The organism is Actinomadura atramentaria DSM 43919 (assembly GCF_000381885.1).
Lineage (GTDB): Bacteria > Actinomycetota > Actinomycetes > Streptosporangiales > Streptosporangiaceae > Spirillospora > Spirillospora atramentaria.
This window is the reverse complement of sequence record NZ_KB907213.1, coordinates 345,424-403,094: the sequence shown is the minus strand read 5'-3', so window position 1 is coordinate 403,094 and position 57,671 is coordinate 345,424. Positions and strand designations below refer to the sequence as shown.

General features: G+C 72.6%; 51 protein-coding genes (1 of these 51 running past the window's edge). 12 read left to right on the top strand and 39 right to left on the bottom strand.

Going from position 1 to position 57,671, the window contains the following annotated elements; genetic code table 11:
- The 17 genes from nuoN to G339_RS0117300 form a co-directional block, all read right to left on the bottom strand.
- Positions 1-1,048 carry the 5' portion of an NADH-quinone oxidoreductase subunit NuoN gene (gene nuoN, locus G339_RS0117380; protein WP_019632351.1) on the bottom strand. The gene continues 512 nt to the left of window position 1, outside the view, so the window shows 1,048 of its 1,560 coding nt (coding positions 1-1,048); its start codon is at positions 1,046-1,048; the stop codon falls past the left edge of the window.
- On the bottom strand, positions 1,045-2,625 hold the full coding sequence (locus tag G339_RS0117375; RefSeq protein WP_019632350.1) for an NADH-quinone oxidoreductase subunit M: 1,581 nt from the start codon (positions 2,623-2,625) through the stop codon (positions 1,045-1,047). The genes nuoN and G339_RS0117375 overlap by 4 nt, the downstream gene beginning before the upstream one ends.
- Complete coding sequence (nuoL, locus tag G339_RS0117370; RefSeq protein ID WP_019632349.1) at positions 2,622-4,535, bottom strand: NADH-quinone oxidoreductase subunit L; 1,914 nt, start codon at positions 4,533-4,535, stop codon at positions 2,622-2,624. Before nuoL ends, G339_RS0117375 begins: the two co-directional genes overlap by 4 nt.
- 10 nt (positions 4,536-4,545) lie before the next feature.
- On the bottom strand, positions 4,546-4,845 hold the full coding sequence (gene nuoK, locus G339_RS0117365) for an NADH-quinone oxidoreductase subunit NuoK (RefSeq protein ID WP_019632348.1): 300 nt from the start codon (positions 4,843-4,845) through the stop codon (positions 4,546-4,548).
- Positions 4,842-5,762, bottom strand: coding sequence for an NADH-quinone oxidoreductase subunit J (locus tag G339_RS0117360; protein WP_019632347.1), 921 nt, complete (start codon positions 5,760-5,762; stop codon positions 4,842-4,844). The genes nuoK and G339_RS0117360 overlap by 4 nt, the downstream gene beginning before the upstream one ends.
- On the bottom strand, positions 5,759-6,298 hold the full coding sequence (gene nuoI / locus G339_RS0117355; RefSeq protein WP_019632346.1) for an NADH-quinone oxidoreductase subunit NuoI: 540 nt from the start codon (positions 6,296-6,298) through the stop codon (positions 5,759-5,761). The genes G339_RS0117360 and nuoI overlap by 4 nt, the downstream gene beginning before the upstream one ends.
- Positions 6,285-7,634, bottom strand: coding sequence for an NADH-quinone oxidoreductase subunit NuoH (gene nuoH, locus G339_RS0117350; protein WP_019632345.1), 1,350 nt, complete (start codon positions 7,632-7,634; stop codon positions 6,285-6,287). The genes nuoI and nuoH overlap by 14 nt, the downstream gene beginning before the upstream one ends.
- Positions 7,631-10,060: an NADH-quinone oxidoreductase subunit G gene (locus G339_RS0117345; protein WP_019632344.1), complete on the bottom strand. Its 2,430-nt coding sequence runs from the start codon at positions 10,058-10,060 to the stop codon at positions 7,631-7,633. Before G339_RS0117345 ends, nuoH begins: the two co-directional genes overlap by 4 nt.
- Complete coding sequence (gene nuoF, locus G339_RS0117340) at positions 10,060-11,355, bottom strand: NADH-quinone oxidoreductase subunit NuoF (protein WP_019632343.1); 1,296 nt, start codon at positions 11,353-11,355, stop codon at positions 10,060-10,062. The genes G339_RS0117345 and nuoF overlap by 1 nt, the downstream gene beginning before the upstream one ends.
- A complete protein-coding gene (gene nuoE / locus G339_RS34115) occupies positions 11,352-12,161 on the bottom strand; it encodes an NADH-quinone oxidoreductase subunit NuoE (protein ID WP_051107876.1) in 810 nt (269 codons plus the stop codon). The genes nuoF and nuoE overlap by 4 nt, the downstream gene beginning before the upstream one ends.
- Positions 12,162-12,217: 56 nt before the next feature.
- A complete protein-coding gene (locus G339_RS0117330; RefSeq protein WP_019632341.1) occupies positions 12,218-13,564 on the bottom strand; it encodes an NADH-quinone oxidoreductase subunit D in 1,347 nt (448 codons plus the stop codon).
- Positions 13,565-13,583: 19 nt separating this feature from the next.
- Entirely contained in the window at positions 13,584-14,330 is a 747-nt protein-coding gene (locus G339_RS0117325; RefSeq protein WP_019632340.1) for an NADH-quinone oxidoreductase subunit C, read from the bottom strand.
- Positions 14,327-14,881, bottom strand: coding sequence for a NuoB/complex I 20 kDa subunit family protein (locus tag G339_RS0117320; protein WP_019632339.1), 555 nt, complete (start codon positions 14,879-14,881; stop codon positions 14,327-14,329). Before G339_RS0117320 ends, G339_RS0117325 begins: the two co-directional genes overlap by 4 nt.
- 1 nt (position 14,882) lies before the next feature.
- Entirely contained in the window at positions 14,883-15,242 is a 360-nt protein-coding gene (locus tag G339_RS0117315; RefSeq protein ID WP_019632338.1) for an NADH-quinone oxidoreductase subunit A, read from the bottom strand.
- Between the two features lie 233 nt (positions 15,243-15,475).
- Positions 15,476-16,732 carry a geranylgeranyl reductase family protein gene (locus G339_RS0117310; protein ID WP_026341544.1) on the bottom strand — a complete coding sequence of 419 codons (1,257 nt, stop codon included), beginning with the start codon at positions 16,730-16,732 and terminating at the stop codon, positions 15,476-15,478.
- Between the two features lie 147 nt (positions 16,733-16,879).
- Positions 16,880-17,581 (bottom strand): demethylmenaquinone methyltransferase, encoded by a 702-nt coding sequence (locus G339_RS0117305; protein WP_019632336.1) that lies wholly within the window; start codon positions 17,579-17,581, stop codon positions 16,880-16,882.
- Positions 17,582-19,279: 1,698 nt separating this feature from the next.
- Positions 19,280-19,519 (bottom strand): DUF4229 domain-containing protein, encoded by a 240-nt coding sequence (locus G339_RS0117300; RefSeq protein ID WP_026341543.1) that lies wholly within the window; start codon positions 19,517-19,519, stop codon positions 19,280-19,282.
- Positions 19,520-20,820: 1,301 nt separating this feature from the next.
- Between G339_RS0117300 and G339_RS38915 the strand changes: the two genes are divergently transcribed.
- The 6 genes from G339_RS38915 to G339_RS0117265 all read left to right on the top strand — a co-directional run bounded on the left by G339_RS38915 (position 20,821) and on the right by G339_RS0117265 (position 28,008).
- Positions 20,821-22,536, top strand: a complete 1,716-nt coding sequence (locus G339_RS38915) for a hypothetical protein (protein WP_026341542.1) — start codon at positions 20,821-20,823, stop codon at positions 22,534-22,536.
- Positions 22,533-25,571: a hypothetical protein gene (locus G339_RS38910; RefSeq protein ID WP_157407792.1), complete on the top strand. Its 3,039-nt coding sequence runs from the start codon at positions 22,533-22,535 to the stop codon at positions 25,569-25,571. The genes G339_RS38915 and G339_RS38910 overlap by 4 nt, the downstream gene beginning before the upstream one ends.
- Positions 25,572-25,592: 21 nt before the next feature.
- Entirely contained in the window at positions 25,593-26,045 is a 453-nt protein-coding gene (locus G339_RS0117280) for a hypothetical protein (protein WP_019632333.1), read from the top strand.
- Between the two features lie 34 nt (positions 26,046-26,079).
- Positions 26,080-26,274 (top strand): hypothetical protein, encoded by a 195-nt coding sequence (locus G339_RS0117275; protein WP_157407789.1) that lies wholly within the window; start codon positions 26,080-26,082, stop codon positions 26,272-26,274.
- On the top strand, positions 26,267-27,490 hold the full coding sequence (locus tag G339_RS36835) for a ThiF family adenylyltransferase (RefSeq protein WP_019632331.1): 1,224 nt from the start codon (positions 26,267-26,269) through the stop codon (positions 27,488-27,490). Before G339_RS0117275 ends, G339_RS36835 begins: the two co-directional genes overlap by 8 nt.
- Positions 27,491-27,801: 311 nt before the next feature.
- On the top strand, positions 27,802-28,008 hold the full coding sequence (locus G339_RS0117265; protein ID WP_019632330.1) for a BldC family transcriptional regulator: 207 nt from the start codon (positions 27,802-27,804) through the stop codon (positions 28,006-28,008).
- Between the two features lie 73 nt (positions 28,009-28,081).
- On the opposite strand, the gene G339_RS0117260 is transcribed toward G339_RS0117265, so the two are convergent.
- A complete protein-coding gene (locus G339_RS0117260) occupies positions 28,082-28,342 on the bottom strand; it encodes a hypothetical protein (RefSeq protein ID WP_019632329.1) in 261 nt (86 codons plus the stop codon).
- Positions 28,343-28,376: 34 nt separating this feature from the next.
- Positions 28,377-29,369: a hypothetical protein gene (locus G339_RS0117255; protein WP_019632328.1), complete on the bottom strand. Its 993-nt coding sequence runs from the start codon at positions 29,367-29,369 to the stop codon at positions 28,377-28,379.
- 115 nt (positions 29,370-29,484) lie between these two features.
- Between G339_RS0117255 and G339_RS0117250 the strand changes: the two genes are divergently transcribed.
- Positions 29,485-29,796 carry a PLDc N-terminal domain-containing protein gene (locus G339_RS0117250; RefSeq protein WP_019632327.1) on the top strand — a complete coding sequence of 104 codons (312 nt, stop codon included), beginning with the start codon at positions 29,485-29,487 and terminating at the stop codon, positions 29,794-29,796.
- Between the two features lie 45 nt (positions 29,797-29,841).
- Here the strand turns inward: G339_RS0117250 and ccsB are convergent, their stop codons facing one another.
- From ccsB to G339_RS0117220, 6 genes are read right to left on the bottom strand one after another with little or no spacing between them, the layout of a single operon-like run.
- The gene (gene ccsB / locus G339_RS0117245; RefSeq protein WP_019632326.1) at positions 29,842-30,843 is read right to left on the bottom strand and encodes a c-type cytochrome biogenesis protein CcsB; all 1,002 of its coding nucleotides are present in this window, start codon (positions 30,841-30,843) and stop codon (positions 29,842-29,844) included.
- A gap of 4 nt (positions 30,844-30,847) precedes the next feature.
- Positions 30,848-32,575: a cytochrome c biogenesis protein ResB gene (gene resB, locus G339_RS0117240; RefSeq protein ID WP_019632325.1), complete on the bottom strand. Its 1,728-nt coding sequence runs from the start codon at positions 32,573-32,575 to the stop codon at positions 30,848-30,850.
- 1 nt (position 32,576) lies between these two features.
- On the bottom strand, positions 32,577-33,317 hold the full coding sequence (locus G339_RS0117235; protein ID WP_019632324.1) for a cytochrome c biogenesis CcdA family protein: 741 nt from the start codon (positions 33,315-33,317) through the stop codon (positions 32,577-32,579).
- A 19-nt stretch (positions 33,318-33,336) separates the two neighbouring features.
- A complete protein-coding gene (locus G339_RS0117230; protein WP_026341540.1) occupies positions 33,337-33,924 on the bottom strand; it encodes a TlpA family protein disulfide reductase in 588 nt (195 codons plus the stop codon).
- Positions 33,925-33,969: 45 nt separating this feature from the next.
- Positions 33,970-34,608 carry a histidine phosphatase family protein gene (locus tag G339_RS0117225; protein WP_019632322.1) on the bottom strand — a complete coding sequence of 213 codons (639 nt, stop codon included), beginning with the start codon at positions 34,606-34,608 and terminating at the stop codon, positions 33,970-33,972.
- Positions 34,609-34,659: 51 nt separating this feature from the next.
- Entirely contained in the window at positions 34,660-35,274 is a 615-nt protein-coding gene (locus G339_RS0117220) for a hypothetical protein (protein WP_019632321.1), read from the bottom strand.
- A 343-nt stretch (positions 35,275-35,617) separates the two neighbouring features.
- On the opposite strand from G339_RS0117220, the gene G339_RS0117215 reads away from it, so the two are divergent.
- Positions 35,618-36,322 (top strand): helix-turn-helix transcriptional regulator, encoded by a 705-nt coding sequence (locus tag G339_RS0117215; protein WP_019632320.1) that lies wholly within the window; start codon positions 35,618-35,620, stop codon positions 36,320-36,322.
- Here the strand turns inward: G339_RS0117215 and G339_RS36160 are convergent, their stop codons facing one another.
- Positions 36,323-38,161: a serine/threonine-protein kinase gene (locus tag G339_RS36160; RefSeq protein ID WP_051107865.1), complete on the bottom strand. Its 1,839-nt coding sequence runs from the start codon at positions 38,159-38,161 to the stop codon at positions 36,323-36,325.
- A gap of 403 nt (positions 38,162-38,564) precedes the next feature.
- On the opposite strand from G339_RS36160, the gene G339_RS36830 reads away from it, so the two are divergent.
- Together G339_RS36830 and G339_RS0117200 are read left to right on the top strand one after the other, a co-directional pair.
- On the top strand, positions 38,565-39,209 hold the full coding sequence (locus G339_RS36830; protein WP_019632319.1) for a hypothetical protein: 645 nt from the start codon (positions 38,565-38,567) through the stop codon (positions 39,207-39,209).
- A 187-nt stretch (positions 39,210-39,396) separates the two neighbouring features.
- Positions 39,397-40,200, top strand: coding sequence for an SAM-dependent methyltransferase (locus G339_RS0117200; RefSeq protein ID WP_019632318.1), 804 nt, complete (start codon positions 39,397-39,399; stop codon positions 40,198-40,200).
- Positions 40,201-40,578: 378 nt separating this feature from the next.
- On the opposite strand, the gene G339_RS34090 is transcribed toward G339_RS0117200, so the two are convergent.
- Together G339_RS34090 and hemL are read right to left on the bottom strand one after the other, a co-directional pair.
- Positions 40,579-41,583 carry a LysR family transcriptional regulator gene (locus G339_RS34090; RefSeq protein WP_033323307.1) on the bottom strand — a complete coding sequence of 335 codons (1,005 nt, stop codon included), beginning with the start codon at positions 41,581-41,583 and terminating at the stop codon, positions 40,579-40,581.
- A 42-nt stretch (positions 41,584-41,625) separates the two neighbouring features.
- Complete coding sequence (gene hemL, locus G339_RS0117190; protein WP_084693284.1) at positions 41,626-42,918, bottom strand: glutamate-1-semialdehyde 2,1-aminomutase; 1,293 nt, start codon at positions 42,916-42,918, stop codon at positions 41,626-41,628.
- A gap of 249 nt (positions 42,919-43,167) precedes the next feature.
- Here hemL and G339_RS36155 point away from each other — a divergent pair, with 249 nt between their 5' ends.
- Positions 43,168-44,847: a serine/threonine-protein kinase gene (locus G339_RS36155; protein ID WP_051107864.1), complete on the top strand. Its 1,680-nt coding sequence runs from the start codon at positions 43,168-43,170 to the stop codon at positions 44,845-44,847.
- A 57-nt stretch (positions 44,848-44,904) separates the two neighbouring features.
- On the opposite strand, the gene G339_RS0117175 is transcribed toward G339_RS36155, so the two are convergent.
- The 8 genes from G339_RS0117175 to G339_RS0117140 form a co-directional block, all read right to left on the bottom strand.
- Complete coding sequence (locus G339_RS0117175; protein ID WP_033323434.1) at positions 44,905-45,597, bottom strand: bifunctional DNA primase/polymerase; 693 nt, start codon at positions 45,595-45,597, stop codon at positions 44,905-44,907.
- Between the two features lie 149 nt (positions 45,598-45,746).
- Positions 45,747-46,733, bottom strand: a complete 987-nt coding sequence (gene hemB, locus G339_RS0117170; protein WP_019632314.1) for a porphobilinogen synthase — start codon at positions 46,731-46,733, stop codon at positions 45,747-45,749.
- A 30-nt stretch (positions 46,734-46,763) separates the two neighbouring features.
- Positions 46,764-48,392 (bottom strand): uroporphyrinogen-III synthase, encoded by a 1,629-nt coding sequence (locus G339_RS0117165; protein WP_019632313.1) that lies wholly within the window; start codon positions 48,390-48,392, stop codon positions 46,764-46,766.
- Positions 48,379-49,308 (bottom strand): hydroxymethylbilane synthase, encoded by a 930-nt coding sequence (hemC, locus tag G339_RS0117160; RefSeq protein WP_019632312.1) that lies wholly within the window; start codon positions 49,306-49,308, stop codon positions 48,379-48,381. The genes G339_RS0117165 and hemC overlap by 14 nt, the downstream gene beginning before the upstream one ends.
- Positions 49,305-50,690, bottom strand: a complete 1,386-nt coding sequence (locus G339_RS34080; RefSeq protein WP_051107863.1) for a glutamyl-tRNA reductase — start codon at positions 50,688-50,690, stop codon at positions 49,305-49,307. Before G339_RS34080 ends, hemC begins: the two co-directional genes overlap by 4 nt.
- A gap of 82 nt (positions 50,691-50,772) precedes the next feature.
- Positions 50,773-51,498, bottom strand: coding sequence for a redox-sensing transcriptional repressor Rex (locus G339_RS0117150; protein ID WP_019632310.1), 726 nt, complete (start codon positions 51,496-51,498; stop codon positions 50,773-50,775).
- Positions 51,499-51,753: 255 nt separating this feature from the next.
- Positions 51,754-51,984: a glutaredoxin family protein gene (locus G339_RS0117145; protein ID WP_051107874.1), complete on the bottom strand. Its 231-nt coding sequence runs from the start codon at positions 51,982-51,984 to the stop codon at positions 51,754-51,756.
- Positions 51,985-52,045: 61 nt separating this feature from the next.
- Positions 52,046-53,335 (bottom strand): putative quinol monooxygenase, encoded by a 1,290-nt coding sequence (locus G339_RS0117140; protein WP_019632308.1) that lies wholly within the window; start codon positions 53,333-53,335, stop codon positions 52,046-52,048.
- 203 nt (positions 53,336-53,538) lie between these two features.
- Between G339_RS0117140 and G339_RS0117135 the strand changes: the two genes are divergently transcribed.
- Complete coding sequence (locus G339_RS0117135; protein WP_026341538.1) at positions 53,539-54,411, top strand: HAD family hydrolase; 873 nt, start codon at positions 53,539-53,541, stop codon at positions 54,409-54,411.
- 3 nt (positions 54,412-54,414) lie between these two features.
- Here the strand turns inward: G339_RS0117135 and G339_RS0117130 are convergent, their stop codons facing one another.
- The 3 genes from G339_RS0117130 to G339_RS37895 all read right to left on the bottom strand — a co-directional run bounded on the left by G339_RS0117130 (position 54,415) and on the right by G339_RS37895 (position 57,025).
- Positions 54,415-55,359 (bottom strand): lysophospholipid acyltransferase family protein, encoded by a 945-nt coding sequence (locus G339_RS0117130; protein WP_019632306.1) that lies wholly within the window; start codon positions 55,357-55,359, stop codon positions 54,415-54,417.
- Between the two features lie 564 nt (positions 55,360-55,923).
- Complete coding sequence (locus tag G339_RS0117125; RefSeq protein ID WP_033323430.1) at positions 55,924-56,877, bottom strand: NAD-dependent epimerase/dehydratase family protein; 954 nt, start codon at positions 56,875-56,877, stop codon at positions 55,924-55,926.
- 49 nt (positions 56,878-56,926) lie between these two features.
- Positions 56,927-57,025: a 30S ribosomal protein bS22 gene (locus G339_RS37895; protein ID WP_018654693.1), complete on the bottom strand. Its 99-nt coding sequence runs from the start codon at positions 57,023-57,025 to the stop codon at positions 56,927-56,929.
- Positions 57,026-57,671: the final 646 nt, after the last annotated feature.

Sequence of the window (57,671 nt, the reverse complement as noted above, 5' to 3'; positions counted from 1 at the left end):
CGGTCAGGATGAACCCGGCGTGCGCGATGGACGAGTAGGCCAGCATCCGCTTGATGTCGGTCTGCGTGATCGCGATCACGGCCCCGGCGACCATCGTGATGATCGCCACCGCCCACATCGCGGGCCGCCAGTCCCACTTCAGGTTCGCCAGCGCGACGTAGTAGACGCGCAGCAGCCCGCCGGCCGCGGCGACGACGACGCAGGACGCCATGAGCGCCGTGATCGGCGTCGGCGCGCCCTGGTACACGTCCGGCTTCCACATGTGGAACGGCACCGCGCCGAGCTTGAACAGCAGCCCGACCGACAGCAGCGCGACGCCGCCGAGCAGCAGCGTCTCGCTGCCGACGTCGCGGCCGAGCGCCTGGTAGATGGCCGACAGCCGCACCGATCCGGCGTACCCGTACAGCAGCGCGGTGCCGTACAGGAAGAACGCCGAGGAGAACGCGCCGAGCAGGAAGTACTTGACGGCGGCCTCCTGCGAGAGCAGGCGGCGGCGGCGCGCGAGCCCGCACAGCAGGTACAGCGGCAGCGACATGACCTCCAGCGCGACGAACATCGTCAGCAGGTCGGCCGCGGCCGGGAACATCACCATGCCGCCGACGGCGAACAGCAGCAGCGGGAAGACCTCGGTCTGCACGTGCCCGGCGGCGGCGGTCTCCTGCTCGGCCTCGCTGCCGGGCAGCGCGGACGCCTGCGCGGTGAACGCGGGCGAGCGCCGCTCGGCGATGAGCAGCAGCGCGAGGACGGCGAGGATCAGGATCGTGCCCTGGATGAACAGCGTGGGCCCGTCCACGCCGAGCGCGCCCTCGGCGGCGACGTGCCACGGCTTCTCGTGGAAGCCGAGCCACAGCGTCCACCCGAACGCGGCGACGAGCCCGGCGAACGCGAGCGGCACCTGGACGGCGTACCGCTGCCGCCGCCCGACGAACGCCTCGACGAGGACGCCGACGACGGCGACGCCGAGGACGACCAGGATCGGGGCGATCTGCCCGTATTCGATGTGGGGGGTCTGGATGTCGGCCCCCTGGGCAAGAACCGTGCCTGTCATGGCCGGGCTCCGTTCTCGGCGACGTTACCGGTGACGTCCGGCCTGGGGTCCGGCCGGTCGAGCCGGGCCAGCGTGTGGTGGACCGACGGGTTGATCACGTTGAGGACGGGCTGCGGGTAGAAGCCCATGACGACGATGACCGCGATGATCGGCGCGACGGCCCACTTCTCCCGCGCGGACAGGTCGAGGATGCCCTCGGTGCCCTCGCCGGCCGGGCCGTTCATCGTCCGCTGGTACATCCAGAGGATGTAGATCGCGGCGAGGACGACCCCGGCGGTCGCGATGATCGCCGGGACGCGGTACCGGGTGAACGTCCCCGACAGGACCATGAACTCCGACACGAACGGTGACAGGCCCGGCAGCGACAGCCCGGCGAGGCCCGCGACGAGGAACAGCCCGGCGAGCACCGGCGCCTTCTTCTGGAGGCCGCCGAAGTCGGAGATCCGCGCCGACTTCCGCCGGACGATCATGAACCCGACGAGCAGGAACAGCGCGCCCGTCGCGAACCCGTGGTTGACCATGTAGAGCGCCGCGCCGGACTGCCCGGCCGTCGTCATCGCGAAGATCCCGAGGACGATGAACCCGAAGTGCGACACCGACGTGTACGCGACGAGCCGCTTGAGGTCGACCTGCCCGATCGCGAGGATCGCGCCGTACAGGACGGACACCACGGCGAGCGCGAGGACGACGGGCGTCGCCCACTTCGCCGCGCCCGGGAACAGCTCCAGGCAGAACCGCAGCATCCCGTAGGTGCCGACCTTGTCCAGCACGCCGACGATGAGTACCAGCGCGCCGGTCGGCGACTGCTGCGCCGCGTCCGGCAGCCAGGTGTGGACGGGCACCATCGGCGCCTTGATCGCGAACGCGACGAAGAACCCGAGGAACAGCCACTTGGCCGTCGTCGGGTCGACGTGCATGGTGTTCAGCTCGGTGAACAGGAACGTGCCCTCGCCGAGCCCGCCCTTGCTGGCGGGCCGCGCCGACAGCGGGTACAGCCAGATCACCGAGACGAGCATCAGCAGCCCGCCGAACAGCGAGTACAGCAGGAACTTCACGGCGGCGTAGGAGCGCTGCGCCCCGCCGTACGACCCGATGATGAAGTACACCGGGATCAGCATCGCCTCGAAGAAGACGTAGAACAGGAACACGTCGGTGGCGGCGAACACGCCGACCATCGCCGCCTCCAGCGCCAGGATCAGCGCGAAGTACGTCTTCACCGAGCGCTTCGGCGGCACGTCGACGCCGCCGGAGCGGTCCGCGTCGGTCCACGACGCGAGGATGACGAGCGGGACGAGGATCACCGACAGCAGCACCAGGACGAGCGCGACGCCGTCCACGCCGAGCGCCCAGTGGACGCCGAACTGCTTGATCCACCAGTGGGTCTCGGTGAACTGGAACCGCGCGCCGCCGGTGTCGAAGCCGGTCGCCATGACGACGGCGAGGACGGCGACGACCACCGAGACCGCGAACGCGGTCTGCTTGGCGAGGGCGTCGCGTCCGCGCGGCAGCAGGGCCACCGCGACCGCGCCGACGAGCGGCAGCGCGATGAGGACGCTCAGCCAGGGAAAGTCGGTCACGACACGTTCACCACCAGGAGCGCGGCGAGGATGATCGCGGCGCCCAGATACATGGACAGGGCATAGGAGCGGGCGAAGCCGGTCTGCAGCCGCCGGACGCGGCCGGAGGTGCCGCCGATCCCGGCGGCGATGCCGTTGACGGCCCCGTCCACGCCGCGGCCGTCGAACCAGACCGCGAGCCGGGTCAGCCACTGGCCGGGCCGCATCAGCAGCGACTCGTTGACGGCGTCGCCGTACAGGTCGCGGCGGGCCGCGACGGTGACGAACGAGCCCTTCGGGGCCTCCTTGGGCACCGGGCGGCGCAGGTACTGCAGGTAGGCGATGCCGACGCCGACGAGCATCAGCACGAACGTGCCGATCCCGGCCGGGGTGATCGCGTTGAACCCGTGGTCCTCGGTCTCGCCGACGACCGGGGCGAGGAAGTCCCGGAAGCCGCCGAGGACGAGGAACCCGCCCGCGAACACCGACCCGAACGCCAGGACGATCAGCGGGATCGTCATGATCTTCGGCGACTCGTGCGGGTGGACGCCGTCCTCCCAGCGCTCGCGGCCGAAGAAGGTCATGAACATCACGCGCGACATGTAGTACGCGGTGACGCCCGCGCCGACGAGCGCGCACGCGCCGAGGATCGCCCCGGACGTGCCGCCCTTGTCGAACGCGGCCTCGATGATGCCGTCCTTGGTGAACCAGCCGGACAGGCCGGGGACGCCGATGATGGCGAAGTAGCCGAGGCCGAACGTCGCGCCGGTGATCGTCATCTTCTTGAACAGGCCGCCGTAGTTGCGCATGTTCACGTCGTCGCCGGTGCCGTGCATGACGGACCCGGCGCCGAGGAACAGCCCGGCCTTGAAGAAGCCGTGCGCGATGAGGTGCGCGATGGCGAAGACGTATCCCGGCTTGCCGAGGCCCGCCGCGAGCGTCATGTAGCCGATCTGCGACATCGTGGACCCGGCGAGGGCCTTCTTGATGTCGTCCTTGGCGCACCCGATGATCGCACCGGCCAGGAGCGTCGCCGTGCCGACGATCGTCACGACGAGCCGCGCCGTCTCCGACATGTCGAAGATCGGGCCGGAGCGGACGATCAGGTAGACGCCCGCGGTCACCATCGTCGCGGCGTGGATGAGCGCCGACACCGGGGTCGGGCCCTCCATCGCGTCCAGCAGCCACGACTGCAGCGGGAGCTGCGCGGACTTGCCGCACGCGCCGACCAGGAGCAGCAGCCCCATCGCGGTCGCGGTGCCGGTGGACAGCTTCGCGGCGAGGCCGACGTGCTCCGCGCCGGTGCCGAGGATCTGGTCGAACCCGACGGTCCCGAACGTCCCGAACATCAGGAAGATCGCGATGAGGAGCCCGAAGTCGCCGACGCGGTTGACGACGAACGCCTTCTTCGCGGCCGTCGCCGCCGTCGGCTTGTACTGCCAGAACCCGATGAGCAGGTACGACGCGAGGCCGACGCCCTCCCAGCCCATGAACATGACCACGTAGTTGCCGCCGAGGACCAGCAGCAGCATCGAGGCCACGAACAGGTTGAGGTAGGCGAAGAACCGCCGCCGGTCCGGGTCGTGCGACATGTAGCCGACCGAGTAGACGTGGATCAGCGCGCCGACGCCGGTGATCAGCAGCACGAAGCTGATGGACAGCGGGTCGAGGAGCAGATCCGCGTTCACCTTGATGTTCCCGGCGCGGAACAGCTCCCACAGGTGCAGGGTGCGGCGGCGCTCGCCGTCGTCGTATCCGAGCATCTGCACGAGCGACGCGACGCCGATGCAGAACGACGCGACCGTCGTCAGCGTCCCGAGCCAGTGCCCCCACTTGTCGGTCCGCCGCCCGCCGAGCAGCAGGATCGCCGCCCCCGCGAGCGGGAGGGCGATGAGAAGCCAGGCCGCGGCCTGGATGCCTTCCGCCTTCATCCGCGGCCTCTCAGTACTTCAGCAGGTTCGCGTCGTCGACCGACGCGGACTTGCGGGTCCGGAAGATGGTCATGAGGATCGCCAGGCCGACGACGACCTCCGCGGCGGCCACGACCATCACGAAGAACGCGATGATCTGGCCGTCGAGGTTGCCGTGCATCCGGGCGAAGGAGACGAACGCGAGGTTCGCGGCGTTGAGCATCAGCTCGACGCACATGAACACCACGATCGCGTTGCGGCGGACGAGCACGCCGAGCGCGCCGATGGTGAACAGGATCGCCGAGAGCGCCAGGTAGTGTCCGGGGCTCATGCCTCGCCTTCCGTTCCGGTCGCGGGTCCGGCCGCGGGTCCGGCCGCCTTGTACGCCGCGCGCGACTCGTCGCCGGCGTCCGCCGCGTCCTCGGTGGTCCGCCGCACCGCCGCGACGTCCGCGGCGATGACGTCGGTCTCGCTCGCGCCCTCGAGGTCGGTGTGCCGCACCGAGGTGTCGGTGCGGGCGGCGATGACCGGGCTGACCGACAGCTCCGACGGGCTGCCGTCCGGCAGCAGCGCGGGCATGTCGACCGCGTTGTGCCGGGCGTAGGTGCCGGAGATCGGGAGCGGGCCCGGGTCGCCGCCGGACGCGAACCGCCGCTGCGAGAGCTCCCGCTGCGTCGGCTTGGGGGTGGTGCGCTCGCGGTGCGCCAGGACCATCGCGCCGAGCGCCGCGGTGATCAGCAGGGCGCTGGTCGCCTCGAACGCGAACACGTAGTCCTTGAACAGCAGCCGCGCGAGGCCGATGACGTTGCCGTCGGCGTTGGCCTTGGCGAGGCCCGCCGAGTCGCCGAGCGCGGCGTTGCCGAGCCCGGCGACCAGCAGCGCCAGGAAGCCGATCGCGGCGATCCCCGCCCAGAGCCGCTGCCCGCGGATCGTCTCGACCAGCGAGTCGGTGGAGCTGACCCCGACGAGCATCAGCACGAACAGGAACAGCATCAGCACCGCGCCGGTGTAGACGATCACCTGGACGAACGCCAGGAACGGCGCGCCCTCGATCGCGTACAGCGCCGCGAGGCACAGCATCACCGTCGCCAGCAGCAGCGCCGAGTGGACGGCCCTGCGCATGAAGATCATGCCGAGCGCGGCGAGCACCGACACGATCGCCAGCAGCCAGAAGAAGAACGGCTCGCCGGACTGCTTGTCGGCGACCTGGCCGGCGAGGACGCCGGCGGCCGTGATCGCGCGCGTCACCGCGTCTCACCGCCCTCGCGCCCCTCGGGCTGCAGGCCGAGGCGGTAGTAGTCCTCCTCGGTGTCGCCGAGCCGCATCGCGTGCGGCGGCGTCTCCATGCCCTCGCGCAGCGGGGCGAGCAGCATGTCCTTGGTGTAGATCAGGCTCTCGCGGCTGTCGTCGGCCAGCTCGTACTCGTTGGTCATCGTGAGCGCCCGCGTCGGGCACGCCTCGATGCACAGCCCGCACAGGATGCAGCGCAGGTAGTTGATCTGGTAGACGCGGCCGTACCGCTCGCCTGGGGAGTAGCGCTCCTCCTCGGTGTTGTCCGCGCCCTCGACGAAGATCGCGTCGGCGGGGCACGCCCACGCGCACAGCTCGCAGCCGACGCACTTCTCCAGTCCGTCCGGCCACCGGTTGAGCTGGTGGCGGCCGTGGAAGCGCGGCGCGGTCGGCTTCTTCACCTCGGGGTACTGGACGGTCTCGCTCTTCATGAACATCTGGTGGAACGAGACCCCGAACCCCTTCACGGGGTTCAGGAAGTCAGTGAATCCCACTGCCGACCTCCTCACGTGTCGCGTCGGTCCCCGGTCCGGCCGGGCGGCCGTGGTAGTGCGGGGCGTCCAGCGGCGGGACGGGGTAGCCGCCCGCGTCCGGCGCCCGCTCCCCGTCCGGCTCGGCGGGCTCCCCGTCGCCGTCGGGCCGGCCGCGCAGCGCCTCGAACAGCAGCGACGCGGCGAGCACGACGACGACCGCGACCACCGCGTACAGCAGGATCTTCTGGATGTCGTAGCCCTCGTTCTTCAGCGCGCGGACGGTCGCGACGATGAGGATCCAGCCGATGGAGATCGGCATGAGGACCTTCCAGCCGAGCTTCATGAGCTGGTCGTAGCGGACGCGGGGCAGCGAGCCGCGCAGCCAGATGAAGAAGAAGATGAACAGCCAGATCTTGACGAGGAACCACAGCACCGGCCACCAGCCGGAGTTCGCGCCCTCCCACACCGTGGAGATCGGCGCGGGCGCGCGCCAGCCGCCGAGGAACAGCGTGGTGGCGAGCGCGGACAGGGTGGCGAGGTTGATGTACTCGGCGAGGAAGAACATCGCGAACTTCAGCGACGAGTACTCGGTGTGGAAGCCGCCGACGAGTTCGCCCTCGCCCTCGGGGAGGTCGAACGGGATGCGGTTGGACTCGCCCATCATCGTGATGATGTAGATCAGGAACGACGGCAGGAGCAGCACGCCGTACCAGATGTGCTGCTGACCGGCGACGATCCCGCTCGTCGACATCGTCCCGGCGTAGAGGAACACCGCGACGAACGACAGCCCCATCGCGATCTCGTACGAGATCACCTGCGCGGACGAGCGGAGCCCGCCGAGCAGCGAGTACGGCGACATCGACGACCAGCCCGCGAGCACGATCCCGTAGACGCCCATCGAGGACATCGCGAGGACCAGCAGGACCGCGACCGGCAGGTCCGTGCCCTGCAGCGCCGTGTGGTGGCCGAACACCGACACCGTCGGCCCGAACGGGATGATGATGAACGAGATGAACGCCGGGACGGCCGACATCACCGGCGCGAGGACGAACACGACCTTGTCGACCCCGCGCGGGACGATGTCCTCCTTCAGCGCGAGCTTCACGCCGTCGGCCAGGCCCTGGAGCAGGCCGAGCGGCCCGGCGCGGTTCGGGCCGACGCGGAGCTGCATCCGGCCGATGATCCGGCGCTCGACCCACATCGACAGCAGGACGGTCAGCACCAGGAACACGAAGATCGCGAGGACCTTGCCGCCGATCAGCCACCACGGGTCGTGGCCGAACCCCGTCAGGCTCGGGTCCGACGAGGTGTCGGCGGCGTCCGCCGGGAGGGCGGACCCTAGAACGGGCAGGCTCATTCGGCCCCTCCAGAGGAGATCGTGACCACGCCGCCGGCGGCCACGCCGACGTCGCGGTGCAGGACGCAGCCCGCGGAGTTCTCCGGGAGCCACACGACGCGGTCGGGCAGGTCCGGCGTGATCTCCAGCGGGAGGGTCACGGCGCCGCGCGGCCCGGCGACGGTGACGCCGCCCGCGGCGTCCGCGCCGATCTCGGCGGCGGTCGCCGCCGACAGCCGGGCGAGCGCGGGCTTGGCCGTCCCGGCGAGGAACCGCTCGCCGTCCTGGAGGCGGCCGCGGTCCAGCAGCAGCCGCCAGGTCGCGACGGTCGCCTCGCCGGGGCCGGGCTGCGCGGGGACGCCCGCCGGGACGTTCGGCGGCTCGGGCCGCTCGCCCCGGTACGCGCCGAGCTCGGCGAGCTCGCGGCGGGCCGCCTCGGGGCCGGGCAGGCCGAGGTGGACGTCCATCTCCCCGGCGAGCGCGTCCAGGACCCGCAGGTCCGACAGCGTGCCGGAGGCGCGCAGGACGGTGTCGAACGCGCGGCCGCGGCCCTCCCAGTCCACGAACGTCCCGGACTTCTCCGCGACGACCGCGACGGGCAGCACCACGTCGGCGCGGTCGGTGACCGGGCTCGGCCGCTGCTCCAGGCTGACGACGAACGGCGTCCGGTCCAGCGCGGCGAGCAGCGCGTCCGGGTCGGGCAGGTCGACGGGGTCGACGCCGCCGACCAGCAGCGCGCCGAGCGCCCCGGCCGCGCCCGCGGCGACGATCTCGGCGGTGCCGCGGCCCGGCCCGGCCGGCAGCGCCGCGACACCCCACACCCGCGCGACCTCGGCGCGGGCGGCGGCGTCGGCGACGGGCCGGCCGATCGGCAGCAGGCCGGGCAGCGCGCCCGCCTCCAGCGCGCCGCGCTCGCCCGCGCGGCGCGGCACCCACGCCGTCCGCGCGCCGGTGATCGCGGCGAGCCGCGCCACCGTGGACAGCGCGCCGGGGCTGGCGGCCAGCCGCTCCCCGGCCAGGATCACCGCGCCGGGCGCGGCGAGCAGGTCCCGGACGTCGGCGCGGTCGGCGAGCACGCCGAGCGCCTCGGCCTCCGCGCCGGGCGCGGCGGGCAGCAGCGTGCCGCCCGTCTTCGCCAGGCCGCGCGTCGCGAACGGCGCGACGGAGAAGACCTTCAGGCCCTTCTTGCGGAACGCCTTGCGCAGCCGCAGGAAGACGATCGGGGACTCCTCCTCCGGCTCGAACCCGGCGAGCAGCACGACCGGCGCGTTCTCCAGGTCGTCGTAGGACACCTCGATCGGGCGGCCCGCGACGGACGAGGCGAGGAACGCCGTCTCCTCCGCCGAGTTCGCCCGCGCGCGGAAGTCCACGTCGTTGGTGCCGAGCGCGATCCGCGCGAACTTGGAGTAGGCGTACGCGTCCTCCAGCGTCACCCGGCCGCCGGTCAGCACCCCCGCGCCGCCGCGCGCCGCCGCGAGGCCGCGCGCCGCGACGGCCAGGGCCTCCGGCCACGACGCGGTCTCCAGCTCACCGCGCTCGTTGCGGACGAGCGGGTGCGTCAGCCGCTCCGGCCGGGACTGGTAGGTGAACGCCCACCGGCCCTTGTCGCAGTTCCACTCCTCGTTCACCCGCGGGTCGTCGCCCGCGAGCCGCCGCGTGACCTTCCCGCGCCGGTGGTCGGTGCGCAGCGCGCAGCCGGACGCGCAGTGCTCGCACGCGCTCGGCGTCGACACCAGGTCGAACGGCCGCGACCGGAACCGGTACGCCGCGCCGGTCAGCGCGCCGACCGGGCAGATCTGCACGGTGTTGCCGGAGAAGTAGGACTGGAACGGCTTGTCCTCCGCCGCGCCGACCTGCTCCTTGGCGCCCCGCTCGAACAGGTCGATGAACGCGTCCCCGGCGATCTGGTCGGAGAACCGCGTGCAGCGCGCGCACTGGATGCAGCGCTCGCGGTCCAGCAGGACCTGCGAGGACAGCGGGATCGGCTTGGGGAACGTCCGCTTGGCCTCGACGAACCGGGACTCGCCGCGGCCGTTGGACATCGCCTGGTTCTGCAGCGGGCACTCGCCGCCCTTGTCGCAGATCGGGCAGTCCAGCGGGTGGTTGATCAGCAGCAGCTCCATCACGCCGTGCTGCGCCTTGTCGGCGACGGGCGAGGTGAGCTGCGTCTTCACCACCATGCCCGGCATGACGGCCGTGGTGCAGGACGCCTGCGGCTTGGGCATCCCGCGCCCGTTGCCCGCGTCGGGGATCTCCACCAGGCACTGGCGGCACGCCCCGACCGGGTCGAGCAGCGGATGGTCGCAGAAGCGGGGGATCTGGATGCCGAGCAGCTCGGCGGCGCGGATGATCAGCGTGCCCTTGGGCACCTCGATCTCGAACCCGTCGATGGTGCAGCTCACCATCTCGACGGGCGGCGCCGCCTTCTCGTTCTCGGTGACGGTCATCAGGCACCTGCCCAGAGGGTGGACTTGGCCGGGTCGAACGGGCAGCCGCCCAGCTCGAAGTGGCGGAGGTACTCGTCGCGGAACAGCTTGATGGACGAGACCACCGGGCTCGTCGCGCCGTCGCCGAGGGCGCAGAACGACCGGCCGAGGATGTTGTCGGACAGGTCGAGCAGGGTCTCCAGGTCCTCCTCGGACCCCTGCCCGGCCTCCAGCCGCTTGAGCATCTGCTTGTACCAGTAGGTGCCCTCGCGGCACGGCGTGCATTTCCCGCAGGATTCGTGCGCGTAGAACTCCGACCAGCGCAGCACCGCGCGGACGACGCAGACCGTCTCGTCGAAGATCTGCAGGGCGCGGGTGCCGAGCATCGACCCGGCCGCGCCCACGGACTCGAAGTCCAGCGGGACGTCCAGGTGCTCGTCGGTGAAGATCGGCGTGGACGAGCCGCCCGGCGTCCAGAACTTCAGCCGGTGGCCCGCGCGGACTCCGCCCGCCATGTCGAGCAGTTCCCGCAGCGTGATGCCCAGCGGGGCCTCGTACTGGCCGGGCCGCGTCACGTGCCCCGACAGCGAGAAGATCCCGAAGCCCTGCGACTTCTCGGTGCCCATCGAGGCGAACCAGTCCGCCCCGTTGGCGACGATCGAGGGAACCGACGAGATGGACTCGACGTTGTTGATGACGGTGGGCCCGCCGTAGAGGCCCGCCACCGCCGGGAAGGGGGGCTTCAGCCTGGGCTGACCGCGGTATCCCTCCAGGGAGTCCAGCAGCGCCGTCTCCTCGCCGCAGATGTACGCCCCGGCCCCGGTGTGGACGACCAGTTCCAGGTCGTACCCCGAGCCGAGGACGTCCCGCCCGAGGTACCCGGCCTCGTACGCCTCCTCGACCGCCCTCTGGAGGCGTCTGATCACGTGCAGGACCTCGCCCCGCACGTAGATGAACGCGTGGTTCGACTTGATCGCGTACGCGCTGATGATGACGCCCTCCACGAGGACGTGCGGGTTCGCCATCATCAGGGGGATGTCCTTGCACGTCCCCGGCTCGGACTCGTCGGCGTTCACCACCAGGTAGCGCGGGTTCGGGCTGCTCGGCGGCAGGAACCCCCACTTCATGCCGGTGGGGAAGCCCGCGCCCCCGCGCCCGCGCAGGCCCGAGTCCTTCACGGTCTGCACGATCGCGTCCGGCTCCATGCCGAGCGCCGTGCGCAGCGCGCGGTAGCCGCCCTCGCGCTCGTAGCCCGCGAGGGTGTACGAGTCGGGCTGGTCCCAGTTCTTCGTGAGGATGGGGGTCAGCGTCGTCACTGGTTCCGCCCCTCCTGGCTGCCGGGCTTGACCCGGCCGCCGATCGGCTCGCCCGGCTCGTTCGGCGGCGGGTCGGTGACCTCGCCGGGCGTCACGGGCTCGGACACGGGTTCGGACGCCGCGGGCGGCGGCGCCGCCCAGCCGTTGTCGCGCGCGACCTCCAGGCCGCGCAGCGACTGCGGGCCCGCCTGCACGCCCTCGTGCGCGCGGCCGTCGGGGAAGCCCGCCAGCACCCGCGACGCCTGCTTCCACGTGCAGACCCCGCCGGGGCCGCGCGTCGGCGCGACCTCGCGGCCCGCCCGCAGGTCGTCGACCAGCGCCTTGGCCTTCTCCGGCGTCATGTCGTCGAAGAACTCCCAGTTCACCGTCATGACGGGGGCGTAGTCGCAGGCCGCGTTGCACTCGATGCGCTCCAGCGACACCGCGCCGTCCTCGGTGACCTGGTCGTGGCCGACGCCGAGGTGGGCGCTCAGCTCCGCCCAGATCTGGTCGCCGCCCATCACCGCGCACAGCGTGTTGATGCACACGCCGACGTGGTACTCCCCGACCGGCTCGCGCTTGTACTGCGTGTAGAACGTCGCGACGCCCGTCACCTGCGCGGCCGTGATGCCCAGCAGCTCCGCGCACAGGTCGATGCCGCGCTGCGTGATGTGCCCGTCCACCGACTGGACGAGGTGCAGCATCGGCAGCAGCGCCGACCGCGTCTTCGGATACCGGGCGATGATCTCCTTGGCGTCGCGCTCCAGCGCCTCCCGGGTCTCCAGGTCGTACGGCGCCGTCCCCCCGTAGGGCGGTTCGAGCTGCATCGGCTCGCCGTGGTGCTGCCCCGGCTCCTCGCCGACGGGCGGTCCCAGGTGCTCGGTCATCGGTCCACTCCCCCCATGACGGGGTCGATCGAGGCGACCGCGGCGATGACGTCGGCGATCATGCCGCCCTCCGCCATCGCGGGCGCCGCCTGCAGGTTCGTGAAGGACGGGTCGCGGAAGTGGACCCGGTACGGCCGCGTGCCGCCGTCGCTCACCACGTGGACGCCCAGCTCGCCGCGCGGCGACTCGATCGCCGCGTACGCCTGCCCGGCCGGGACGCGGAAGCCCTCGGTCACCAGCTTGAAGTGGTGGATGAGCGCTTCCATCGAGGTGCCCATGATGTGCGCGATGTGGCGGGGCGAGTTGCCCATGCCGTCCGCGCCGATCGCCAGCTTCGCGGGCCAGCCGATCTTCTTGTCCTCGATCATCACGGGGCCGTCGACCGTCCGCAGCCGCTCCGCGCACTGCTCGACGATCTTCAGGGACTCCTCCATCTCCGCCATCCGCACCAGGTAGCGGCCGTACACGTCCGCCGACTCCTGCGTGGGGACGTCGAAGTCGTAGGTCTCGTAACCGCAGTACGGCTGGGACTTGCGGAGGTCCCACGGGATGCCCGTCGCGCGCAGGACGGGGCCGGTGACGCCCAGCGCCATGCACCCCGTAAGATCCAGATACGCGACGTCCCTGGTCCGGGCCAGGAAGACGGGGTTCTCGTCCATCAGCTTCCGCAGCGCGGCGATGCGCTTCGGCATCCGGTCCAGGTACTCGCGCACCTTGCCGAGCGCGCCGCTCGGGAGGTCCTGGGCAACGCCGCCCGGCCGGACGTACGCCATGTTCATGCGCAGTCCCGCGATCTCCTCGAACAGGTCGAGGGTGTACTCGCGTTCGATGAAGCCGTTGAGCATGACCGTCGTCGCACCCAGTTCGAGACCGAACGTGGCGATCGCGACCAGGTGGGAGGAGATGCGGTTGAGCTCCATCATCATCACGCGGATGATCTGCGCGCGCTCCGGAATCCGGTCCGTGATGCCCAGCAGCTTCTCCACGCCCAGGCAGTACGCCGTCTCGTTGAACAGCGGGGCGAGGTAGTCCATGCGGGTGCAGAACGTCACGCCCTGGGTCCAGGTGCGGAACTCCATGTTCTTCTCGATGCCGGTGTGCAGGTAGCCGATGCCCACCCGGCAGTCGTTGACGGTCTCGCCGTCCAGGGTCAGCACCAGGCGCAGCACGCCGTGCGTCGAGGGGTGCTGCGGGCCCATGTTGACGACGAGGCGCTCGTCGGAGCCGTCCTCGGCGCCGGCCACGACCTTGTCCCAGTCCTGCCCGTTCACGTCGAAGACGCGGCCCTCGGCCGCCTCGTCGGCGGCGTACGCGTCGTACTCGGTGTACTTCGTGGAACTCATCGGCTCGCTCCGCTCCGGCTCACAGGTACGACCTCCGCTCGTCGGGCGGGGGGATCTCCGCGCCGCGGTACTCGACGGGGATGCCGCCGAGCGGGTAGTCCTTGCGCTGCGGGTGGCCGACCCAGTCGTCGGGCATCTCGATGCGGGTGAGCGCCGGATGCCCGTCGAACACGATCCCGAAGAAGTCGTAGGTCTCCCGCTCGTGCCAGTTGTTGGTGGGGTAGACCGCGACGACCGACGGGATGCGCGGGTCGGCGTCCGGGCAGGACACCTCCAGCCGCACGCGCCGGTTGTGGGTGATCGACAGCAGGTGGTAGACGGCGTGCAGCTCCGCGCCGGCGTCCTCGGGGTAGTGGACGCCCGAGACGCCCGAGCACAGCTCGAACCGCAGGTCGGGCCGGTCGCGCATCGTCCGCGCGACCTCGACCAGGTGCTCCCGGCGGACGTGGAACGTCAGCTCGCCGCGGTCCACCACGACGCGCTCCACGGCGGCGCCGAAGTCGGGCAGCGCCCGCTCCAGCGCGTCCGCGACGGCGTCGAACGGGCCGGGCTCGGCCGCGCCGTCCGGGCCGCCGAACGGCCGCTCCGACGCGGTCTTCGGCCGCTGCCGGATCACCAGCCGGCCGTAGCCGGAGGTGTCGCCCGTCGTCTTCGCGCCGAACATGCCCGTCCGCGCGACGGGCTGCTCGCGCCGGTCCTCGGGGTCCCGGGCGGGCAGCCGGTCGGCGGCCTGCTCGGCGCGCTGCTCCGGATTCTGTGACGTCATGACGCCGCTCCCGACTGGCCGAGCAGCGGAAGCTGCCGCCGCTTGGCCTCCTCAAGCTCGCGGATCTGGCGGGCGCGCTGCGGACCCAGTTTCGTGTTCTGGATCTTGTCGTGCAGCTTGATGATCGCGTCCAGCAGCATCTCCGGCCGCGGCGGGCAGCCGGGCAGGTAGATGTCCACCGGCACGACGTGGTCGACGCCCTGCACCACCGCGTAGTTGTTGAACATGCCGCCCGACGAGGCGCACACGCCCATCGCGATGACCCACTTCGGCTCGGTCATCTGGTCGTAGATCTGCCGCAGCACCGGCGCCATCTTCTGGCTGACGCGGCCGGCGACGATCATCAGGTCCGCCTGCCGGGGCGTCGCCGAGGCGCGCTCCATGCCCCACCGGGAGAAGTCGTGCCGGGGGTCGCCCGCCGCCATCATCTCGATGGCGCAGCAGGCGAGGCCGAACGTCGCGGGCCAGACCGAGCTCTTGCGCGCCCATCCGACGACCTGCTCGACCGTCGTCAGCAGGAAGCCGCTGGGGAGTTTCTCTTCCAGGCCCATCTCAGTCCCACTCCAGACCACCGCGACGCCAGATGTAGGCGTACGCGACGAGCACGGTGACGATGAACAGGACCATCTCCACCAAGCCGAACATCCCCAGGTGGTCGAACGCGACCGCCCAGGGGTAGAGGAAGATGATCTCGATGTCGAAGACGATGAACAGCATCGCCGTCAGGTAGTACTTGATCGGGAAGCGCCCGCCGCCCACCGGCTGCGGGGTCGGCTCGATGCCGCACTCGTACGCCTCCAGCCGCGCCCGGTTCCACCGCTTCGGGCCGGTCTGCGACGCCATCACCACCGAGCCGGCGGCGAACAGGAACGCCAGCACCCCCAGCACGATGATCGGTATGTAGAGGTCCACGCTCTACCGCCTCCCCTCGGGTCGTACGACGCTGTACGTGGCGCCCGCCGCACGGCGCGCGTGCGCGCGCGCCGCCGGACGCGCCGGGACGGCGAAACCCGCCGGACGCCCGTGACATCGGTCACGGACACGGGTCGCCACCCTAGCCAAGGTGATCAATAGCACTCCCCTCGGGGGTTCAGGTCATGCGAAGCCGCGGTCTCCCGCTCGCCGTGCCGCCGCGCTCGTCCCGCTCATGCCGCCGGAGCCGCCTTCTGCATCACGTTGATGATCCGGTCCATGGCGTCGCCGCCGTGCGGATCGGTGAGGTTGGCGAGCAGCTTGAGCGTGAACCGCATCAGCGTCGGGTGCGGCAGGCCGTGCGTCGTGAGGAACTTCATCACCCGCGGGTCGCCGATGGCCTGGACGAAGACGCGGGCGAGCGTGAAGTACCCGCCGTGCTCCTCCTTGAGGATGCGCGGGTACTCGTAGAGGGTGCGCTCGCGCTGGGCGCGCGTGCGGCGGGCGAGCGCCTGCACCATGATGTCGGCGGCGAGGCGGCCGGACTCCAGCGCGTAGTCGATGCCCTCGCCGTTGAACGGGTTGATCATCCCGCCCGCGTCGCCGACGAGCAGCATCCCGCGCGTGTAGTGCGGCTGCCGGTTGAAGCCCATCGGCAGCGCCGCGCCGCGGGCGGGGGACGTCGCGTGCTCCTCGTCGAACTGCCACTCCGGCGGCATCTGGGCCGTCCAGCCCTTGAGCATCGCGCGGTAGTCGACGTTCTGGAACGACTTGCTGGTGTTGAGGAGGCCGAGGCCGACGTTGCAGGTGCCGTCGGCGACGGGGAAGACCCAGCCGTAGCCGGGGAGCAGGCGCTGCCCGTCCCACAGCTCCAGCCACGCCTCCATGTACTCGTCGGTGTGGCGCGGGCTCGCGTAGTAGCGGCGGATCGCGACGCCCATCGGCCGGTCCTCGCGGCGGCGGACGCCCATCGCCAGGGACAGCCGGGTGGAGTTGCCGTCCGCGGCGACGACGAGCGGCGCGTGGAACTCGACCTCGTCGCCCGCGTACTTGGCGGTGACGCCGACGATGCGGTCGGTGCGGTCGTCCAGGATCGGGCCGGTGACGTTGCAGCCCTGGTAGAGCTTCGCGCCCGCGTTGACGGCGTGCTCGGCGAGGAGCCGGTCGAGGTCCATGCGGGTGCGGACGAGGCCGAAGTCGGGGAAGCTCGCCAGCTCGGGCCAGTCCAGCTCGACGCGGGCGCCGCCGCCGTAGATGCGCAGGCCGCGGTTGCGGCTCCAGCCGTCGCCGGTGATGTCGACGCCCATCGCGATGAGGGCGCGGACGGCGCGCGGCGTGAGGCCGTCGCCGCAGATCTTGTCGCGGGGGAACGTCGCCTTCTCCAGCAGCAGCACGTCCAGGCCGGCCTGGGCCAGCCAGTAGGCGGTCGACGACCCCGCGGGGCCGGCCCCGACGACGATCACGTCTGCCTGTCGGGTGGAGTCGGTCACAGCGTTCCTCTTAGCTCGTTCGCTTGTGAAGTACTTCACAAGAATCCGGTGGGGAGTCTATTCCTTCGAGAGCACCCGTGGGTACCTCTGGGCGGCGGTGGGTTTGGACCGGTCCGAAAGTCCGATACCGGTTCGCCCCCAACCAGGTCAGGCCGGGTTGACGGCGTGGTGGAGGGCCGCGACGCCGAACGTCAGGTCGCGCCAGCGGACCTTCGTCCACCCGGCGTCCTGGACGAGCCCCGCCAGCGTCGCCTGGTCGGGCCACGCGAGCGTGGATTCGGCCAGGTAGCGGTACGAGTCGGGATTGGAGCTGACCCGCGCCAGCAGGGGGAGGCCGACCTTCAGGTGCGTCCGGTGGCCCAGCGCGAGCAGCGGGTTCGTCGGGTGACTGACCTCACAGACCAGCAGGCGGCCGCCGGGCCGCGTGACGCGGCGCAGCTCGCGCAGCGCGCCGACCGTGTCCGCGACGTTGCGCAAACCGAACGAGATCGTGACGGCGTCGAACGCGTCGTCGGCGAACGGCAGCTTCAACGCGTCGCCCGCCACGAACCGCAGATTCGCCGTCCCCGCCTGCCGCCGGACGCCCACGCGCAGCATCCCCAGCGAGAAGTCGCAGGCGACGGTCTGCGCCCCGGCCTCGGCGAACGGCACCGACGACGTGCCCGTGCCCGCCGCGAGGTCCAGCACGCGCTCGCCCTCCCGAGCCCCGAGCGCGCGCACGACCTCGCGCCGCCAGCGGCGGTCCTGGCCGCCGGTCATGAGGGTGTTCAGCAGGTCGTACCGCTCGGCGGTGTCGTCGAACATCGCCGCCACGTCGGCGGGCTGCTTGTCCAGAGAGGCGCGGGTCATGCCCCCACCCTAGAAGCACGCCACAACCCCGCTCCGACCGCCCGTACCGCCCACCCGACCCGCGATCCGCCGACCCGCGCCGTCCACCCGCTTCCCCAACGGACCAGCCACCGCCACTCCAACGCGCCACCCCGAAACACGACGGCCATTCCTTCGGCGCGCCCCCCCGCACCGCGACCTCCCCACCGGACGACAGCCCGAACGCGGTCGCGCCGCGGACCGAAGGCACCATCGCCGCCTGCGGGCTGGGGGTCTGCGGGCGCAGCACCCGATCACAGCAGCCAGGCCAGCCATCGTCGTGGGCACGTGACGAATTCAGCTCCACGCCCGACCGACCAGCGACAACCCACCGACCGCGCTCGCGAACGAGCGGCGACCCGTAGACGTCACCACCATCCACCGAACTGAACTGCGTTTGCGGCACTCCACCAGAGCCGACGAGCAGGCATCCGTTTCGGTCCGACGCCGCGTGAACTTCGCGCACCACCGACCAAGCGACGTCGCGGTCGCGGGCAGGCCAAGCGGCGTCGCGCGGCAGGCCAAGCCGTAGCGCGGTCGCGTTCGGGGTGAGCGGCATCGCCGCGCGTTAAGAACCGTGCCGCGGGTGCATCACTCGATCGGCGCAACAGGCCAGGCGTCCTTGCGAAGCACGAGGTGTTCAGCTACACGCGAGGCCGACTGAATGATCCCGCCATCATGCGACGACCGCTCCGCAGCCGCAGCACCGGGCCCGAAACGGCGGGTAGGCGTCCGGGTCGGTATGAGGCGTTGGACTTCGCGCCCCGCCGACCAAGCGGCGTCCCGGTCGCGGGCGGGACAAGCGGTGTTGCGCGTGGCGGGACGATCGGGCGACCGCGTTTGCGGACGGGCGGCGTCGGCGCGCGCGGGAACCGCGCCCCAGGTACGTCGCTCGATCGACGCAGCAGGCCAGGCGCCCTTTGGAGCACGAAGTGTTCGGCTACGCGCACTGCCAACTGGATGATTCCGCCATCGTTCGGCGACCGCACCGCAGCCGCAGCACTGGGTCCGAGACGGCGGGTAGGCGTCCGCGTCGGTGTGCGAAGCGTTGAGCTTCAAGCGCTACCAACCAAGCGGCGTCGCGGTCGCGCGGTGGGCCGGGCGGTCGCGCGGTCACGCGGTCACGCGAGGGTTGGCGGGCGCAAGCGCGTGCAGGGATCGCGTCGCGGGTGCAGCGCTGGGTCAGGGGCGGTTGGTCAGGCGTCTTCTTTGGTAAGCGAGGCGTTGGACTTCGCGCACTGCCGACCGAGGTGGTGCGGTCGCGGGCCGGTCGAGAGGTGTTGCGCGCGGTGGGCTGCGCGGTAGCGCGGTCGTGCGGAGAGGGCGTCAGCGTGCAGGGACCGTGGCACGGGTGCGGCGCTCGATCGGCGCGGCAGGCCGGGTGTCTTTGGTGCGCGGGGTTTTCAGCCAAGCGCTGCCGACTGAATGATTCCGCCAGCGTGCAACGACCGTGCCCGCAGCCGCGACGCTCGGTCGGAGCCGGCGGGTAGGCGTCCGGGTCGGTGTGAGGCGTTGAGCTTCGCGCCCCGCCGACCAAGCGGTGTCGCGGTCGCGGGCGGGGCGAGGCGGTGTCGCGGTCGCGTGGTGGATCGGGCGGTAGCGCGTCGCGCGGGCGGATGGCAGGGCGTCACCGCGCGCGGAGGCCGCGTCGCGGGTGCGGCGCTGGGTCGGGGCGGTTGGTCAGGCGTCTTCTTTGGTACGCGAGGCGTTCAGCTTCGCGCGCTGCCGACCGAGGCCGGACTCCACGACGGACGACATCCGGTCGCGCTGGCCCGAGAGCAGCACGAAGCTGATCACGCCGCTGATGAGCAGGGCGAGCAGCAGGAGCAGGATGCCGCGCGCGCCGCAGAGCGCGAGGACGCCTGCGGTCGCGAGGAAGATCCCGAACCGCGCGAGGGTGTAGAGCATTACCGGTCGCATGACATCACGAGCGTACCCGCGCCCTGCCGATGCTCGCCGTCAGGGTCGCTTTCCCAGCGCCGACGACCACCCAGCCTGGGGCGCCCCCCACTCAACCGGCAGGCCCACCGTCCACGTCACCGGCCGCCCAGCTTCAAGGACGTTCCACATACCACCCCATCCCGCACGTCGGAGACCGCAGAGCTTCACGCACGCCCGCTTAACAAGCCGGCCCGTCTCCCGCGTCAGCGACCGCCCGGCTTCGAGCACCCGCACCGAGCGCGCCGCCTCTCCCATCGGTGGCCACCCGGCTTCACGCTCCCGCGCATCCTCGGTCCCGGCGACGCGTTTCAGCAGCGTCGTCTTGACGCCGTTGGGGCCAACGACGGCCACCGACTCGCCGACGCGGAGCGTCAGGTCGACGTCCGCGAGGACCAGCGCCCCCGAGTAGGACTTGCGTAGACCGGTGACGCGCAGCCGCGCGTGGACGTCGTCGATGCGCGTCCGCCACCACTCGAAGCCGAGAGCGCCCCGACCCCGCTACTCGCGCCAGCTTCCACCCAGCTTCGAGCGTGCCGCGCACGCCGGGCGGCACCGCTCCCGAACGTCGGAGACCGCCGAGCTGCAGGCACGTCCGCTTAACGAGCCGCACGCCCGTCCCACTTCAGCGGCCCCCAGCTTCGAGCGCCCGCACACCGAACCGCGCCGCCTCCCAACCGGCGACCGCCCGGCTCCGCGCAAGCCCGCGCGAAGAACCGCACCGTCTCCCTCGTCGCCACCCGGCCTCACGCTCGCCAGCGCAACGAGTAGTCCCCGACCGTCCGTGTCAGCGGCCCCGGCTTCGGACGCCCACGGTCGCCCCGCCTCCCACGTCGGCCACCGTCAGGCTCCGCGCTCGCTTGTGCGACGAACGGCGCCGCCTCGTCCATCGGTGACCACGCAATGAGCAGACCTCAACCTCCCGCGTCGGCAGCTACCCGGCTGAGAGTGCGATCACGTAGCGAGCGGTTCCGCCAACCGTGTCGGTACCGGATTCAACTCCGCGCGTGCCCCGCCTGAATGCGGCGCGTCGCCTTCCGCGTGAGGCTCGGTCAGCTCGATCGGGCGACCTCTCCGACGATCAACTCCGCGCCCGCGCGGGCCGTGCGGCGTAATCAGGTTTTCGGTTGTCCGGTGACAACCGAACGTGAATATCTCTCCGTTTTTTTTGCGAAAGTCGCCAAAGAAACCGGAACCAATGCGGACTTCTCCACATCTATGCTCGTGAATCACCGGAAGACTCAGAGGGTGTGCTCCTCGTCCGAGCTATCCGGGAGTGACGATTGGAATGGTTCTGGGGGCTGATCGGAGCGCCGCTGCTCAGCTCGGTCATCGGCATGATCCCCGAATCCATCGTGGCGGAACTGCGCGAGCGGCGCGTCCTGCGCCGTGAGCAGCGGGACGCGCGGGACGCGGCCGCAACGGCGCAGGTCGCGGAGGAACGCCGGGCCGCGGCGCGGCTGGCGTATCTGCGCGAGGACCACCGTTTCCGAATCCTTCGCGACGACCGCGCGCGGCTCGCCGAACGGTACCCGCTCGGCGTCGTCGGACGGCTGCGCGCGCTCTCCGGCGACGGCGGCTCCGGCACCGGGGTTGCGCGCGCCCGGCCCGCCGTGCTGGTCTCGCCCGTCGCCGACGGCGCGGACGGCGGACGACGCGTGCCCGGCCTGGTCCACGACGCGCTGCACGACGTCCCCTGGTTCCCCGGCCACGCCGTCCTGCACACGGGCGCGTTCGAGACCGACGGCGGGGTGAGCCGTGCCGTGCGCGGCTCGGTCGGCGCCGAGGAGATCAGCACCCTCGAGTTCCCGAACCGGCCGTCGATCGTCGTCTACTTCGAGAACGACGGCGACCGGCTGCACGCCTTCGCGCACCTCGGATCGGTGTTCCCGTCCGTCGACGGGCTCACCGGCTTCGCGATCCGAATCGCGTGTTTCGGTCACGGCGGCGGACCGTCCGTGGGCGGCCCCGGCCCCGGTCTCGCGCTGCCCGTCTGGCAGTACGTGGACCTCGACGCGGTGGACCGGCCCGACGAGCAGGTCGTCGCGGCGGTCGTCGCGTGGTTCCTGCTGAACACCATCGACGTCTACTGGCGGCTGCGCGGCGCGGAACCGTTCGACCTGAGTCCACCGGCGCTGCTCGCCGGCCGCCCCGGCCGCGCGGGAACCGGCAGGCCCGCCGCCTCCAGCGCGAGCCGCGGCCCAGGCCCGGCCCCGGCTCACGGCCGCAGCCCCTCGCCCGACCCCACCCGCCCCAGCCCCAGCTCCAGCCCCAGCTCCAGCTCCAGCTCCAGCTCCAGCTCCAGCTCCAGCTCCAGGGAACGTCGCAGACCCGTGCCCGCGTCCGGACCCGTCCGTGTTCCCAGCCCCGTCGCCGTTTCCGGCGCAGTCCCCAGCCCAAGCCTGAGAACCACTCCGAGATCCGCCTCCGTTTCGGAGCCCGGCTCCGATCCCAGCGCAGACCCTGATCCCAGGTTCGAAACCGGCCCGGGCACCGGACCCGGCTCCACCTCGAAGCCGGTCCCCGTCCCGGGCGCGGACTCCGAGCACGTTCCCGCTCCCAGCCGCACCGCTGTTTCCCCGTCGGGGCTCGGCCCGGACCCCGATACCGCGCTCGGTACTGGTACCGGCGCCGCCGCTGCGGCCGCGCTGGCCGATCCTCCGGCCGCCGCGGAACCCGACCCGGCTTCCGCGGCGGCGCTCATCGACCGGATCGGCGCGGACGGCGACGTCTTCGGCTGCCGCGTCGAGATGGAGGCGCTGGGGCTGCTGCGCCTCGGCTTCGACCCGATCGAGACGCTCGACCTCGGCGCCGACCGGGTCGCGCTGCTCGCCTCCACCGACCGGGTGTCCATCGGCTTCGTCCTCGACGCGACGTTCCCCGCCACCCCGCCGGAGCTGTACCGGGTGACCGACGAAGGACGCGAGCTGATCGCGCTCGACGCCGCCGCCTGGTCCCCCGAGCACTCGCTGACCGAACTCGCGGAGGTACTGGCATGAGCGAGCCCTATGTCGTCCGGATCTACGCGTCCGAACTCGACGTCATCGCCGAGGAGGCCTTGGACCACCGCGACCGCGAGACCGGCGGCAGCCTCTTCGGGCTGTACGCGCACGGCGACGGGCCCGTGGTGTTCCTCGCGACCCGTCCGGCGGGCCGCGTGACGCGGGCGAAGACGTCGCTGGAGCTGGACCCGGCGGTCACCAACATGATCGAGCGCGTCGCGTGGGAGGGCTTCGGCGTGCAGTGCGTCGGCATGTGGCACTCGCACCACTGGATCAGGCTGATGGAGCCCAGTTCCGGCGACCGCGAACGCACGCGCCGCTACGCACGCCGCTACGGACGGCCGCGCTACACCGAGATCCTCGCGAACTTCCTGAAGACCGGTTCGCACGGACGACGCGGCGACGACACCCAGGTACGGCTCGCGCCCTTCTTCTACAGCGACGCCCGCGAACTGCTCCGGGAGGACGCGCGCATCCACGTCCTCCCCGGCGAGAGCCCGCTGCGCAGCGCGCTCGCCGAAGCCCTCCCAGCGACGCTCGTCCGCTCACGCACGACCTCGCGCACCGCGCGCCACACCGCCGAGGCCCTGCGCCCGGCCGCAGCCCCGACCGACGACCGCTACGTCCTGGCGGCCTCGACGGGCGACGCGGGCGGCGGGCATTCCTTCCTCCACCGCTTCACCGCGGGCCTGCGCCCCGGCACCCGCGAGTCCACCACCGACGACGCTGACGACCAAGAAAACGGCCCTCGGAACACCCGACGAGAAGACCGCGAAAACACGGCTCCCCGCACGACCGACCCCAGAGCCGACCGCGACACCCCAGCCGACCCAGGCCGCCTCGGCACAAACGACCTCACGAACGAGCCCACGGGCGGCTCTTCGGGCGACCGCCGCGGCGACCGCCCGAGCGACCGCCCGGACGATCTCGCGGGGGGCCGCACGAGCGCTCGCTGGAGCGGCCGCACGAGCGGCGGCATGGACGACTCCACTATCGACTCCGCCGATGACCGCGCGGACGACCTCGCCTGTGGCCGCTCAGCCGACCTCACAGACGACCGCACGAACGGCACGGCAGACGACCGCACAGTTGCCCACCCCCGCGACCGCGCGGGTAGCCGTGCGAGCGACCGGATAAGCGTCCGCGCGGCCGACCGGACGGGCGATCGAGCGGGCGACCGCATGGGCGACCGAACGAGCGGCCGCACGGGTGACCGGACGAGTGGTCGCACAGGTGACCGAACGAGCGACCGCGCGGGTGAGCCCACGAGCAGTCGCCGGGGTGACCTCACAAGCGACCGTTGGCGTGACCAAGCGGACGACTTCACGGACGACCGCGCCGGCGGTGGTGCGAGTGGCCGCGCCGGGGACCGAACCGGTGGTTCCAAAGACGACCTCGCGAACGACCGCGTTAGCGGCGGTTCGAGCGGTCAGGCCGGAGACCGTTCCGATGGCCGTACGGGTCACCTCACGGATGACCGCACGGGCGGTCCCGCGAGTGATCGCGCGGGCGGCGGCGCGGGTGCGGTCCCCGCCTCGGGCGTCGTCGGCGAGCCAGCCGCACCAATCGTGACCGAAGACGGCACGGGCGACACCTGGGAAAGCTCGCCCGACGAGTGGCAGGGGCGCCCCAGTGCGGGCACTGAGCAGCGCCCCGGAACCCAACCCGCTCACGGCGTGAGCCCGCCGCCCGCACAGGGCGCAGGCGCACGGGGGACGGCGGGCGCTGGCCTACGGTCGACGTCGGCCGCTGGCCCGAGTTCGGCACCGGACAACGACCCGCAGCCGACGCCGGGCAGCGATCCGCGGTCAACCTCCGCTCCCCCGCCGGACTCCGGAGCGCCCCACGAACCGAATGCCCAGCCCGGTGCCGGAACGCCCTCGGAGCCGGGACTCTCCCTCAAGTTCGACTCGCCCACCGAGTCGGGAGCCTCGGCCGGCTTCGGCCCGCCTGCCGAGGCGCAAGACTGGCCTGGCTCCAGTCCGCCCGGCGAGCCGGAAGCCGCGCCGCGCTCCGGCGCGCGCACCGCCCCGGGAACCAGCCCGCGCACCGAACCAAACACCGAACCACGCACCGAGCCACATGCTGGCTCACCCCTTGGTCCGCGCACCGAGCCGCGTACTCCCTCGTCCCTCGACCCGCGCACCGACTCATCCCTCGATCCGCGCAGCAGCCTGCGTGAAGAGCCGCCCCACGACCAGCGCAGCGGCCCACATGACCAACCGCCCCACGACCCGCGCGCCGCACCGCGTGCGGACTCGCCCCTCGATGCACGCAGCGGCCCACGTGACGAACCGCCCTTCGCCCCGCGCACCGACCCAAATGACGAACCACCCTTCGGTCCGCGAATCGACCCACGTGACGAGCCGCGTGACGACCCGCGCGAGGAGCCACGTGCCGATCCTCGGGGCGGTGCGCGGCGCGGTTCGTGGGGCCGTGCGGAGCGGCGCGCCGAGCAGCGCACGGCTTCCCGTTTCGGGGAACAGCCGGAGCCAGGAGGCGGAGGCGAGCCCGATCCGGGCGGCGGAGGCGAACGCGTGCCGCCGCCGCGCACCGACCGCACCGACCGCACCGACCGCACCGACCGCACCGACCGCACCGACCGCACCGACCGCCCAGGCGACACCAGCCGTGCCAGCCGCGCAAGCCGCGCCGACCGCCGTGGCCGCACGGGCGGGCAACCCCGGACGGGCCGCCCTCGAACGCCCGGCGCCCCCGCGGAAATCCCCGACCCCGCGCTGTACGTCGAGCGGTACCTGGAGCCGGTCGTCCGCCCGCTCGTCCACGAGTTCCGGGTGGAGATCGAGCCGATCGACGCGTTCCGCATGGTCGTCGTGGTGCGGCGGCTGAACGCGCGCTCGACGCTGCACCTCGTCGCGATGTGGGACGGCGCGCGCCCGTTCGCGGCGGCCTGCCGCGTCCTGATCCCGCTGAGCACGCAACGCCACGAGATCGTCGAGTGGCCCGCCGCGCCCGGCGACCTCGAGCGCGCGCTGATCTGGGGCACGCGCGAGCTGGCGGCCTGCCCCTGACCTGTCCGGAGGAGACCTGCTGTGCCCTGGGACGTCAACCAGCGCAGGCGCCTCGCCCACGAGGTCGCGGCGCTGCGCGCGTACTTCCCCGACTTCCGCTTCCACGACCCGACCGGCGATACGTACGTCGCCGGTCATTGGTACAGCAACACCGAGAGCTACTACCAGTTCCACGTCCAGGTGCCGCCGGGCTACCCGAACGAGTGCCCGCACACCTACATCACTTATCCGACGCCGCTGCGCGACTACCGGGGCCGCCGGACGCTGGACTCCTACGGCACGAGTCACGCGATGCACCTGTGGAGAACCGACCGTCCCGGCTGGACGAAGATCTGCACCTACCGGCCGGAGTTCTGGTCGGCGGACCACTCGCTGGTCAAGGTGATCCGCAAGGCGCTGCTGTGGACGGTCGCCTACGAGTGCCATCTGCAGGACGGCAGGCCGCTGCAGAGCTTCCTCCTCGATTTCAACTGACGCGTCCCCACGGACGAGACAAGGAGCAATGATCATGGCCAGCGATCGGCACGCCGACATCCGCGATTTCCTCGAGGAGACGAACCGCACGGGCGCTCCCCCGGCCGGCAAGCGCATGGTCCTCAATCCCCGGACGGGCAAGTTCGAGGTGCAGTCCGCCGGGGAGCGGTCGGCCGACCAGATCCCCGAGATGGACGTCGAGGACATGAAGGCGTTCGGCGATGCCTGAGCTCCCCCGGCACGTCACCGTGACGGCGGCGGCGCTCGCGCTCGCCGCGCGCGGTCCGGCGCGGCTCGCGCTGACGCCGCGCGACCTGGGCGACCTCGGCGTCGTGGACGGCGCGCCCGGCACGGACGTCCTGCTGCTGCCCGCGCCGCCCGGCTTCGACTGGCGGCTGGACGACCCCGGCCCGTCGCTGGTGGGCTGGCCGGAGGGCGACGGCGTGCGCGTCCACCGGGTCGCGCCGGGCGGGCCGCCGGGCGAGCGGGTCGGCGCGACGGCGCTGCTCGCCGGGAGCGCCGCGTCCGCCCGCGTCCAGGGCGTTCTCGGGACGGACGCGGCGGCGCGGAAGACGGTCGCGGTGCTCGGCCTCGGCTCGGGCGGCTCGTTCATCACCCGCGAGCTGGCGAAGGCGGGCGTCGGGCGGTTCCTGCTGCTCGACCACGACCGCCTCGAACCCGGCAACGTGTCGCGGCACGAGTGCGGCCTCGGCGACGTCGGACGGCTGAAGGTCAACGCGATGCGCGACGTCGTCCTGGCGCACCATCCGGCGGCGCGCGTGGCGACGAGCGACCTGCGCGTCGAGGGCGGCACGCTCGACGCCGTCCGCGCGTTCGTCGCGGAGGCGGATCTGGTGATCTGCGCGACCGACAACCGGGAGAGCCGCCTGCTGGTGAACGGGCTGTGCCTGGCGGCGGACGTCCCGATGATCCTCGGCGGCGTCCACCGCCGCGCGTACGGCGGGCTCGTCCAGCGGGTGATCCCGGGACTGACGCCGTGCTACCAATGCTTCGTCCAGGCGCTGCCCGAGTCCGCGGCGGACAACGAGATCAGCAGCGCGACGAGCGCGGCCCGCGTCTCCTACACCGACCGCGAGGTCGCGCCGCAGCCCGGCCTGTCCACCGACATCGTGCCGATCGCACTGATGATGGCCAAGCTCGCGCTCGTCGAGCTGCTGACCGGTGAGGCGGAGGTCTTCGACTCCCTCGCCGCGGACCTGGCCGCGCCGATCCACCAGTGGATCAACCGGCGGGAGTTCGCGCACGCGGGCCTCGCGCCGCTGGGCAACGGCGTCGACGGGCAGACGGTGCTCCGCTGGTACGGGGTACTGCTGAACCGCCTTCCCGACTGCGCGGCGTGCGGTAAACCGCAGTGGCAGGAGGGCGACGCCGACCCCGAGGTCGAGGCGCTATTCGCGGCCGATCCGCGGCCGCCGTCGGGCTGAGGGGCGGCCGGACGAATCGACGGCCGGACGGGTCGCGGCGCAACGCGGAACGGCACGTCCGGCACCCCGCTGATTGGTTCCAGGCGCTATTCTCCGCAGGCGTCCCGCTCCACCGCCGAGCCGCACCGGCCGTGGCGGGAGAGAATGACGTGACTGTGGCCATCAAAGTGGCGTTCACCCCTTGTCATCACGCCAGCTCGGAAAACTACATAGCGTGATGTTTTCCGAAAACAAGGGAGAAACTGGTCGCGAGCCGCCACACTAGAAACAGTCCACCCGCACCGAGAGCGGGACAAAGGGGGAGAGAAAACGTGGAGAGCACGAGCGAACGGCTGCTGACTCCCGGGGAGGTCGCGGCCCTGTTCCGGGTCGACCCGAAGACGGTCACCCGATGGGCCGCGGCGGGACGCATCAGCAGCATCCGGACGCCCGGCGGGCACCGCCGGTTCCGGGAGTCCGAGGTACACGCGCTGCTGCGCGGGGACGAGCCCGTCGGCGCGGAGCCCTCGGTCCGCTGAGGAACCGGGACGGGCCGCAGCCGCACCGGCGGCCCACGCGTCCCGGCTCCGGACCGGCGCCCGGCGGCCGCCGCTAGTCCTCGGCCCGGCTCGCCTTCCACTCCTCGAACGCGCGCTGCAGATCCCCGTCCTCGTCCCGCCACCGACGCCGCTTCTCCTCCAGCTCGGCCTCGGTCAGCGACCCGGCCAGCAGTCGGTCGTAGTCGGGATCGTCGGGCCCGATCTCCACATACGCCTGGGCGATGATCCGCCCCTCGGCAGCGTCGTGCCCGGACTCGGACAGGACGCCGTGGGGAACCCGCAGCGTGCCGTCGGGCAGCCGGATCACGTACATCGCCGATCACCTCCGTACCGATCGTCGCGCCGCGTCAGATTCCGTATCTCCGGTTGAAGAACAGCATGACCTCCAGGGCCACCCGTATGTTGCCGGCGAGCATATCCACGAGCGCCGGACGCTGCCGGGAGGAGATCGCCGCGAAGGCGTCCGCGAAGAACTCGCGGCGCCCGAGCGCGTCGCCCTGGAGGTGGAAGTCGCTCGCCAGGTGCGGGCGGCACAGGTCGTAGAGGGCGCGGAACGCCTCGCTGTCGGACTGCCACGTCCCCGGCTCCCCGTCGATGTCGTCGAGCGCGTGCCCGACCTCGTGCAGCATCACGTCCGGGGTCGGGGACGGGCGGTCCCCGACCACGATCTTCCCGTCGCCGTACGCGCCCGCGCAGATGTCCCACGTCGCGCGGCCGGACGGCAGCGGACGCCCGGCCAGGTGGCCCATGTCGTCCAGGCGCGGCACGCCGCCCGCGCCGACGTAGATGCCGTCGAGCCCGCCCGCCAGGAGTTCCTTGAGCCGGTCGGGCAGCCCGGCCAGGCTCTCGACCGCGCGGACGACCTCGGCGGGCGGCGGGCCCTGGCGCGCGTCCCACTGCCGGTGCAGGACCCGTTCGAGCACGCCGCAGTGGCGGCGGCCGTCGGCGGCGTGCGGCGCGCCGGGCGGACGCGGCTCGGTGCGGGGCAGCACGGTTTCGAGCTCGTAGTCGCGCCACCACTCGGCGCGGCGCTGCTGCTGCGGGGCGCCGCGCCGGCCGAACCGGGGCCGCGCGGGCTCCGCCGGGGCGTCGGCGGCCGCGCGCAGCGCGAAGTCGTCGTCGCGGCCCGCCTTGCGGAACCGGCCGAACCGGTCGCGCGGCTGGCTGCCGCGCGGGCGCAGCGAGCGCGGCTCGGCGTGCCGGCCGGGCGACGCGGGAGCGCGCGGCGCGTCACCGGGGGCGGCATCGACGGGGCCTGTGTCCGGCCCGGCATCGCCGACGCGGCCGAGGTCGCGCCACCGCGTCTCCCGCGGTTTGCGGTGGATGCCTTTGAAGCGCATCGGGCTCCCTCTCCAGGCGGCCCCCCGCGAGAGTCGGGCGTCCGGGCCTCCGAGGCAGGGTAAGCCCCCGCCGGATGCGGCGTCACCCCCGCATGTCAGGGGTTACCCTCGCATCATGGCGTATGCGCTGGTCGCCCTGGTCATCGTCGGAGTGTGGCTGTTCTGCCTCTTCGACGTCATCACGACCGAAGAGCGGGAGGTGCGGCATCTGCCCAAGTTCGGATGGTTCCTGGTGACGCTGTTCGGCTTTCTTCCGGGTGCGGTGCTGTGGCTCGGATTCGGCCGGCCCCGGCCCGAAGCGGCGGCGCGGCAGGGCGTGCTGTGGCCGTCCGGGGCCGCGTCCGCCGGGCCCGCCCCGCGCGGGCCGGACGACGACCCCGAGTTCCTACGGGCCCTCGACCGCCGTCTGCACGGCGAGGACGACTGACAACGGCGGGACGGGCCGCGCGGCCCGTCCCGCCGTCCCGCGCGGTCAGGCGTAGGAGTGCATCCCGGAGAACATGTAGTTCACGCCGAAGAAGTTGAACAGCAGCGCCGCGAACGCGATGAGCGACAGGATCGCGGCCTTGCGGCCCTTCCAGCCCGCCGTCGCGCGCGCGTGCAGGTACGCCGCGTAGATGATCCACGTGACGAACGACCAGATCTCCTTGGGGTCCCAGCTCCAGTAGCTGCCCCACGCGTCGTCCGCCCAGATCGCGCCCATGATGATCGCGGCCGTCCAGACCGGGAACGCGAACGTGGTGACGCGCAGCGCGAGCCGGTCCAGGTCCTCGGTGGACGGGACGTGCGACCAGAACCCGCCCGGCGCGTCCACCGCCTTGGCGGCGTCGCGGCGCTCGCGCAGGACGTACAGGATCGTGGAGCAGCCCGCCACGGTGAAAGCGCCCGTCGCGATGATCGCGGCGGTGACGTGGATGGCGATCCAGTACGAGTTCAGCGCCGGGGAGACCGGGCCGGCCGAGTCGTACAGCCAGATGTTCGCGACGCCGAGCGCGATGACGGCGGCCAGCGTGACGAACGCGCCGAGGAAGCGGGCCTTGAAGCGCCACAGCACGAGCAGGAACCCGGTCATGGCGGCGAACGCGATGGCGGTCAGGAACTCGTACATGTTGCCCCACGGCCAGCGGGACACCGCGAGGCCGCGGGTGATGATGACGCCGAAGTGCGCGACCCAGCCGAGCAGGGTCAGCGCCACTGCGAGCCGCGCCCAGTCGGTGCCGCGCCGGGGCGCGGGCGGCTCGGCGTCGTCGGCCGTCGCGGCGCCGGCGTCCGCGTCGGCGGGGGCGCCCGCGCCGACGAGCACCTTCGCGTCCGCCTTCTTCTCGGCGCGCGCCGCCGTGCGCTGCGCCTCGGCGGCGGCCCGACGGCGGCCGAACCCGAGATCAGCGGCGTACGAGACCATCGCGACGATGTAAAGCACGACGGTCGTCAACATGAGCTTGTCGCTCAGGTTCGCGAGGTCGGCAGTGTCCACCTCGTCACTCCTTCGATTCGGATTCGGCGGCCGGTCCGGCCTCGGAGCCGCGTCCGGCGGCGTCGTTCACGGACTCGGCGGCGTCGGACGCCGTTCCGTCCTCGGTGCTCGGCTCGTCCTCGGTCGCGTCCGCGGCGTCGGGCGCGTCCTCGGCGCGGTCGCCGCGCAGCGCGGCCACGATGTCGTCGAACTCCGCCGTCGGGTTGCCCAGGGTGAGCCCGCCGACCTCCACCACGGTACGCCCGCCCTCTCCGGCGCCCGCACGGACCCACACCCTGCGGCGTCGGACCATGAACGACGCGACGAGTCCCGCGACGGCGAGGATCGCCGCGGCGAGCGCGGGCAGCCGGCCCGGGTCGCGGTTGACCGACAGCGTCGTCCACTCCTTGAGGCCGTCGAACGTGACCGAGCCGGAGCCGTCGGGGAGCTTGAACGTCTCGCCGGGCTCCAGCAGCTTCTGCCCGCCCTTGACGGGCTGAAGGGTCTTGCCGATGCCGTCGAGCTTGTAGACCGACTGCGGGTTGCCCGAGTCCAGGCCGATGTCGCCCTTGAACGCGGTGATGGTGATGACGGGCCGGATCGGGCCGGGGAACGCCGACAGGATCTGCTTGCCGTCCTCGGACGCGACCGCCGTCGGCCAGAGGATCGCGTAGAACGCGAGCTGGTCGGGCTGCGCGTCGGGGGCCTTGATGACGCCCTCGGATGTCAGGTTGCGCGGTTCCATCGGCAGGAACGGCACCGCGTCCTGGTAGGCGATCTGCCCCTTGGCGTCGCGGACGGTGAACTGCGGCGCGTACCCGTGGCCGAGCAGGTACACCTTCGCGCCGCCGACCTTCAGCGGATGGTTGATCTGGAGGTCGTACGGCTTCTCCGGCGCGGACGGGTCCTTCCTGTACCGGATCTTGGCGAGGAACGAGGTGGCCTGGCCGCGCTTATCGCCCTCCAGCTCGTACTTCGCCTGGAAGTCGTCGAGGCTGATCGAGAACGGCGCCAGCTCGTCGGTGTCGAACGCGCGGCCGGGCGAGAACTGGTCGTAGTTGCTGAGGCCGTTGGCGAACGTCTTGCCCTCGGCGAGCAGGATGTCGCCCTTGTAGCCGAACAGGTTGCCGACGCCGAGCGCGAACAGCAGGCCGAGCAGCGCCAGGTGGAACAGCAGGTTGCCGGTCTCGCCGAGGTAGCCCTTCTCGGCCGCGACCGTTCCCGCGCCGGGGTCGGTGCGGAAGCGGCGGCGGCGCAGGGCCGCGCGGGCCTGGTCGAGGACGTCCTCCGGCGACGCGTCCGTCTCGAACACCGCGGACTGCGGCAGCCGCCGCAGGTTGCGCGGCGCGGCGGGCGGCCGGGCCCGCATCGCCCGGTAGTGGTGCAGCGCGCGCGGCAGGACGCAGCCCGCCAGCGACACGAACAGCAGGATGTAGATCGCCGCGAACCACGGCGCGCCGAACACGTCGAACAGCGACAGCCGGTCGAACCACGGCGCGAGGGTGTGGTGGTCGTCGAAGTACTTCGTGACCTTCTCGGGCGCCTGGCCGCGCTGCGGCAGGATCGACCCGGGCACCGCCCCGAGCGCGACGAGGAACAGCAGGATGAGCGCCGTCCGCATCGTGGTGAGCTGCCGCCACGCCCAGCGCAGCCAGCCGAGCGGGCCGATGCCCTTGGGGCGCGGCAGTTCCTCGGCGGGCACGCGCGCCGCGGGGCGCTCGGTGCCGGCTTCGGTCTCCTGTGTCTCCGTCATCTCAAATCACCGGTTCGAAGCCGCTGATCCACGACTTCAGCTCGATCGTCAGGTCGCTCCACACGCCCGTCACCAGCAGGACGCCGATCAGCACGAGCATGCCGCCCCCGAGCCGCATGACCAGGGGATAGTGCCGTTTCACCACGCCGAACGCGCCGAGCGCGCGGCGGTACGCCAGGGCCGCCAGCAGGAACGGCACCCCGAGCCCCAGACAGTACGCCAGGGACAGCAGCGCGCCGCGACCGGCGCTGCCCTCGCTGAACGAGAGCGTCTGGACGGCGGCGAGCGTCGGGCCGATGCACGGCGTCCAGCTGAGCCCGAACAGCGCGCCGAGGAGCGGCGCGCCCGCCAGGCCGGCCGCGGGGAGCCGCCCGGACTTCACCGTCCGCTGCAGACCGGGGATCAGCCCCATGAACGCGAGGCCGAAGACGATCGTGATCGCGCCGAGGACGCGGCTGATCGGATCGGTGTACTCTGCGAGCCAGTGGCCGAGCCCGCCCGCGACCGTCCCAAGTGCGACGAACACGGCCGTGAAGCCCGCGACGAACAGCGCGACGCCGAGCGTGAGGCGGCCGCGCCGCTGCTCGGCGAGGTCCGCGCCGGTCATGCCCGTCACGTACGACAGGTAGCCGGGGACCAACGGCAGCACGCACGGCGACGCGAACGACACCAGCCCGGCCAGCGCCGCCAGCGGCGCGGCCGCCAGCAGCGAGCCCCCCGAGACCGTCTCCCCGACGCTCATCGCGACCGCGCGGCCGGGGTCACTTCTCCGCCAGCGTCGCCGCGACGAGCGGGCCGAGCTTGGAGTACGTGGTCGCGCCGATGATCCGGACCGCGACGCGGCCCTGCCGGTCCAGGACGAGCGTGCTCGGGATCGCGTTCGGCGGGACGTCGCGGAACGCCAGCCCGATCTGGCCGTCGCCGTCGAACACGCTCGGGTAGGTGATCTTGAAGCGGCGGTCGAAGGCGCGGGCGTTCTCCTTGGCGTCCTTGAAGTTCACGCCGAGGAACGCGACGCCCTTGTCCTTGTTCTCGTCGTAGACCTGCTGGAGCGAGGTGGCCTCGCCGCGGCACGGCGCGCACCAGGACGCCCAGAAGTTCACGACCGCGACCTTGCCGCGCAGCTCCGAGAGCTTCACCGGCTTGCCGTCGAGGGTCGTGCCGGACGCCTCCAGCGGCGCCTTGCGCTTCGCCGCCGCGATCTTCTGCACGTTCCCGTCGCCGGAGATGAACCGGTTGCCGTTGTCGCCCGGGTCGCTCGCGGCGTTCGTCCCGGCGCACCCGGCCAGGAGGCCGCACAGCGCGACGACGCCCGCGGCCGCGCGCACGGGGGAGATTCGGGGGCTCAACGGACCCTCCTACTACAAGACGTAGTACTCAACTTAGCGGCCGGGTCAGGCGCCCGCGACACCGGGCCCGGTGCCGAGCCCCGCGGCGGGTTCCGCGTACGCGACCTCGACGAGCCGGGTGCCCTCGAACGTCAGGCTCGTCACGCTCGCCAGCCCGCACTCGCGGCGGCCCGGGTGGTGCCACAGCCGCCGGTGCTCGGCGCGCAGCCGCAGAATCCAGATCGGGAGCTGGTGGCTGACGCACACCGCCTCGTGGCCGCGCGCCGCGTCGCGGGCGCGGATCACCGCCGACCGCATCCGCGCGGCCAGCTCGGTGTACGGCTCGCCCCACGAGGGGCGGAACGGGTTCGCCAGGTGCCGCCAGTGCTCGGGGCGGCGCAGCGAGCCCGCGCCGACGCCGAACGTCAGGCCCTCGAAGTGGTTCGCGGCCTCGATGAGGCGCTCGTCCACCGTCACCGGCAGCGCGAACGTCTCCGCGAGCGGCGCGGCCGTCTCCAGCGCGCGCTGCATCGGCGAGGAGAACAGCGCCGTGACGTCGCGGCCGTCGAGCCACTTGGCGGCGGCCTTCGCCATGAGGACGCCGTCCTCGCTGAGCCGGTAGCCGGGCAGCCGCCCGTACAGCACGCCGTCGGGGTTGTGGACCTCGCCGTGGCGCAGGAGGTGAACGATCGTCGTGTCAGTCATGGCGGAGCCAGGGTACCCGCGCCGCGCCGGTGCCCCGGCGGCGCGGGCCGGTCAGCCGACGGGGACGCGCGTCCAGTCGTGGCGGGCGAGGAACGCGTCGTCCCCGATCGCGTACTCGCGGAACGCGCGGCGGACGTCGTCGAGGCCCGACGCGGTGGTCCGGCTCAGGACGCCGCGGACGCTGTCCTTGTACTCCAGCTCGAACACGCCGTCCTCCGGCGAGGTCTGCACGAAGTGGCGACCGAAGACGACCAGCGCCGCGAACGGGCTCGCCGGGCCGAGCCGGCCCAGCGCGTCGTGGATCAGTCCCAGATCCGGGTCGGCGACGACCAGCCCGTCGCCGGTGTGCAGTTGCATCCCCTCGTGGACGCCGAGCGGCTCCAGGTTGTGGACGAGCCCGCGCTCGGGGTCGTAGACGATCAGTCCGTGCTCGCGGGCCAGGGCGTACACCTCGGGCGAGATCTCGTCGACGCGTTCGGGCGTCATGCGGACGCGCGCGTACCGGGACCCGGGCGCGGCGACGGCCGCGTCCGGCGCGGCGCGCGCCAACTCCGCGGCGAACGCCTCAACACGCGGGGACGCCGGGAGCGCCGCGAGGTCCGCCGCCGCGGCCTCTGCGACACCGACCGGCGCGGGCACATGCCAGACGACCAGCTCGAACATCATCCGCCCATGCTCCCAAACCCGCCACGACCCCGCGCGCGCACCGCCCGCCCCGCACCGGCACAACACCGCAGATCACGACATGGTGTCTCACCGATGCCGTATGGCGCTGCGCGGTGCAGCGCTGCGCAGTGTGTTGGGGCCATGCATAGGGGCCGGTGCGTTGGGGCGCGGTATGGCGGGCGGGGCGTGGTAGGACGGGAAGGGCCATCGCGCGCCGCGAACTCGCCGCGCAGGACGCGTTCGCCCGCGGCGCGCTGGGCAGCCCGGTGGATGGGACGCCGCGGCCGCACTTCGCCGCGAGCGCTTAGTCTGCGATCATGCCCAGCTCCCCCCGGGGCCGCCCGTGAACCGCACCGAACGGCTGTACGCGCTGGTCGACGAGCTGCGCGCCGCCGCACCCCGTCCCCGGACCGTCGACTGGCTCGCCGCCCGGTTCGACGTCTCGCGGCGCACCATCCAGCGCGATCTGCAGGCGCTTGCGGAGACGGGCTCGCCAGTCCGCTTCGAGTCCGGCCGGCACGGCGGCTGGTTCATCGACCGCGCCGCCGCGCTGCCGCCCGTCAACCTGACCGCCGACGAGGCCCTGGCCGTCGCGGCGGCGCTCGCAGGGGCCGAGGGCACCTCCCCTTTCTCGGCCGCCGGGCGCTCTGCGATGCGCAAGCTAGCCGGAGTCCTCGGAACGGCCAACGCCGACGAAGTCCGGGCATTCGCCGAACGGATCTACGTGCTGCCGTCCGCGACCCGGCCGGATGTGCTCGCCGCCGTCGAACGGGCCGTCGCCGACGAGCGGGTGCTGTGGATCAGGTACGCGGCGGCTTCCGGCGAGGAGAGCGAGCGTGAGGTCGAGCCAGGCGGCCTGCTCTCCGTGGACGGCGCCTGGTACCTCGTCGGCTGGTGCAGGACGCGGCGGGCCGGCCGCGGCTTCCGGCTGAACCGCGTCCGCGCCGCCGAAGTCCGCGGCCCCGCGCCCCACCGAGCCCTCACCGACCTCGACCGCGACCTGGCCGACCGCGTCCGCCGCGCCGAGACGCTGCGGTCGTTGCTGTAGTTACTGGTACTTCGCGCGGTCCACGAACGCGGTGATCTGCTGTGCGACGCGGTCGAAGTCGGCATCGGAAATACCAGTCCCAGCCGTGCCCTGCGCGAACCGATGTGTGAAGGCGGCGACGCAAACGTCCCGCTGGTTCCACGGCATCGCACAGGTCAACGAGATGGGCAGGCCATTGCTCATCATGGCGAGCGTCGCCGAGACGAACGGCCCGCCCGGCGTGATGCCGTTGGGCGGTTCGGGAGCGAGTACCGCCCGCGTCTTCGTTCCGCCGGTCAGAAGTACTTCACGGTCGCCCAGCGGTGTGCCGCAGTCACTCTTTTCCCGGCGCGCCTTCGCCGCCTCGGGCGAGTCGGGGAAATAGGTGCATTGCGCATCGTAGATCGTTCCGATCGACGCCATGTTGAAGAGCGACACCATGTGCGTGCTCTCGCTGCCGATGTTCACCGAACTGTTCGCCGCGCCCATCGACTTCTCGCAGGCAACGCCCTTCGGCCCGATCACGAACTGCTTGTCCGGCGTGTAGTAGACGGCCGCGTCGGCCGGGAGCCGCACCTGGCGCGGCAGGGTTGCCGTCTGCGGCGGCGTCGACGACCCCGACGGCTCCCCGATCGGCCCACTCAACTTGCAGGAAACCGGCTTCACGACGGCAACCGGTGTCGTTCGCACGGCGGTCGGACGAGGCTCGGGATCACGCTTGACGACCTGCGTCGCGACGACGACTCCACCGCCGACAACGACCGTCGCGCCGATCGCCGCCGCAACGATCCCGCCCGTCCCTCCGAGGAATCCCTTGGCGGCCCCGGCGGCTGCAAGTGTCTTGCCCGCAGCGGCGACACCTGACGCGGCACCCGATGCGCCGCCCGCTGTAGCGGCTCCCCCGGCCGCCGCGCCGCCCGCCGCCGCGCTACCGGCCGCCGCACCGCCTGCCGCGGCCCCGCCTGCTGCCGCTGCACCGCCCGCCGCCGCCCCTCCGGTTCCGATGAACGCGGCCAGGGGGAACAGAGCCGCCAGTGCCGCAGCCGCGCCCGCGAGCGTCCGAATACCGCGCTGCTCCCAGTCGTCTCCGTACGCCGCCCGGGCGACGCGTTCCAGCTCTTGGACGAATACCGCAGCGCCTTCCGGGCGCTCCCCCGGTTCCTTGGCCATTCCCGCCGCCACCAGCGCCCGCAGCGGCTCGGGAACCGCATCCACCGGCACCGGTGCCGACAGATGCGCCGCCCGCAGCTCCCCCAACGAACCGCGATACGGTTTCTCGCCCGCCGAGCACTCCACGAACACGCATGTCGCGGCGTACACGTCCGTGGCAGGCGTTGCCCGTCCGCGCTCCCACTGCTCCGGAGCCATGTACGCGGGCGTCCCCGCGCCTCCGGACACTTCACCTGCCGGAACCGCGATACCGAAATCCACCAGGCGGCTGCGTCCGTCCCCCGGCACCACGATGTTCGCCGGCTTGAAATCGCGATGCACAACGCCGACCGAGTGCGCCGCCGCCAATCCGAGCAGCGACCCCTTCAACACGCTCAACGCCGCCTCGGGCCCCAGCGCCCCGTGCCGTTCCAGCAACGTCTTCAACGGCACACCGTCGACCGCCTCCATGACGATCGCTGCGCCCTCATTGCTCTCAACCAGCCGGTACAACCGCGCGATGTAAGGGCTGTCGGCCTGCGCCAGCATCCGCGCTTCATGCCGCAACCGCTCGCGGTCCACCGCGTCGGCCACGTACTTCACCGCGACCGGCCACCCTGACGTCTCATCCCGCGCCAGCACCACGCGCCCTTGCGCCCCGGCCCCCAACTCCCGCACCTCGGTGAAGCCCGAAACACGCCACTCGCCCATCCGCCCGCAACCTTCCACGCGCAGCCCTCCGCCCACACCGGCGAAAGATCACCTTCTGCCCTCGATGGGACGTCTCCGGCCCGGCCCAAGTTCGCCCCCGACAATGCCCAGACGTACCGAGAACGTCACGAAATGGCCACCACGACGCGCGCGCGTCTCGGACCGGACGGCGCGTTGCCAGCGACCCAATGCGACGTCCAGCACCCCGTCTCTGACGCGTTTTGGACAACCACCTCGATCTCCACGTGAACGCCGAGCGGATGATGCGCCCGGCCTCGGTGACCAGCCTTGAGGCGCATCGACAGGGAGTTATCCACAGGCTGGGTGCGAGTGTGCGGACGGGTGTCGAGGTCCGGTCTGCTTGAGCCGGAACCGACGTCCAGAGCGAAAGGGCCAGCCAGCCATGCGTGGAGACAGCATCGAGATCATCGCCGTCGGCGACGCTGGAAGGACCGAGCATGTCACGATCCGCGCCGACCGGATCGGCCGCCGGGTCGAGGTGGTCAACAAGGGCGGCCTGACGGAGGTCAGGGAGCTGAACCGCAGCGGGGTCGTCCTGCGCAGCGTGCGATACCTGACGCGCCTAGTTCTCCGCATCGTCGAATACTCCCGCCGGGGTGGGGAGAGTGCTCCCATCGTGATCGAGACCACCGAACGGCGCACGAAGAACGTCCGGCCACCCGCCAGGCCGCTGGCTCCGAGTCCCACCGAGGCGGCTCCTGCGATCTCGGGTACTTCCGGACCAGCGAGCGATGACGTGGCTCAGCCGAAGGCCGTCCAGGCGGTGCCCGAGCCGGCCCAGGCGTCGGCTGCGGTTCGATGCTCTGTCGAAGGGGGCGACGCACCATGCACTACGCCTCCGTCGATCCAAGCACGCGCGGCGAGTGGGCAGTCCGACGGCGATGCGTCGAGCGTCGAGCCGCAGAGGCGGAAGCCCGTTCATCTCGGGCCGCTCATGGGCACCGCCTGGCGGCCGTACTCCAGCAAGACAGTGCTCACGATGGAACGCATCTTCCTGCAACTGCCGATCTCTCCCCGGGCCGCGTAGCTGCGCGGTGCGCGGAGGGTCCGACGCATCGGGCGGCTCGCACCGCAGACGGCTCCTGCCGCCCGGTCCGGAACGGTCAACGACCGGGCGGCCCGAAAACTTGGGATTGCTCGGTGATGTCCGGCCATCTTTGACCGACTTCGGCGATCATGGTCAGGACTCCCGCCCCGCACCCCGAGGAAGCCGCATGAGCCACGACCCGTCCTCGACCTTCGACCTCAACAAGCCCTCGCCTGCGCGCATGTACGACTACTTCCTCGGCGGCAAGGACAACTACGCCGTCGACCGCGAGGCGGCGGCGAAGGTGGACGCCGCCGTCGGGAAGGTGATGACGCACGACATCGTCTGGGAGAACCGGCTCTTCCTGCAGCGGGCGACGCGGTTCCTGGCGGAGTCCGGGATCGACCAGTTCCTCGACCTCGGGACGGGGCTTCCGACAAGGGGCAACGTCCACGAGATCGCGCAGGAGGTCACTCCCGACGCGCACGTCGTCTACGTGGACAACGACCCGATCGTGCTTACACACGGCCGCGCCCTGCTCGCCAAAAACGCCACAACGACGATCATTACCGCCGACGTCCGCGACCCGGCGGGAATTCTGGAGAACCCGCAGCTCGGAGAGTTGATCGACTTCTCGCGTCCGGTCGGGTTGCTGTCGGTCGCACTCTTCCACTTCATCAGCGACCACGAGGACCCGGCGGGAATCCTGCGTGCATTCCACGAACGGCTCTGCCCCGGCTCCTACCTCGTCCTCTCGCACCTCACGACCGATGGCCCGTCCGCTGAGAAGATCGGCCAGGTCACGGACGCCTACAAGAACGCCACGAGCCCGATCGTGTTCCGGCCGCGCGCGGAGATCGAGTCGTTCTTCGACGGCTTCGATGTCCAGGACCCTGGTCTCGTCCGCCCGTGGAGCTGGCGGCCCGCCTACGGCGAGTCCGGCCCGCAGACGGAGTACCTCTACGCCGCCGTCGCCCGCGTCAACGCCTGACAGGGCCACGCCCGCCCGGGGACCAAGCTGCCCGCAGTTCGGTCCCCGGCATGTCCCGCCTCGCCGATCCGTACCGTCCTGCGATGCGGCGATGCAGCACGGCCTATCGAGGAACGGCGCAATCCTGTGGGGCTATCCCGGCGCGAGCAGGTCGCCCGGCCCCTCACGCACGGACAGGACGCACGGACAGGACGCACGGAAAAGCCACCCGAGCAGGCTGCCCGGCCAATCACGCACGGAAAGGCCCGCTCGGGTAGCCCGGAGGCCGGGCCGCACGGCTGTCACGCAGCAGCGGAAGGCACAGCCGTCACGCAGGAGCGGGCCGTACGGGCCGCTCGCGCGGCGTCCCATGCGCGCGTGCCGTGCTAGGAACGCCCGTCAGGATACGGCGGGGGCCTCGGACGGGCGCGGGGCGTGGTGTGCGGCGCCGGTGAGTGCGAGGGCGTCCGCGGGCACGTCGCGGCCGATCAGGGCGGTGGGGCCGAGGACGGTGGCCGCGGAGGCGCGCAGGGCCGTCAGGACCGCGCGGATCGCAGGGCGGCGGGCCGCCTCCTCGCGCCACACCGCGTAGACGCGGCGCACCATCTGTGGGCGGACCGCGACGACCGCGACCTCGGTCGGCGTCCCGGTGCGGCCGAGGCGCGGCAGGATCGTGTTGCCGAGGCCCGCCGCGACCAGGGCGAGCTGCGTCGGGATCTCGTACGCCATGTGGACGATCCGGGGCTCGGAGTCGAATGACCGCAGCGTGTGGATCAGCCAGTCGCAGCAGATGCTGTCCGGCGAGGAACTGATCCACGGATCGCCCGCCACCTCGCGCAGGGAGATCTCCGCGCGGTCCGCCAGCGGGTGCCCGGGCGGCAGCGCGACGTCCGCGACGTCGTCGCCGATCAGGCCCTTCTGGAGCCCTTCGGGAAGCGGGAGCGGCTGGTTGTTCCAGTCCTGCACGACCGCCATGTCGAGGTCGCCGCGCGCGACGAGCGGCATCGACTGCATCGGGTCCGCCTCGCGGACCTGCACGCGCAGGTCCGGGTGGTCGACCGCGAGGCCGCGCAGCGCGCCCGGGACCAGGCCCCGGACGGCCGTGGCGAACGCCGCGACCGTCAGCCGTCCCACGACGGCGCCCCGGTGCGCCTCAAGGTCGGCCTGGGCGCGTTCGACGAGCGACAGGATGTTCTCGGCATGCTCGACGAGCAGTTCGGCGGCGTCCGTCAGCCGGACGCCGCGCCCATGCCGCTCCAGCAGCTTCTGCCCGGTCTCCCGCTCCAGCTTGGCGAGCTGCTGCGACACCGCCGACGTCGTGACGTGGAGAACGTCGGCGGCGGCGCTCACCGAACCGTAGGTCGCGACCGAGTGCAACGCCCGCAGTCGTTCCAGATCCAGCATGAAGCAATACTAAATCGCGAAAAACCGATATTCTACGAGTTTCTAAACGGCTGCCGCCGCGGCGCGGGCGGCGTCCGGAAGGACCGCCAGAATCCGGTCCAGCGCGGCATCGTCGTGCGCCGCCGACAGGAACCAGACCTCGTACGCGGACGGCGGCAGGTACACGCCGCGCTCCAGCGCCGCCTGGAAGAACGCCGCGTAGGCGCGGGAGTCCTGGTGCTGCGCCTCCTCGAACGTCCGTACCGGCCCGTCTGCGAAGAAAACCGAGAACAGGTTCCCGGCGCGCTGCACGTGGTGCGGGACGCCCGCCGCCGTCAGCGCCTCCGACGCGGCCGCGGACACGATCCCGGCGGCGCGGTCGATCGCCGCGTAGACCTCCGGCGTCGCGTTGCGCAGCGTCGCGAGCCCGGCCGCCGTCGCGAGCGGGTTCCCCGACAGCGTCCCGGCCTGGTAGACGGGTCCGGACGGGGCGAGCCGGTCCATGACGTCGGCGCGGCCCCCGAACGCGGCGGCGGGCAGCCCGCCGCCCATCACCTTCCCGAACGTCACCAGGTCGCCCGCGACGCCCTCGATGCCGTACCAGCCCGAGGCGGACGCGCGGAACCCCGTCAGCACCTCGTCGATCACCAGCAGCGCGCCGTTGCGCTCGCACAGCGACTTCAGCAGCTCGTTGAAGTGCTCCAGCGGCGGCACGACGCCCATGTTGCACGGCACCGCCTCGGTGATCACGCAGGCGATCTCGTGTCCGTACTCGGCGAACGCGAGTTCGACGGCCGCGACGTCGTTGTACGGCAGGACGATCGTGTCCGCCGTCGTCGCGCCCGTGACGCCCGGCGTGTCCGGCAGCGCCAGCGTCGCGACGCCCGACCCGGCGGCGGCGAGCAGGGAGTCGACGTGCCCGTGGTAGCAGCCGGCGAACTTCACGACCTTCGCCCGGCCGGTGAAGCCGCGCGCGAGCCGGATCGCCGACATCGTCGCCTCGGTGCCGGAGTTGACGAGCCGCACCCGCTCGACGGGCGCCCGCGCGACGATCTCCTCGGCCAGCTCGACCTCGCCGGGCGTCGGCGTCCCGTAGGACGTCCCGCGCGCCGCCGCGCCCTGGACGGCCTCGACGACGGCCGGGTGCGCGTGCCCGAGGATCATCGGGCCCCACGAGCAGACGAGGTCCACGTACTCGTTGCCGTCGGCGTCGGTGAGGTACGGGCCGCGCGCCGACGTGATGAACCGGGGCGTGCCGCCCACGGCGCGGAAGGCCCGCACCGGCGAGTTCACCCCGCCCGGGACGACCCGCTCCGCTCGTGCGAAAAGGTCCTGGGAACGTTCGGTGGAAGTCACGGCGACCAGTCTTCCAGTGCCGTTCCGCAGCCGGGACACGACCCTGCGCGCACGCTCCGGACGGAGCCGGTTGCAGTTCGGTGACTTGCCTTGACCGCGCCCGCTACGGGCCTATAGTCCAGCAACGAGAGTGTCCACCCCGTTCGGGTGGGCCATTATGGAACGCACCGGAAATAGGGATATCGACGCCCGGCGCGGCGTCGGTGGTGCGCAGCGGCGCCGGCCGTAAGCGGAGGGGATGGCTCGCACGTGGTCAACGGCTGGACGGTTCCGGGCTTCACGTACGCACGGGATCTGGGCGGCGGCGCCGCCGGCCGCGTGGTGCTGGCGATCGACGACGTCACCCAGAGCAAGGTGGCCATCAAGTACCTCGACTCCCGGCTGGACGGCGACGAGGTCTTCCTGTCGCGGTACCGGATGACCGCGCGCCGGCTGTCCCAGCTTGAGGACCCCAACGTCGTCGACCTGTTCGACCTGATGGAGACGCCGCAGGGCAGCGCCGTCGTCATGGACTTCGCCGAGGGCGTGACACTGCGCCGCATCCTCACCGCGCAGGGGCCGACCGGTCCGCTCGCGGCGCTCTCGGTGCTCGGCGGGATGCTGCTCGGCCTGGCCGCCGCGCACGACAAGGAGATCGTCCACGGGGCGCTGCGCCCGTCCAACGTCATCGTGGACGGCGAGGGCAACGCGCTGCTCACCGACTTCGGCATGACCCCGTCCGGCGACGCCGCGCAGGGCGGCCCCGCCTACTCCGCCCCGGAGCTGTGGAACGGCGCTCCCGCCGGCGTCGCGTCGGACCTGTACGCCGCGACGGCCGTGTTCTACGAGTGCCTGACGGGCGCGCCCCCGTTCACCGGGCGGTCGCTGGCCAAGGCGCACCGCGAGGCGCCGATCCCCGTCGAGAACGTGCCCGGACCGCTGCGCGACATCATCGGGCAGGGCCTGGCGAAGGAGCCGGAGAAGCGGCCCGCGTCGGCCGCCGACTTCCTCGGCGCGGTCGAGGAGGCCGCCGTCGCCGCCTACGGGCCGTCGTGGGAGGCGCAGGGCCGGGGCCGCATCACCGAGCTGGCCGAGCAGGCGAGCAAGGCCCCCGAGCCGGCGCCCGCCAAGACGCGCTCGTCCGGGAAGAACGCCGTGACCGCCCCGGCGCGCGGCGGCGGCCGCGCGAAGCCGCTCATCGCGGTCGCGGCGGCGCTCGTCGTCGCGGCGGGCATCGCGGGCGCGGTCGTCTCCCTCAACCGCGGCAAGGACACGCCGCCGCCGTCGCCCGCGACGTCGGGCAGCCCCTCCCCCGTCCCGACCGTGGACCCGGCGCTCGCCGAGGCCGCGTCGCTCGCCGGACGCGTCGAGCAGGCCGTCGCGCGGCCCGCCGGGGCGACGTTCACCTTCCACCGCACCGGCTGCTGCGGCGCCGCGACGGCGCAGGGCACGCTCGGCCTGCTGGACGCCGCGCCCGCCTCGTACTCGATGACGGTCGCGGGCTCGGGCGGCACCAAGAAGGCCGGGAAGTCGATCGTCATCAAGGACACGACGTATCTGCGCGCGGGCGGGAAGTGGCGGTCGGTCGCCTACGATCCGCGCGCGCACGGCTACTCGGGCCTCGCCGCGCAGATCCGGCAGGGGTCGTCGGTGGCGAACGTCCCGGCGCTGCTGCGGTCCAGCACGGCGTTCCGCCGGACCGCGAAGGGCTACGAGGGCACCGCGCCGATCGCCAAGCTCGCGCAGGTTCAGGGCGTCGGCGACCTCTTCACCGACCTCGCGCGCCGCACGGGCGCGAAGGAGGTCGTCTACACGGTCCAGCTCGACCGCGCAGGCCGCCCGCTGCGCGTCGTCTTCCGCACGTACGGCACTCCGAAGGCCCGCACGCAGGCGTACCAGACGACGTACGGGAGCTGGGGGCGCAAGGTGACGATCAGCGCTCCGCGTTGATCTGAGGACGGCCGCCGACCCGATCGCCAAGCGCGGGAACCGGAACAACAGCCTGACTCAGTGGGTCGGCGGCTCGCCTGCGAGGAGCGAAGCGGGGTCCGTCAGGGGGGGGTCGCAGCTCTCCGAGAGGACGGCCAGCAGGCGCAGCGGGTCCGGCAGGCCGCGGCCGTTCGGCTCGCGGAGCCAGGTGACGGCGCGGCCGTACGGGAGCTGCGAGGGCGGGGCCACGACGTAGCTGTCCCGGCAGTGCCAGCGGAGGCCCGGCGTTTCCGCGACGGTCTCGGGCGAGCAGTCCAGCCCGCACGACCACCACTCGTCCTCGTCCACGGGCGCGCCGCGCGTCGCGACGAAGAACAGGTACCGCTCGTCGGCGACGGCGGCGACCGGGCCGGCGGGAAGGCCCTCGGCGTCGATGCGGGCCAGGGCGAGCGCGCCCGCGGCCGCCGGGACGTCGAAGACGTCGAAGACGCGGCCGGTCGGCAGGATGACGTTCGCGTCCGGGCGGCGGGCCCACAGCGCGTCGATGACGTCCGCGTCCACGCTGGCCTGCCGCGCCCACCCCGCCGACAGCGGATGCGCGCCGGGCGAGGGACAGCCCATGCGGTCGCACGAGCAGGCGCGGTCCGACCCGGCGGGCGACCCCGGCACGCACGGCCAGCCCGCCGCCCCGTAGGCCCGCGCGGCGGCGGCGAAGCGTTCCGGGTCCTGCTCGCGCGTCCGCTGCCGTCTGTGACCCGAGATCGTCGGCATCGTCAACCCCCGGAGGCTCGCGCGTGCGTTATCGGTGTTTCGACCGATGATGCACGTGTGACGGGGGGCACGGCAGACCACCCCCGGAAAAACGACCCCAATTGACTAGCCCCGAGTGATCACCGGGGGAAATGTACGCGCGGCGCGGCTCAGCGGGTCAGGCGGGTGGCGGCCTCGGTCGCCCAGTAGGTCAAAACGATGTCCGCGCCGGCCCGGCGGATGGCGATCAGGGACTCGTCGATCGCGCGCTCGCGGTCGATCCAGCCCTTCCCGGCCGCCGCCTCGATCATCGCGTACTCGCCGCTGACCTGGTACGCGACCACGGGCACGTCCACCGCGTCGCGGACGCGCCGCACCACGTCCAGGTACGGCCCGGCGGGCTTGACCATCACCATGTCCGCGCCCTCCTCCAGGTCGAGGAAGACTTCGCGCAGCGACTCGTCGGAGTTCGCCGGGTCCTGCTGGTGGGTGGACCGGTCGCCGAAGACCGGCGCGCACTCGGCGGCGTCGCGGAACGGCCCGTAGAACGCCGACGCGTACTTCGCCGAGTACGCGAGGACGGGCAGTTCCGGGTGCCCGGAGTCGTCCAGGGCGGCGCGGATCGCGGCGACCTGGCCGTCCATCATCCCGCTCGGCGCGACGACGTCGACCCCGGCGGCGGCCTGCGCGCGCGCGATCGAGGCGTACCGCTCCAGCGTCGCGTCGTTGTCGATCTCGCCGCGCTCGGTGAGGATGCCGCAGTGCCCGTGGTCGGTGAACTCGTCCAGGCACAGGTCGGTCATGACGACGGCCGCGTCGCCGAGGTCGGCCTTGAGGTCCCGGACGGCGGTCTGCACGATGCCCTCGGGGTCGTCCGCGCCGGACCCGACGGCGTCCTTCACGGCGGGAATCCCGAACAGGATCAGCCCCCCGACGCCCGCGTCGACGGCCTCGTGCGCGGCCTTGCGCAGGCTGTCGCGGGTGTGCTGGACGACGCCGGGCATCGACGCGATCGGCGCGGGCTCGCCGATGCCCTCCTTGACGAACATCGGCAGCACCAGGTCGGCCGGGGCCAGCCGGGTCTCGGCCGCCAGCCGCCGCAGCGCGGGCGTGCGCCGCAGCCGCCGGGGGCGGGCGACGGGGAACTGAGCGGACATGGGCCTACTCCTCGCGGGAATCGGGGGGCGTCACTTGCGCCGGCGGGCTCCCCGGCGCATCTGGCTCGGCTTGCGCAGCGGGTCGCCCGCCTCGACCTGGGCGGCCCGCCGCCTGGCACCGTACTCCGCGAGCGCCTCCGCCAGCGCGGAAACGGACGGGCGGTCGGCCATGACGTCGACGCGCAGCCCGTACTCCTCGGCGGTCTTGGCGGTCTGCGGGCCGATCACGGCGATGACGGTGACGTTGTGCGGCTTGCCCGCGATGCCGATCAGGTTCTTGACGGTGGACGACGAGGTGAACAGCACCGCGTCGAACCCGCCGCCCTTGATCGCCTCGCGGATCGGCGCGGGCGGCGGCGCGGCGCGCACCGTCCGGTAGGCGGTGACGTCCTCGCACTCCCAGCCCAGCTCGGTGAGCCGCGCGATGAGCGTGTCGGTGGCGATGTCGGCGCGCGGCAGCAGGACCCGGTTGATCGGGTCGAGATCCTCGTCGTAGGGCGGCCACACGTCGGCCAGGCCCTCGCTGGACTGCTGCCCGGACGGCATCAGGTCGGGCTGGACGCCGAACTCCACGAGCGCGGCGGCGGTCTGCTCGCCGACGGCGGCGACCTTGAGCCCGGCGAACGCGCGGGCGTCCAGGCCGTAGTCGGTGAACTTCTCGCGGACGGCCTTCACGGCGTTGGTGGAGGTGAACACCACCCACTCGTACCGGCCCGTCACCAGGCCCTTGACGGCGCGTTCCATCTGCTGCGGGGTGCGCGGCGGCTCGACGGAGATCGTCGGGACCTCGTCGGGGACGGCCCCGTATCCGCGGAGCTGCCGCGACAGCGACGCGGCCTGCTCCTTGGTGCGCGGGACGAGCACGCGCCAGCCGAACAGCGGCTTGGTCTCGAACCACGACAGCTTGTCGCGCCAGTTCACGACGTCGCCCACGATGATCATCGCGGGGGACTCCATGCCCTTGGTGTCGGCGGCGAGCCGGTTCAGCGTGGAGACGACGGTCTCCTGCTCGGTGGTGGTGCCGAGGCTGGTCATCGCGGCGGGCGTCGAGTCGGGCCGGCCGGCGGCGACGAGGCCCTTGGCGACCTCCGCGACGGTCCCCTCGGCGCCGAAGATCACGAGCGTGACGCCGGGCGCGGCGAACTTCTCCCAGTCGACGGCGCCCTCGGCCGCGTCCACGAACCGGACCTCGCGGTGCTTGGCGTCCGTCAGCGGGATGCCCGCGTACCCGGGCACGCCGGTCAGCGCGGACACGCCGGGCACGACCTCGAACGGGACGCCCGCCCTGTGCAGCGCGGCGCCCTCGGCGGCGAGCTGGCAGGCCAGCCCCGGGTCGCCGCGGAACAGCCGGACGACGTGGTGGCCCGCCTTGGCGGCCTTCACGGCGAGCTTGGCCGGGTCCCCGGCGGCGGAGTCGACGAACTCGACGTCCGGGCGGCAGTGCGCGCGGACGTCGGGGTGGACGGCGGCCGGGTCGGCGATGACCACGTCCGCGCGCGCCAGCTCGGCGGCGGCGCGCAGGGTCAGCAGGTTCGGGTCGCCCGGCCCCATCCCGACGAGCGCGACGAAGCGCGCCTCGGCGGCGTCGTCCTCGGGTGCGGGCGGCGGGCTCCCGGCGGCGGCGTCGAGGTCGGCCGGGTTCGGACTAGCGGGGCTCATCGTCAAGCTCCCCCATCAACTGGTCGGCCCCCTGGTCGAGGAGCCGCCGGGCGAGGTCACGCCCGAGCTCCTCGGCCTTCTCCGGGTGGCCGCTTGCGGACAGCCGTATCTGACGCGCGCCGTCCGTTCCGACGACGTTCGCCGTGAGATGCAGCTTTTGTTCTACTTCGGCAGCGTATGTTCCCACGGGTGCCGAACATCCTGCTTCCAGCACGGCGAGCACCGTGCGCTCCGCCGTGACCGCCGCGCGCGTCGGCGCGTCGTCCACCGCCGCCAGCAGCTCCACCAGGTCCGTCCGATCCGCGCGGCACTCCAGCGCCAGCGCGCCCTGCCCCGGCGCGGGCAGCATCTGGTCCGGCTCGAAGACCTCCGAGACCTCCGCGAGCCGCCCGATCCGCGTCAGCCCGGCGTAGGCGAGGACGACCGCGTCCAGCTCGCCGTCCGACACCTTGCGCAGCCGCGTGTCCGCGTTGCCGCGGATCGGCACGATCGAAAGGTCGGGGCGGAGCGCGCGGAGCTGCGCCACCCGGCGCGGCGAACCCGTCCCGACGCGCGCGCCGCGCGGCAGGTCGGCCAGCTTCGCCGGACCGCACAGCGCGTCGCGCGGATCGTCGCGGGCCGGGATCGCGGCGAGCGCGATGCCCTCGGCGGGGCCCGTCGGCAGGTCCTTCAGCGAATGCACCGCGAAGTCCACCTCACCGGACAGCAGCCGGTCGCGCAGGGCGTTGACGAACACCCCGGTACCGCCGATCTGCGCGAGCAGCGCCTTGGAAACGTCACCCTGCGTCGTTACCCCGACCAGCTCGACCGTAAGCCCCGTACGCTGCGACAACGCGTCGGCGACCAGCCCCGACTGGGTCGTCGCCATCAGGCTCTTGCGCGTTCCGAGCCGCAGCGGCCCCCTCGCCGTGCTCATCGGCCGGTCCCCTCTGCCTCGATGCCCTTGTCGGTCCTGCTCCAGGGGCGCGCGCCCGGCGCGGCGTCCCCCCGGTCCTCGGCCAGGTCGGCGCGGGCCACCGCGACCGGCGCCTTCGGGTCGAGGTCGAACAGCTCGCGCAGCGCCGCGGCGTAGGTGTCGCCGCCCGGCGCGGCCGCCAGCTCCTTCACCCGGACGGTCGGCGCGTGCAGCAGCTTGTCGGTGACGCGCCGGACGGTCCGCGCGATCTCCGCGCGCGCCCGCTCGTCCAACTCCGGCAGCCGCCCGGTGAGCCGCGCCAGCTCCGCGTCGACCACCTCGGCGGCCCGGGCGCGCAGCGCGACGACGGTCGGCGCGACGGCGGCGGCGCGCGCCGCGCCGTGGAACGCCGCGACCTCGGCGGCGACGATCCGCCGGACGGCCTCGACGGCCTCCGGCCCGATCGCGTGCGCGGCCTCGCGCGCCGTGCGCAGCCGCTCCAGCCCGGCCAGCTCGACGCCCGGCAGCTCGCCCGCGGCCTCGTCCACGTCGTGCGGCAGCGCCAGGTCCAGCAGGAACCGGCGGCGGCCGTCCGCGCCGTACCCGCGCGCGGCGAGCTGCGCGGCGGTCAGCACCAGGCCCGCGCCCGTGCAGGACACGACGAGGTCGGCGGCCGCGAGCGCGTCGTCGAGGTCGGCGAGCTCGATCGCGCGCGCCGGGACGTCCACCGACGCGGCCAGCCGCACCGCCTTCTCGTGCGTCCGGTTGGCGATGACGATCTCGCCCGCGCCCGCGCGGCCCAGCGTCGCGACGGCGAGCCCGCTCATCGCGCCCGCGCCGACGACCAGCGCCCGCACGCCGGGCAGCGGCCCGAGGTGCGCCTCGGCGAGCTGCAGGCCGACGCCGACGAGCGACGCTCCCGCCTTGTCGATGCCCGTCTCGTGGTGCGCGCGCTTGCCGACGCGCAGCGCCTGCTGCACGACGTCGTGCAGGACGGACCCGATCGTCCCCTCGTCCTGCGCGAGCCGCAGCGCCGCCCGGAGCTGGCCGAGGATCTGCCCCTCGCCCACCACCATCGACTCCAGCCCGCACGCCACCGCGAACGCGTGCTGGACGGCCCGCTCCTCGTAGTGGACGTACAGGTGGCCCGCCAGCTCGTCCAGCGGCACCGACGAGTGCAGCGCCAGCAGTTCGGAGATCGCCGAGACGCCGCCGTGGAACTTGTCCACGTCCGCGTACACCTCGACGCGGTTGCACGTCGAGACGATCACGGCCTCCGCGACGTTCGCGGAGCCGTGGACGGCGTGCAGCAGCTTGACCAGGTCGTCACCGGTCACCGCGGCCTTCTCCAGCACCGCCACCGGAGCGCTCCGATGGCTGAGGCCCACCACCAAGACGCTCATCGGCCGGAACCCTCCGCTACTCTCGCCGTCTCCGCCCCAGGGGCCTGGTCACGCGCCCGCGCACGGGCCTGGTCGCGGGCGGTCACGCGTCCACCGCCTCGACGTAGTGCGCCGGGCCCGGCGGTCCGTCGCCGTAGCCGTCCGGCCCGCCCGCCTTGCGCTGCTCGTGGAACGCCAGAATCTGCAGTTCTATCGACAAATCGACTTTACGCACATCGACGCCGTCCGGCACCGAGAGCACCACGGGCGCGAAGTTCAGCACGCTCGTCACCCCGGCCGCGACGACGCGGTCGCACACGCCCTGCGCGGCGCCCGCCGGGGTCGCGATCACGGCGATCGACACCGACCGCTCGGCGATGACCTCCTCCAGCCGGTCGATGTGCTCGACGGCCATCCCCGAGATCTCCTCGCCGACGATGGCGTCATCGGCGTCGAGCAGCCCCGCGACCCGGAAGCCGCGCGAGGCGAACCCGCCGTAACCGGCCAGTGCCCGGCCCAGGTTACCGACCCCGATGATCGCCACGACCCAATCCTGGGTCAGGCCCAGTTCACGAGATATCTGGTAGACGAGGTACTCGACCTCGTAACCCACCCCGCGGGTGCCGTACGACCCCAGATGGGACAGGTCCTTGCGCAGTTTGGCCGAGTTGACGCCCGCCGCCGTCGCCAGCTCCTCCGACGAGACGGTCGCCACCCCCCGGTCCTGGAGTCCGTGCAGGGCGCGCAGGTAGACGGGCAGGCGCGCGACGGTGGCTTCGGGGATGCCGCGGTCGGCGCGGTCGCGGTTGCGGTTCTGGCGTGGTGTCACGGGCCTGCTCTTCGGGGGCTCGACGCTAGCTCCGGCCCGTGCGCCCCGGGGGCGGCGGCCCGACGGCCGACGCCCCGCAGCCCAGGACCGTCCTCCAGGTTAACCCTTGTGAATACGCGCACAAAGTCACCCCCCGGCCGCCGCAAGCCCCACCGAGTGACTACATAACGAACAACCTGCTCATGGATGGCGTTTCCAGGAGGGATTCGGCGCTCGGCGGCCGCGTCCGATGTGACGGACAGAACACGGTTCGGTCTAGCGGAGCAGCTTCCCGACCGCCGCGCGCAGCCGCGCCTCGTCCACCCGCCAGAAGTCGTGCCGGACGCCGTCCACGAACGTCACCGGGATCTGGTCGCCGTACTCGGCGAACTCCTCCGCCGACAGCGTGACGTCCCGCTCCTCCCACCGGACGCCCAGGTCGGCGGCGACCCGCTCGATCACGGCGCGGGCGTCGTCGCACAGGTGGCAGCCGGGCTTGCCCAGCATCGTGATCACGATGTCCGCGGGCGCCCGCCGCGCGGCGCGCCGCCCGATCACGAGTCCCCGATCACGGGCCGAAGCGGCCGGGCCCCGCGGGCGACGGCGCGGCCGCCGGCGGGACCTTGGCCGGGCCGAGCCGCAGGTCGATGACGTTCGTCGCCAGGACGTGCGAGCGGACGTCCGCCAGGAACCGCAGCAGATGCGGCTGCCGCTGGTGCGCGGTGAACGACGCCTCGTCGCGGAACAGCCGGTAGATGATGCGCTGCGTCGGCGCGTTCGCGACCGTGTGGCAGGCCAGGACCAGCGCGTCCGGCTCGGCCAGCGCGCCGCGCACCAGCTCGTCGGCGGCGCGGTCGAACGCGTCCTCCCGGCCGTCGAGCAGCGTGTAGACGGTGATCTGGCCGCGCGCCGCCGACAGGTCCGTCCCGGCGGGGACGCCGCCGGGCGGGACGCCGAGCGCCGCGGCGATCGGCGGGCCGTCCAGGCTCGTCGGCGCGGCGGGCGCCGGCTCGGGGAACCGCAGCTCCTCCCGGTCCGGCTCGGGGAACCGCAGGTCGCCGCGCGGGTCCATGCCCGCCGGGGCGGGGCGCGGCTCCGGCGCGGGCGGGGCGGCGGGGACGTCCGCCGCGTAGCCCTGGTCCTCGTAGCCGGTCGCGGGCTCGTCGGCGTAGCCGTCCGCGTAGTCCTCGTCGTCCTCGTAGACGGGGATCGTCCGCATCGCCCCGTACCAGACGAGCCCGGCCGCGCCGCCCAGCGCCAGCGCCGCCACCGGCCCCGGCAGCATGCCGCGCGTGCCCGCCACGACCAGGACGCCCGCCAGCGCGACCAGCGCGACCGGGATCAGCAGCTCGGCCGCCTCCTCGTCGCGCCGGGACGCCAGCAGCGCCGTCACGACCGCGCACACGACCAGCGTGAGGACGGCCAGCACGTGCGCGCCGTCGATCAGGAACAGCGGCAGCGGCCCGTAGCTCTTGCCCGGCTTGGGCAGCGCGTCGCCGAAACTGCCGACGGTCGGGTCGATCACCAGGATCACCAGGGCGATCACGGTGTACGAGGCCACGAACAGCCAGGTGCTGAACCGGATCTGCACGTAGCGGGCGACCAGCTCGACCATGCCGAGCGCGAGCCACATCGGGGCGAGCAGCGCCGCGCCGATCTCGACGACCCGGAACAGCGGGCCGTTGAACCCGGCCAGGAGGCCGACCGTCATCGCGAGCAGCGCGAGGCTGAGGCCGACCAGCGTCACCGACCAGGCGATCAGGTACAGCAGCCGATCGTTCGAGGCGCGTCTGACCAGCAACCAGGTGGCGACGATGGCGCCCACGGTCGCCGGCAGCGCGAGAAGAGCGGAGAGCATGGTGGCCCCATGGTGCCCGATGGGAGCCGCCAAGGGGTAACCGCTTCGGACAAAGGCCCGGCGCGGAATCATGCGCCCGGCCACTTGCGCGCGGCGGTCCGTCCGCCGGAATCCCCGCCGTGCGGGGCGCTGCGGGCCGTCCGGGCGATTTCGACGGGCGGCGGGACTGGGGCGGGCGAAAGGTGTCCGACTAGGCTCGGGTCATGCGGCTTTTCTGGCATCGCGGCAAAGGGCACGATCCGGTGCGTTCGGGGGAGGCCGCCGCCGAGGCGGCCGCCGAGCCGAACCCGCTGCCCGAGCCCGACCCGCACGCGGCGGCGTTCTTCGACGTGGACAACACGATGATGCGCGGCGCGTCGATCTACTACTTCGCGCGCGGCCTCGCGGCCCGCAAGCTGTTCACCCTGCGCGACCTCGCCATGTTCGCCTGGGGGCAGGCCGCGTTCCGGGTGCGCGGCACCGAGAACGCCGAGCACATCGGCAGCGCGAAGGAGGCGGCGCTGGCGTTCGTCGCCGGGCAGCGCGTGTCCGACCTCGTCCGGCTCAGCGAGGAGATCTACGACGAGGTCATGGCCGACCGGATCTGGCACGGCACCCGGCGGCTCGCCCTCCAGCACCTCGACGCGGGGCAGCAGGTGTGGCTCGTCACGGCGACGCCCGTCGAGGTCGCCCGGACGATCGCGCACCGGCTCGGGCTGACGGGCGCGCTCGGCACCGTCGCCGAGTCGCGCGGCGGCGTCTACACCGGACGGCTCGTGGGGAACCTGCTGCACGGCACGGCCAAGGCGGAGGCGCTGCGCGCGCTGGCGCAGCGCGAAAGCCTTGATCTGGCGCGGTGCTCCGCCTACAGCGACTCGATCAACGACCTGCCGATGCTGACGGCCGTCGGCCACCCGCACGCCGTCAACCCCGACGGCGCGCTGCGCGAGTACGCCCGCGAGCACGGCTGGCCGATCCACGACTTCCGCACCGGGCGGAAGGTCACGATGGTCGCCCTGCCCGCCGCTGCGGGGGCGGGCGCGCTGGCGGGCGGCGTCGCGGCGGGCGTCGCGCTGCGCCGCCACTACCGGAACTAGCGGCTACAGGAACGCGGGGCCGCGCTCCAGCAACGCGTCGTAGACCATCTGCTGCACGACCTCGCGGATGTGGTCGGTGAGCTCGAACACCGTCATCGGGTCGTCGGCGGCGTCCGGGCCGTACTCGCCCAGCGGCATCGGCTCGCCGATCCTGATCAGCCAGCGCGACGGCAGCGGGACGAGGCCGCCGAGGCCCAGCAGCGGGAACGTCGGCGTGACCGGGAAGTACGGCAGGCCGAGCAGCCGCGCCAGCGGCCGCAGGTCGCCGATCTTGGGGTAGATCTCCTCCGCGCCGACGATCGCGACGGGGACGATCGGGACGTCCGCGTCCAGCGCCGTCCGCACGAACCCGCCGCGGCCGAACCGCTGGAGCCGGTACCGCTCCGCGAACGGCTTCCCGACGCCCTTGAAGCCCTCGGGGAACACGCCGACCAGCTCGCCCTTGTCCAGGAGGCGCCGCGCGTCCTCCCGGTTGGCGAGCGTGTGGCCCGCCTTGCGCGACAGGTGCCCGAGGACGGGGATCTGGTAGACGAGGTCCGCGCCGAGCAGCCGCAGCGGGCGGCGCGCCTCGTCGTGGACGGCGACCGACAGCATCACCGCGTCCAGCGGGACCGTCCCCGAGTGGTTCGCGACGAGCAGCGCGCCGCCCTCCTCGGGCAGGTTCTCGACGCCCTGCACCTCGATGCGGAACCAGTGCTCGTACAGGGTCCGGGCGATCGGGAGCAGCACGGAGCGGTTCAGGTCGGGGTCGTAGCCGAACTCGTCGACCTCGTACTCGCCCGCGAGCCTGCGCCGCAGGAACGCCAGCCCCGACGCGACCGCGCGCTCGACGGGGTTGTGCCGCCCCGCCTCACGGCCCGCCGCGCCCGCGCCGCGCGCCGAGTCGAGCGGGATGACGGGCGCGACCGCGTCCGACCGGGACGGGTCCTCGAAGTGCCGCGCGTTCATCAACCGCTCCCCTCAACTACCCGGCCTCCGCCGCGCCGGTACAAGCCCCGGGCCGACTACGAAGCGGCTCCGGGGCGGCTCCGCGCCGCCGCTCGCACGCCCGTACGACGCGGCCGCCGGACCGCGCTCCGCCCGACTCGGCGGAGCAACCACCCGGAAACCCGCGAAATCCAGGTGCCTCGGCTCCATCTTCCCCCACGGCCCCCGACCGGTGAAGGCCCGCCCTGCCCGTCCGCGCAACGCGCGATCGACCGCCGCCCGACAGAAGCGACTCGGCGAGCCAGGTTCCCCGCGCGCGTGCAGCGAAACAGTCGCCGAACGACCAGTCCGGACGCGCGGAAAAGCCCATCACCGCGCGACGGCCGCGCTGAAGAACCGCTGGACGGTAGCTGGGACGGCGCAGGGGCCTCTCCAGCGAGGCTTGTTCGGTAAAGCCCGGCGTTCGTGCTTCGCGCGGGGGAACGACCTGCGGTGCTTCGCGCCGGGCGCCGCGCCCGTGGGCGGGCGGCTCCCGTTGGGGATGCGGCTGCCGGGCGAGGCGGGCGGGGCGTGGTCGGCGGGGCGTCAGCCGGCGGTGAGGAAGTCGGCGAGGGCCGCCTCGGTGGTGAACTTCGGGCGCCAGGCGAGTTCCTCGACCAGGCGCGACGTGTCCACGACGCGGCCGTGGGTCAGCCAGCGCAGCAGTTCGGGCGAGAAGCCCGACATGCCGCCGAACCGGCGGCCGACGTCGCCGAGGACGGAGATCGACGGGCGCGGCAGCGGCACCGACGGGCGGTGCGCGCGGCGCAGCACCTGGGACAGCAGCAGCACGCCGTCCCCGGCGACGTTGAACGTCCCGGGGTGCTCCTCCACGGTCGTGCGGCGCAGGACCTCGACCCCGTCGTCGGTGTGGACGAACTGGAGCCGCGGGTCGAACCCGAACACGGTCGGGACGACCGGCATCCGCAGATAGTGGGTGAACGGCGAGTCCACGCCGCCGCCGAGGAAGTTCGCGAACCGCAGCACGGTGACCGCCAGGTCCGCCCGGCGGCGCTGCAGGCCGCGCACGTAGCCCTCGATCTCGGCGGCGTCCTTGGCGAAGCCGTGCCGGGGCGGCCGGGCGGGCTCGTCGCGTTCGACGAACACGGCCGGGTCGCGCGGCGAGGAGCCGTACACGGCGGCGGACGACCGCACGACGAGCCGGCGCATCGACTCCGACCGCTGGCACGCCGCGAGGAGCTGCATCGTCCCGATGACGTTCAGCTCCTTGACCTTCGCCCGTGAGCCCGACGGGGCCCCCACCAGGTTCAGGTGGACGACCGTGTCGACGCGCGCGGCGGCGAGGATCTTCGCGATCCCGGGCGTGCGCAGGTCGACGCGCACGAACTCGGTGCGGCCCAGCGGCACCGGCGGCGGAACGGTGTCCACCCCGATGACCCGCTCGATGCCCGGATCGGCTTGCAGCGTGTTCGCGACCCGCGTCCCGAGGAACCGGGACACCCCGGTGACGAGGACCACGCGGGCCGCGGAGGAGGGCATGTACGTCACCGTGCGCCCCACCCCTAACGGCTGAGAGACCGGCTGCCTGCTACTTCTTGTTGCGGCGCTGGATGCGCGTCTTCTTCAGCAGCTTGCGGTGCTTCTTCTTCGCCATCCGCTTGCGACGCTTCTTGATGACAGAGCCCACGAGACCTCGCTCGGCATATCGGGGTAGGAACGATGACGCGGACATGCCGCGGCGAGATCGGAAAACCTCCCGCGCACGGTCCGAAGGACAAGGGTACCGCTGACCCGACGCCGGTCAGGACGCCGGTCGGGCCACCGCCCCCGCGCCCGCCTACCACGCCCGACCGAACACCGCCCCACGACACGCGCTCCTCCCCCGCACGAACGCCTTCGGCCAGCAGAAGACGACGCGCCACTTGCAACACCGCCCGCGCGGCCGCGCCAACGCGGAACACTTCGCCACCCCCACGCGCAACGGACGGGGCTCAGCCCGCGCAAGCGAAGTAACAGCACCGCCGCGCAGTTCACCACGCCCGCGCACAGCGGCCGTTCTTCCCGGCCCGGCTGGCGGCCCATCCCATGACGCGCTCACGAGAGTGACCACCGGACCAACGGCCCGGGCCAGCGCGCGAGAACGACCGGACGAGCACCGATCGGCCAGCCGTGCCGAGCCTCCTGGCCCACGGTCGGCGTTGCCGCGACGTTCGCACTCACGGGATTGACGCCGCTGGGCTGCCGACGCGGCCAGCGTCGCCACGACGATCCGGCGAGCGACGGTCAGCCAGGCTGGTGCTCTGGCCCACGGTCGGCATTGCCGCAACACTCGC

Bases quoted from the DNA above. Each gene is read 5' to 3' on its own strand.
- G339_RS0117135 (WP_026341538.1), top strand. From the start codon at position 53,539: ATGCGGCTTTTCTGGCATCGCGGCAAAGGGCACGATCCGGTGCGTTCG.
- nuoE (WP_051107876.1), bottom strand. From the start codon at position 12,161: ATGCAGCTCGAACCGCCCTACGGGGGGACGGCGCCGTACGACCTGGAG.
- G339_RS0117305 (WP_019632336.1), bottom strand. From the start codon at position 17,581: ATGACCCGCGCCTCTCTGGACAAGCAGCCCGCCGACGTGGCGGCGATG.
- G339_RS0117165 (WP_019632313.1), bottom strand. From the start codon at position 48,392: ATGAGCCCCGCTAGTCCGAACCCGGCCGACCTCGACGCCGCCGCCGGG.
- hemB (WP_019632314.1), bottom strand. From the start codon at position 46,733: ATGTCCGCTCAGTTCCCCGTCGCCCGCCCCCGGCGGCTGCGGCGCACG.
- nuoH (WP_019632345.1), bottom strand. From the start codon at position 7,634: ATGAGCCTGCCCGTTCTAGGGTCCGCCCTCCCGGCGGACGCCGCCGAC.
- G339_RS0117255 (WP_019632328.1), bottom strand. From the start codon at position 29,369: ATGCGCTTCAAAGGCATCCACCGCAAACCGCGGGAGACGCGGTGGCGC.
- G339_RS0117345 (WP_019632344.1), bottom strand. From the start codon at position 10,060: ATGACCGTCACCGAGAACGAGAAGGCGGCGCCGCCCGTCGAGATGGTG.
- G339_RS0117225 (WP_019632322.1), bottom strand. From the start codon at position 34,608: ATGACTGACACGACGATCGTTCACCTCCTGCGCCACGGCGAGGTCCAC.
- G339_RS38910 (WP_157407792.1), top strand. From the start codon at position 22,533: ATGAGCGAGCCCTATGTCGTCCGGATCTACGCGTCCGAACTCGACGTC.
- G339_RS36160 (WP_051107865.1), bottom strand. From the start codon at position 38,161: ATGGGCGAGTGGCGTGTTTCGGGCTTCACCGAGGTGCGGGAGTTGGGG.
- G339_RS0117250 (WP_019632327.1), top strand. From the start codon at position 29,485: ATGGCGTATGCGCTGGTCGCCCTGGTCATCGTCGGAGTGTGGCTGTTC.
- G339_RS0117125 (WP_033323430.1), bottom strand. From the start codon at position 56,877: ATGCCCTCCTCCGCGGCCCGCGTGGTCCTCGTCACCGGGGTGTCCCGG.
- G339_RS0117330 (WP_019632341.1), bottom strand. From the start codon at position 13,564: ATGAGTTCCACGAAGTACACCGAGTACGACGCGTACGCCGCCGACGAG.
- G339_RS36830 (WP_019632319.1), top strand. From the start codon at position 38,565: ATGCGTGGAGACAGCATCGAGATCATCGCCGTCGGCGACGCTGGAAGG.
- G339_RS0117275 (WP_157407789.1), top strand. From the start codon at position 26,080: ATGGCCAGCGATCGGCACGCCGACATCCGCGATTTCCTCGAGGAGACG.
- G339_RS34090 (WP_033323307.1), bottom strand. From the start codon at position 41,583: ATGCTGGATCTGGAACGACTGCGGGCGTTGCACTCGGTCGCGACCTAC.
- nuoL (WP_019632349.1), bottom strand. From the start codon at position 4,535: ATGAAGGCGGAAGGCATCCAGGCCGCGGCCTGGCTTCTCATCGCCCTC.
- G339_RS0117220 (WP_019632321.1), bottom strand. From the start codon at position 35,274: ATGATGTTCGAGCTGGTCGTCTGGCATGTGCCCGCGCCGGTCGGTGTC.
- G339_RS36835 (WP_019632331.1), top strand. From the start codon at position 26,267: ATGCCTGAGCTCCCCCGGCACGTCACCGTGACGGCGGCGGCGCTCGCG.
- G339_RS0117320 (WP_019632339.1), bottom strand. From the start codon at position 14,881: ATGGGCCTGGAAGAGAAACTCCCCAGCGGCTTCCTGCTGACGACGGTC.
- nuoK (WP_019632348.1), bottom strand. From the start codon at position 4,845: ATGAGCCCCGGACACTACCTGGCGCTCTCGGCGATCCTGTTCACCATC.
- resB (WP_019632325.1), bottom strand. From the start codon at position 32,575: ATGACGGAGACACAGGAGACCGAAGCCGGCACCGAGCGCCCCGCGGCG.
- G339_RS0117235 (WP_019632324.1), bottom strand. From the start codon at position 33,317: ATGAGCGTCGGGGAGACGGTCTCGGGGGGCTCGCTGCTGGCGGCCGCG.
- G339_RS0117140 (WP_019632308.1), bottom strand. From the start codon at position 53,335: ATGCTCTCCGCTCTTCTCGCGCTGCCGGCGACCGTGGGCGCCATCGTC.
- G339_RS0117145 (WP_051107874.1), bottom strand. From the start codon at position 51,984: ATGCTGGGCAAGCCCGGCTGCCACCTGTGCGACGACGCCCGCGCCGTG.
- G339_RS0117175 (WP_033323434.1), bottom strand. From the start codon at position 45,597: ATGCCGACGATCTCGGGTCACAGACGGCAGCGGACGCGCGAGCAGGAC.
- G339_RS0117260 (WP_019632329.1), bottom strand. From the start codon at position 28,342: ATGTACGTGATCCGGCTGCCCGACGGCACGCTGCGGGTTCCCCACGGC.
- G339_RS0117200 (WP_019632318.1), top strand. From the start codon at position 39,397: ATGAGCCACGACCCGTCCTCGACCTTCGACCTCAACAAGCCCTCGCCT.
- hemC (WP_019632312.1), bottom strand. From the start codon at position 49,308: ATGAGCACGGCGAGGGGGCCGCTGCGGCTCGGAACGCGCAAGAGCCTG.
- G339_RS0117130 (WP_019632306.1), bottom strand. From the start codon at position 55,359: ATGAACGCGCGGCACTTCGAGGACCCGTCCCGGTCGGACGCGGTCGCG.
- G339_RS0117300 (WP_026341543.1), bottom strand. From the start codon at position 19,519: ATGCGACCGGTAATGCTCTACACCCTCGCGCGGTTCGGGATCTTCCTC.
- G339_RS0117325 (WP_019632340.1), bottom strand. From the start codon at position 14,330: ATGACGTCACAGAATCCGGAGCAGCGCGCCGAGCAGGCCGCCGACCGG.
- G339_RS34080 (WP_051107863.1), bottom strand. From the start codon at position 50,690: ATGAGCGTCTTGGTGGTGGGCCTCAGCCATCGGAGCGCTCCGGTGGCG.